The 56,742-nt window shown below is 72.2% G+C and carries 46 protein-coding genes and 1 riboswitch (1 of these 47 only partly in view); of the genes, 31 read left to right on the top strand and 15 right to left on the bottom strand.

The genetic code is table 11. The features are described 5' to 3' along the window. Window positions 1-116: 116 nt before the first annotated feature. Both ACFY6S_RS07175 and ACFY6S_RS07170 read right to left on the bottom strand, forming a co-directional pair. Complete coding sequence (locus ACFY6S_RS07175; RefSeq protein ID WP_388823740.1) at window positions 117-749, bottom strand: hypothetical protein; 633 nt, start codon at window positions 747-749, stop codon at window positions 117-119. A gap of 216 nt (window positions 750-965) precedes the next feature. Beyond that, window positions 966-3,137: a RecQ family ATP-dependent DNA helicase gene (locus ACFY6S_RS07170; protein ID WP_388823738.1), complete on the bottom strand. Its 2,172-nt coding sequence runs from the start codon at window positions 3,135-3,137 to the stop codon at window positions 966-968. A 110-nt stretch (window positions 3,138-3,247) separates the two neighbouring features. On the opposite strand from ACFY6S_RS07170, the gene ACFY6S_RS07165 reads away from it, so the two are divergent. Beyond that, window positions 3,248-4,564 carry a DUF4192 domain-containing protein gene (locus ACFY6S_RS07165; protein WP_388823736.1) on the top strand — a complete coding sequence of 439 codons (1,317 nt, stop codon included), beginning with the start codon at window positions 3,248-3,250 and terminating at the stop codon, window positions 4,562-4,564. Between the two features lie 198 nt (window positions 4,565-4,762). Here ACFY6S_RS07165 and ACFY6S_RS07160 read toward each other — a convergent pair whose 3' ends face one another. Next, on the bottom strand, window positions 4,763-5,122 hold the full coding sequence (locus tag ACFY6S_RS07160) for a DoxX family protein (protein ID WP_388823734.1): 360 nt from the start codon (window positions 5,120-5,122) through the stop codon (window positions 4,763-4,765). Between the two features lie 52 nt (window positions 5,123-5,174). Beyond that, window positions 5,175-5,672, bottom strand: a complete 498-nt coding sequence (locus ACFY6S_RS07155; RefSeq protein WP_388823732.1) for a cupin domain-containing protein — start codon at window positions 5,670-5,672, stop codon at window positions 5,175-5,177. 80 nt (window positions 5,673-5,752) lie between these two features. Here ACFY6S_RS07155 and ACFY6S_RS07150 point away from each other — a divergent pair, with 80 nt between their 5' ends. From ACFY6S_RS07150 to ACFY6S_RS07125, 6 genes are all read left to right on the top strand, one after another. Beyond that, complete coding sequence (locus ACFY6S_RS07150; RefSeq protein ID WP_388823730.1) at window positions 5,753-6,604, top strand: LysR family transcriptional regulator; 852 nt, start codon at window positions 5,753-5,755, stop codon at window positions 6,602-6,604. Between the two features lie 158 nt (window positions 6,605-6,762). Further along, complete coding sequence (locus ACFY6S_RS07145; protein ID WP_388823728.1) at window positions 6,763-7,527, top strand: NUDIX domain-containing protein; 765 nt, start codon at window positions 6,763-6,765, stop codon at window positions 7,525-7,527. A gap of 158 nt (window positions 7,528-7,685) precedes the next feature. Continuing rightward, on the top strand, window positions 7,686-9,608 hold the full coding sequence (locus tag ACFY6S_RS07140) for an ATP-binding cassette domain-containing protein (protein WP_388823726.1): 1,923 nt from the start codon (window positions 7,686-7,688) through the stop codon (window positions 9,606-9,608). 160 nt (window positions 9,609-9,768) lie between these two features. After that, window positions 9,769-10,656, top strand: a complete 888-nt coding sequence (locus ACFY6S_RS07135) for a FadR/GntR family transcriptional regulator (protein ID WP_388823724.1) — start codon at window positions 9,769-9,771, stop codon at window positions 10,654-10,656. A 346-nt stretch (window positions 10,657-11,002) separates the two neighbouring features. Continuing rightward, the gene (locus ACFY6S_RS07130) at window positions 11,003-12,553 is read left to right on the top strand and encodes an RNA polymerase sigma factor (RefSeq protein ID WP_388823722.1); all 1,551 of its coding nucleotides are present in this window, start codon (window positions 11,003-11,005) and stop codon (window positions 12,551-12,553) included. A 189-nt stretch (window positions 12,554-12,742) separates the two neighbouring features. Next, the gene (locus ACFY6S_RS07125; RefSeq protein ID WP_388823720.1) at window positions 12,743-13,591 is read left to right on the top strand and encodes a serine protease; all 849 of its coding nucleotides are present in this window, start codon (window positions 12,743-12,745) and stop codon (window positions 13,589-13,591) included. Window positions 13,592-13,729: 138 nt separating this feature from the next. Here the strand turns inward: ACFY6S_RS07125 and ACFY6S_RS07120 are convergent, their stop codons facing one another. Next, entirely contained in the window at window positions 13,730-13,960 is a 231-nt protein-coding gene (locus ACFY6S_RS07120; protein ID WP_030350144.1) for a hypothetical protein, read from the bottom strand. Window positions 13,961-14,425: 465 nt separating this feature from the next. Here ACFY6S_RS07120 and ACFY6S_RS07115 point away from each other — a divergent pair, with 465 nt between their 5' ends. From ACFY6S_RS07115 to ACFY6S_RS07100, 4 genes are all read left to right on the top strand, one after another. After that, the gene (locus ACFY6S_RS07115; RefSeq protein ID WP_388823718.1) at window positions 14,426-16,549 is read left to right on the top strand and encodes a type IIA DNA topoisomerase subunit B; all 2,124 of its coding nucleotides are present in this window, start codon (window positions 14,426-14,428) and stop codon (window positions 16,547-16,549) included. A 151-nt stretch (window positions 16,550-16,700) separates the two neighbouring features. Next, the gene (locus tag ACFY6S_RS07110; protein WP_388823716.1) at window positions 16,701-17,225 is read left to right on the top strand and encodes a DUF1453 domain-containing protein; all 525 of its coding nucleotides are present in this window, start codon (window positions 16,701-16,703) and stop codon (window positions 17,223-17,225) included. Further along, window positions 17,222-18,478 (top strand): sensor histidine kinase, encoded by a 1,257-nt coding sequence (locus ACFY6S_RS07105; RefSeq protein WP_388823714.1) that lies wholly within the window; start codon window positions 17,222-17,224, stop codon window positions 18,476-18,478. The genes ACFY6S_RS07110 and ACFY6S_RS07105 overlap by 4 nt, the downstream gene beginning before the upstream one ends. Further along, window positions 18,475-19,143, top strand: a complete 669-nt coding sequence (locus ACFY6S_RS07100) for a response regulator (RefSeq protein ID WP_388823712.1) — start codon at window positions 18,475-18,477, stop codon at window positions 19,141-19,143. The genes ACFY6S_RS07105 and ACFY6S_RS07100 overlap by 4 nt, the downstream gene beginning before the upstream one ends. 136 nt (window positions 19,144-19,279) lie before the next feature. On the opposite strand, the gene ACFY6S_RS07095 is transcribed toward ACFY6S_RS07100, so the two are convergent. Continuing rightward, window positions 19,280-21,010, bottom strand: a complete 1,731-nt coding sequence (locus ACFY6S_RS07095) for an ATP-binding protein (protein WP_388823710.1) — start codon at window positions 21,008-21,010, stop codon at window positions 19,280-19,282. Between the two features lie 174 nt (window positions 21,011-21,184). On the opposite strand from ACFY6S_RS07095, the gene ACFY6S_RS07090 reads away from it, so the two are divergent. The 5 genes from ACFY6S_RS07090 (at window position 21,185) to ACFY6S_RS07070 (ending at window position 27,354) form a co-directional block, all read left to right on the top strand. Continuing rightward, window positions 21,185-22,195 carry a LacI family DNA-binding transcriptional regulator gene (locus ACFY6S_RS07090; protein WP_388823708.1) on the top strand — a complete coding sequence of 337 codons (1,011 nt, stop codon included), beginning with the start codon at window positions 21,185-21,187 and terminating at the stop codon, window positions 22,193-22,195. A gap of 268 nt (window positions 22,196-22,463) precedes the next feature. Next, window positions 22,464-23,813: an ABC transporter substrate-binding protein gene (locus ACFY6S_RS07085; RefSeq protein ID WP_388823706.1), complete on the top strand. Its 1,350-nt coding sequence runs from the start codon at window positions 22,464-22,466 to the stop codon at window positions 23,811-23,813. A gap of 7 nt (window positions 23,814-23,820) precedes the next feature. Beyond that, entirely contained in the window at window positions 23,821-24,777 is a 957-nt protein-coding gene (locus ACFY6S_RS07080) for a carbohydrate ABC transporter permease (protein ID WP_388823704.1), read from the top strand. Between the two features lie 17 nt (window positions 24,778-24,794). Then, a complete protein-coding gene (locus tag ACFY6S_RS07075) occupies window positions 24,795-25,691 on the top strand; it encodes a carbohydrate ABC transporter permease (protein ID WP_388823702.1) in 897 nt (298 codons plus the stop codon). 34 nt (window positions 25,692-25,725) lie between these two features. Then, entirely contained in the window at window positions 25,726-27,354 is a 1,629-nt protein-coding gene (locus tag ACFY6S_RS07070) for a glycoside hydrolase family 13 protein (protein ID WP_388823700.1), read from the top strand. Between the two features lie 21 nt (window positions 27,355-27,375). Here the strand turns inward: ACFY6S_RS07070 and ACFY6S_RS07065 are convergent, their stop codons facing one another. Beyond that, window positions 27,376-28,599, bottom strand: a complete 1,224-nt coding sequence (locus tag ACFY6S_RS07065) for a citrate/2-methylcitrate synthase (RefSeq protein WP_388823698.1) — start codon at window positions 28,597-28,599, stop codon at window positions 27,376-27,378. An 86-nt stretch (window positions 28,600-28,685) separates the two neighbouring features. Here ACFY6S_RS07065 and ACFY6S_RS07060 point away from each other — a divergent pair, with 86 nt between their 5' ends. Next, a complete protein-coding gene (locus ACFY6S_RS07060) occupies window positions 28,686-29,849 on the top strand; it encodes a citrate synthase (RefSeq protein ID WP_388823696.1) in 1,164 nt (387 codons plus the stop codon). 43 nt (window positions 29,850-29,892) lie between these two features. Further along, on the top strand, window positions 29,893-31,119 hold the full coding sequence (locus tag ACFY6S_RS07055) for a CobW family GTP-binding protein (protein ID WP_388823694.1): 1,227 nt from the start codon (window positions 29,893-29,895) through the stop codon (window positions 31,117-31,119). A gap of 57 nt (window positions 31,120-31,176) precedes the next feature. On the opposite strand, the gene ACFY6S_RS07050 is transcribed toward ACFY6S_RS07055, so the two are convergent. After that, window positions 31,177-33,627 (bottom strand): DNA topoisomerase (ATP-hydrolyzing) subunit A, encoded by a 2,451-nt coding sequence (locus ACFY6S_RS07050; protein WP_388823692.1) that lies wholly within the window; start codon window positions 33,625-33,627, stop codon window positions 31,177-31,179. Window positions 33,628-33,836: 209 nt separating this feature from the next. Between ACFY6S_RS07050 and ACFY6S_RS07045 the strand changes: the two genes are divergently transcribed. The 4 genes from ACFY6S_RS07045 (at window position 33,837) to ACFY6S_RS07030 (ending at window position 38,646) form a co-directional block, all read left to right on the top strand. Beyond that, complete coding sequence (locus tag ACFY6S_RS07045; protein ID WP_388823900.1) at window positions 33,837-35,198, top strand: M16 family metallopeptidase; 1,362 nt, start codon at window positions 33,837-33,839, stop codon at window positions 35,196-35,198. A 17-nt stretch (window positions 35,199-35,215) separates the two neighbouring features. Next, complete coding sequence (locus ACFY6S_RS07040; RefSeq protein WP_388823898.1) at window positions 35,216-36,598, top strand: M16 family metallopeptidase; 1,383 nt, start codon at window positions 35,216-35,218, stop codon at window positions 36,596-36,598. Window positions 36,599-36,784: 186 nt separating this feature from the next. Beyond that, a riboswitch (cyclic di-AMP (ydaO/yuaA leader) is annotated at window positions 36,785-36,957 on the top strand. 12 nt (window positions 36,958-36,969) lie between these two features. Beyond that, on the top strand, window positions 36,970-37,755 hold the full coding sequence (locus ACFY6S_RS07035; protein ID WP_388823690.1) for a M23 family metallopeptidase: 786 nt from the start codon (window positions 36,970-36,972) through the stop codon (window positions 37,753-37,755). Between the two features lie 201 nt (window positions 37,756-37,956). Further along, on the top strand, window positions 37,957-38,646 hold the full coding sequence (locus ACFY6S_RS07030) for a GntR family transcriptional regulator (RefSeq protein ID WP_388823688.1): 690 nt from the start codon (window positions 37,957-37,959) through the stop codon (window positions 38,644-38,646). A 122-nt stretch (window positions 38,647-38,768) separates the two neighbouring features. Here ACFY6S_RS07030 and ACFY6S_RS07025 read toward each other — a convergent pair whose 3' ends face one another. Both ACFY6S_RS07025 and ACFY6S_RS07020 read right to left on the bottom strand, forming a co-directional pair. Further along, the gene (locus tag ACFY6S_RS07025; protein WP_388823686.1) at window positions 38,769-39,989 is read right to left on the bottom strand and encodes a S8 family peptidase; all 1,221 of its coding nucleotides are present in this window, start codon (window positions 39,987-39,989) and stop codon (window positions 38,769-38,771) included. Between the two features lie 397 nt (window positions 39,990-40,386). Then, the gene (locus ACFY6S_RS07020; RefSeq protein ID WP_388823684.1) at window positions 40,387-40,668 is read right to left on the bottom strand and encodes an HPr family phosphocarrier protein; all 282 of its coding nucleotides are present in this window, start codon (window positions 40,666-40,668) and stop codon (window positions 40,387-40,389) included. A 152-nt stretch (window positions 40,669-40,820) separates the two neighbouring features. Here ACFY6S_RS07020 and ACFY6S_RS07015 point away from each other — a divergent pair, with 152 nt between their 5' ends. From ACFY6S_RS07015 to ACFY6S_RS07000, 4 genes are all read left to right on the top strand, one after another. Then, window positions 40,821-43,577, top strand: a complete 2,757-nt coding sequence (locus ACFY6S_RS07015; protein WP_388823682.1) for a GNAT family N-acetyltransferase — start codon at window positions 40,821-40,823, stop codon at window positions 43,575-43,577. A 71-nt stretch (window positions 43,578-43,648) separates the two neighbouring features. Then, on the top strand, window positions 43,649-44,245 hold the full coding sequence (locus ACFY6S_RS07010) for a DUF5998 family protein (RefSeq protein ID WP_388823680.1): 597 nt from the start codon (window positions 43,649-43,651) through the stop codon (window positions 44,243-44,245). Further along, window positions 44,245-45,441 (top strand): alkaline phosphatase family protein, encoded by a 1,197-nt coding sequence (locus ACFY6S_RS07005; protein ID WP_388823678.1) that lies wholly within the window; start codon window positions 44,245-44,247, stop codon window positions 45,439-45,441. Before ACFY6S_RS07010 ends, ACFY6S_RS07005 begins: the two co-directional genes overlap by 1 nt. 82 nt (window positions 45,442-45,523) lie before the next feature. After that, window positions 45,524-46,165: a thymidine kinase gene (locus ACFY6S_RS07000; RefSeq protein WP_388823676.1), complete on the top strand. Its 642-nt coding sequence runs from the start codon at window positions 45,524-45,526 to the stop codon at window positions 46,163-46,165. A 21-nt stretch (window positions 46,166-46,186) separates the two neighbouring features. Here the strand turns inward: ACFY6S_RS07000 and ACFY6S_RS06995 are convergent, their stop codons facing one another. Next, window positions 46,187-46,966, bottom strand: a complete 780-nt coding sequence (locus tag ACFY6S_RS06995; RefSeq protein WP_388823674.1) for a VOC family protein — start codon at window positions 46,964-46,966, stop codon at window positions 46,187-46,189. A 387-nt stretch (window positions 46,967-47,353) separates the two neighbouring features. Between ACFY6S_RS06995 and ACFY6S_RS06990 the strand changes: the two genes are divergently transcribed. Further along, entirely contained in the window at window positions 47,354-48,187 is an 834-nt protein-coding gene (locus ACFY6S_RS06990; protein ID WP_388823672.1) for a sulfurtransferase, read from the top strand. A 126-nt stretch (window positions 48,188-48,313) separates the two neighbouring features. On the opposite strand, the gene sepH is transcribed toward ACFY6S_RS06990, so the two are convergent. Next, window positions 48,314-49,354 (bottom strand): septation protein SepH, encoded by a 1,041-nt coding sequence (gene sepH / locus ACFY6S_RS06985; RefSeq protein ID WP_388823670.1) that lies wholly within the window; start codon window positions 49,352-49,354, stop codon window positions 48,314-48,316. Between the two features lie 489 nt (window positions 49,355-49,843). Between sepH and ACFY6S_RS06980 the strand changes: the two genes are divergently transcribed. Continuing rightward, entirely contained in the window at window positions 49,844-50,884 is a 1,041-nt protein-coding gene (locus ACFY6S_RS06980; RefSeq protein ID WP_388823668.1) for a hypothetical protein, read from the top strand. A gap of 30 nt (window positions 50,885-50,914) precedes the next feature. On the opposite strand, the gene ACFY6S_RS06975 is transcribed toward ACFY6S_RS06980, so the two are convergent. Together ACFY6S_RS06975 and ACFY6S_RS06970 are read right to left on the bottom strand one after the other, a co-directional pair. Then, entirely contained in the window at window positions 50,915-52,258 is a 1,344-nt protein-coding gene (locus tag ACFY6S_RS06975; protein ID WP_388823666.1) for a D-arabinono-1,4-lactone oxidase, read from the bottom strand. After that, complete coding sequence (locus ACFY6S_RS06970) at window positions 52,194-53,465, bottom strand: MFS transporter (RefSeq protein WP_388823664.1); 1,272 nt, start codon at window positions 53,463-53,465, stop codon at window positions 52,194-52,196. Before ACFY6S_RS06970 ends, ACFY6S_RS06975 begins: the two co-directional genes overlap by 65 nt. A gap of 146 nt (window positions 53,466-53,611) precedes the next feature. Between ACFY6S_RS06970 and ACFY6S_RS06965 the strand changes: the two genes are divergently transcribed. Both ACFY6S_RS06965 and ACFY6S_RS06960 read left to right on the top strand, forming a co-directional pair. Continuing rightward, window positions 53,612-54,739, top strand: a complete 1,128-nt coding sequence (locus tag ACFY6S_RS06965; protein WP_388823662.1) for a ferrochelatase — start codon at window positions 53,612-53,614, stop codon at window positions 54,737-54,739. A gap of 11 nt (window positions 54,740-54,750) precedes the next feature. Then, window positions 54,751-55,566 carry an inositol monophosphatase family protein gene (locus tag ACFY6S_RS06960; protein WP_388823660.1) on the top strand — a complete coding sequence of 272 codons (816 nt, stop codon included), beginning with the start codon at window positions 54,751-54,753 and terminating at the stop codon, window positions 55,564-55,566. A gap of 202 nt (window positions 55,567-55,768) precedes the next feature. On the opposite strand, the gene ACFY6S_RS06955 is transcribed toward ACFY6S_RS06960, so the two are convergent. Beyond that, window positions 55,769-55,945 (bottom strand): hypothetical protein, encoded by a 177-nt coding sequence (locus ACFY6S_RS06955; RefSeq protein WP_199566112.1) that lies wholly within the window; start codon window positions 55,943-55,945, stop codon window positions 55,769-55,771. 333 nt (window positions 55,946-56,278) lie between these two features. Here ACFY6S_RS06955 and ACFY6S_RS06950 point away from each other — a divergent pair, with 333 nt between their 5' ends. Further along, a protein-coding gene (locus ACFY6S_RS06950; protein WP_388823657.1) for a response regulator transcription factor crosses the window boundary here: on the top strand, window positions 56,279-56,742 show its 5' portion. The gene runs 190 nt beyond the window's last position; only the first 464 of its 654 coding nucleotides appear in the window; the start codon lies at window positions 56,279-56,281; its stop codon lies beyond the right edge, outside the window.

The raw sequence follows: 56,742 nt of genomic DNA, 5'->3' as shown, positions 1-56,742 counted from the left end.
GGGCACGCACGCGCCGTACGGTCCGGGCGTGACCCGGCTGCCCGTTCAGGGGGCGGCCGGGCCGCCGGGCCGGCCGCCGGTGCGCGGCCGCGCCGCTCGGGCCTCCGCGGTCCGCGTCAGCGGGCGGCTGTGCGGCGCAGTGCTTCCGCGGCCCCGCCGCCCCCGCCGAGCGGTGACGGCCGGCCGGGGTCCGCGGCCGCTTCGGAGAGAGCGGCGGGCGGGGAGAGCGAGTTCGGCCGCCGGCCGCCACGGCCCTCTCCCAGCACCTGCCAGCCACCGTGCGTCAGTGTGATGTACGCGCCGCACCGCAGGCCGTGCAGGGTGCAGGCGTCGCGCAGCCCCCACATCCAGGCACCGTCCTCCTGAGTCCAGCGCTCGTCGCCCTCCCGGCAGTTGAGCAGCACCGCGGTACGCACGGGGGTGCGCCGGCGCAGATCGTGCGGGAGGACCCGCCGCAGGTGGGCCAGGAGCGCGTTACGGAACTCCCAGCCGTCCACCGGCGTGGGACGCGGTGCGAGGGACGCGCTGGCCACGAGTCGTTCCTCGTGGTCGAGCACGGCCACGACGGCCGTGCCCGGGGCGGGCCGGTGCCGGCTGTGCAGTCCGCTCACCACCTCACGCGGATCCCGCAACAGGGGGATTCCCGCCGCCGCCCACTCGGCGGGTTCGAGCATCCTGGCGAGGCGGCTGTCGGAGGCGGCCGGTGCGTTCGTCGAACCGGCCGCGGACGAGGCGAATCCGAAGGTCACGTTTCTCCCTTCGCATACGCGCCCACACTGCGGGCAAGGTCGAGCGGGATCGCGCCGCGGCACAGCCCTGGTGGACAGCGAGCGGGCCGTGCGGGGGCAGTTCCAATTCTCACCGGCGCAGGGGCGCGCGGCAACGAGCAATTGGCGCCGTGGACCGGAATGCGTGGTTATGGTGCTGATATCCCCTGCCCGATCCTCCGAGGCCGAAGCCTCGCCTCAGCTCTGAACGGCGAGGACCAGCGGGAACACCCCTTCCGCTCCGGCCCGACGCAGCAACCGGGCGGCCACCGCGAGGGTCCAGCCGGTGTCCGAGAGGTCGTCCACCAGCAGGACCGGGCCACCGGCCGACGCGAGGGCGGCCGCCAGCTCGGGGGAGACGGTCAGCGTCTCGTGCAGCACCCGCACCCGCTGGGCGCTGTTGGTCCGGGACGCCCGTGTCTCCTCCGCTCCCGGCGCGTACTCCACAGTGCCGAGCAGGGGCATCCGTCCCGCCTGCGCGATACGGCTGCCCAGCGAGCCGACGAGCCGGGGCCTGGCGCGCGACGCCACGGTCACCACGCCGACCGGCCGGGGCGGCGCGTCCTGCGCGCCGGAGGCCCAACCACCCGGCCCTCTGGCCCAGTCGGCGAGCACACTCACCACCGCGCCCGCCACCTCGTCGGACACCGGGCCGTCCTGGGCCTGCGTCGCGAGCATCGGGCGGAGCCGGTTGCCCCAGCCGATGTCGGAGAGCCGCCCCAGCGCGCGGCCCGAGAAGGACTGTTCGCCCGCGGGGATACGGCCCTTGAGGTCGACACCGACCGCGGCGAGGCCGGTCGGCCACATCTTGCGGGGCTCCACTTCCACACCCGGCCTGCCCAGCTCCCCGCGCGCGGCGTCCAGGGCGGCGCCGGTCACCTTGTCCTCGAACCGTGCCCCCGCGCAGTTGTCGCACCGCCCGCAGGCCACGGCCTCCTCGTCGTCCAACTGCCGGCGCAGGAACTCCATCCGGCAGCCGGTGGTGGACGCGTAGTCCCGCATCGCCTGCTGCTCGCTCTGCCGCTGCCGCGAAACCCAGGCGTACCGCTCGGTGTCGTACACCCACGGCCGCCCCGTGGCGGTCCAGCCGCCCTTCACCCGGTGCACCGCCCCGTCCACGTCGAGGACCTTGAGCATCGTCTCCAGACGCGTGCGCCGCAGCTCCACCAGCGGTTCGAGCGCGGGCAGCGACAGCGGCCGGTCGGCCCGCCCCAGGACATCGAGGGTGCGGCGGACCAGCTCCTCCGGCGGGAAGGCGACCGAGACGAAGTACTGCCAGATCGCCTCGTCCTCCTTGCCGGGCAGCAGCAGCACCTCGGCGTGCTCCACCCCTCGGCCCGCACGGCCCACCTGCTGGTAGTACGCGATCGGCGAGGAAGGCGAGCCGAGATGCACCACGAAACCCAGATCGGGCTTGTCGAACCCCATGCCCAGGGCGGAGGTGGCGACCAGGGCCTTGACCCGGTTGCCCAGCAGGTCGTCCTCCGCCTGCTGGCGATCCGCGTTCTCCGTACGTCCCGTGTACGAGGCGACGGTGTGACCGCACTGGCGGAGATAGGCGGTGACCTCTTCGGCCGCCGCGACCGTGAGGGTGTAGATGATCCCCGACCCCGGCAACTCGCCCAGATGGTCGGCCAGCCACGCGAGTCGGTGGGCCGCGTCCGGCAGCCGCAACACATGCAGGCTGAGACTCTCCCGGTCCAGCGGCCCGCGCAGCACGAGCGCGTCCGTCCCCGCGCCCGTGCCCAGCTGTTCCGCGACGTCGGCCGTGACCCGGGAATTGGCCGTGGCCGTGGTGGCGAGGACCGGAACACCGGCGGGCAGCTCCGCCAGCATGGTGCGCAGCCGCCGGTAGTCGGGCCGGAAGTCATGACCCCAGTCGGAGATGCAGTGCGCCTCGTCCACCACCAGCAGACCGGTGGCCGCGGCGAGACGGGGCAGCACCTGATCGCGGAAATCCGGATTGTTCAACCGCTCCGGACTGACCAGCAGAACATCGACCTCACCGTCGGCCACCTCCGCCTGGATCGTGTCCCACTCCTCCGCGTTGGACGAGTTGATCGTCCGCGCCCGGATCCCGGCCCTCGCGGCGGCCTCCACCTGATTGCGCATCAAGGCGAGCAGCGGGGAGACGATCACGGTCGGCCCGGCGCCCGCCGCCCGCAACAGCGAGGTCGCCACGAAATACACCGCCGACTTCCCCCACCCCGTGCGCTGGACGACCAGCGCCCTGCGCCGGTCGGCCACGAGCGCCTCGATGGCCCGCCACTGGTCCTCACGCAGCTTGGCCGTACCGGTGGCGTCACCCACGAGGCGGGCGAGTACGGAGTCGGCCGAGGCACGGAGAGCTGCGCGGTCTGCGTTGGTCATGCGCCCATGCAACCCGATGGGTCGGACAAACCGCGAATGGAGCCGCCGGCCTGTGGATAAAGTTATCCACAGGGGTCGCGGAATTCGGCCCGGCACGGGACGGTCGAGCCATGAACACGCACAAGCACCACGAATCGACCGGATCCGCCGACGAACAGCAGATCACCCTGCGCAGCCCCGGCGAACTCGCCGACGCGCTTCCCTACTTGCTCGGCTTCCATCCGAGCGACTCCGTCGTCATGGTGGCGCTCCACGGCGACCGGGGACGCTTCGGCGGGCGGCTCAGGCTCGGCATTCCGCGTGCGCCGCGGGAGTGGCCGCCGGTGGCCGAGCAACTCGCCGAATGCCTGATCGAGGGCAGCGAACGGCGCGGTTCCCGGCCCGATGGTGTTGTCGCCTTCCTCTGCCAGGATCCGGCTCCCGGAGAGACCGGCCGGCAGGTGATGGAGCGGCTGCGCCCCCTCGCGCAACGGCTGCGCACCGCCTGCGGAGGGCTCGACGTACCCGTGCACGAGGTGCTCTGCATCTCGGACGGACGGTTCTGGTCCTACTGCTGTCCCGATACGCGCTGCTGCCCGACGGAGGGCACAGGGCTGGCCCTGCCCGGTACGTCGGTGATGGCGGCGGCAGCCGCCTACGCCGGGGTTCGGGTGCGGGGGTCCCTGCGGGACATGGAGGCCCGTCTGGAGCCCTGGAGCACCCCGGCCGCCGGTGAACAGGAGCGCGCGCTGGACGACGCGGCCGCGGCCCTCGTTCCCAGGATCCTGTCCGGGGGAAACCGGGAGCAGGTCGGCGAGGAGACGCTGGAACTGGCCCGGAGGCTCACGGCGCGGCTGGAGGCTGCGCCCGGCGGTGGCACCGTCGCACAGGACGCCGAGGACGACGGGCTGATCACCCACGACGAGGCGGCGGCCGTCATTCTCGGCCTCCAGGACCGCGAGACCCGGGACCGGGCGGCCGAGTGGATGGAAGGAGCCGAGGCGGCGCCCGCTCTCCGGCTCTGGCGCGCCCTGTCCCGGCGCTGCGTCGGCCCATACGCGGAGCACGCCACGGCGCCCTTGACGCTGGCCGGATGGGTCGCCTGGTCGACCGGTGACGAGCCCAGTGCCCGGGTGGCTCTCGGGCTGGCCCTGCGAATCGACCCGAAGTACGTCTTCGCCCAGCTGCTGCACCAGGCGTGCAACGAGGGGCTGGACCCGGAGACGCTGCGCCGCTGTCTGCGGGCGGAGCGCGACGCACGCGCCGTTCCGGGCCCGTGCCGGCCCGGCGGGTCTTCCGGGCGGCCCGGCGCCCGGCCGCGCGCGGGGTCGCGGCGGCCGAAGGCGCCGAGGGTCCAGCCGCGTACGGGGCCACGCTCCGGTGTGCGGATCGCGCGCGACCGGGTGGTGCGGCGCGGCGGGGAGCGCGGCAGCAGGAGCGGCCGATGACGGGGCTCGACAGGGTGCGCGGGTGACCGGGGAGGGGGAGGGGGGAGGGCCGATGATCCCCGGGTGATGCCCTCGACGCTCCGCCTCCCCCTCCCAGTCGGAGCGCCAATGGGCGCGACGCTGGTTCATCGATCCCACGATTCCCGAACACCGCGAAACGCACCGCCACTGGCCCGAGCGTGGGCTCCTGGTTCGAACTCACAGCCAGACGGTCGCGAGCCAGACGGTCACGGCCGCGACGGCGATCGCCGCGACGTTCATGCCGTACTGCCGGTCGGTGTTCAAGTGGACCGTGATCGCGCCGATCTGCAGGAGCACCAGCCCGACGGCCGCGGCCAGGGCCAGCACGGGCGCGATGCCGGTCAGCGGCGGGAGGATCAGCCCCAGCGCTCCCAGCACCTCGACCGCGCCGATGCCCCTGACGCCCGCCATCGGCATGCGGTCCACCCAGGCCATCATCGGCCGCAGCTGCTCGCGGGTCCGGTAGAGCTTGATCGCGCCCGCGTAGAGGTAGAAGAGGGCGAGCAGGCCCGCGACGATCCAGTATGCAATGGTCATGATTCCTACGGTTGTTCAGCGGAAGTGGGGGCAGCCGTGCGGTTCTCCGGCCTCAGTGGAATTCGGTGGCGGGCTCGGTGGCGTAGCGGCCCATCGTCCGGATGTGGGCCTGCGGGGTCATCTCCTGACCGCCGGCGATCATGTCCCGCAGGTCGCGGAAGTACTGGACGTACGGGTCGGGTGTGAAGGTGCTGAGCATGACCGCCTGCTGGTCGGTGGGGTTGGCGAAGGTGTGTGGGGCTCCGGGCGGGACCATCACCAGCGTGCCCGCGGACGCGTCGTAGGTGTCGTTCCCCACGGTGAACCGCACTGTGCCGGAGATGATGTAGAAGCCCTCGTCGTGCTGTGCGTGGCGGTGCTGCGGAGGCCCGGGGGTGTGCGGGGCCAGGACGGACTCGGCCATGCCCAGACGGTGCCCGGTATTGCTGCCGTCCTCCAGGATGCGCATCCTGGAGGAGCCCAGGGCGATCACCTCGCCCTGGCCGGGGCCGACCACCGATACGGCGGGGTCGGGAGATGTCGTGTCACTGGTCATGTGTTCCTCAGCCATGCCTCGATTCCAGCGCGGAGGTGCAACGGCTGTCCAAGTCCGATCCCGCAGCGCCGATACCGAACGGGTATCTTTGCTGTATGGAGCTGCGCACGCTGAGCTATTTCGTGGCCGTCGCGGAAGAGCTGCACTTCGGCCGGGCCGCCGTGCGGCTGCACATGACCCAGCCGCCCCTCAGCCGGGCGATCAAGCGACTCGAGTCCGATTTCGGCGCCGTCCTGCTGCACCGCTCTGCCCTCGGTGTCACGCTCACCCCCGCGGGATCGGCTTTGCTGGAGGAGGCGCGGGCGCTGCTGGAGCAGGCCGACCGGCTGCGTGTACGGGTGGCCGTCGCCGCCGGAGCGGCGACTCTCACCGTCGGGGTCCTGGGTGACAGCACCGACCCGGGTGCCACCCGGCTCGCGGCCGACTTCCGGCGGCGGCATCCGAACGTCGAAGTCCGCATCCGGGAGACCGACCTGACCGACCCCACCTGCGGTCTGCACGCTGGACTGGTTGATGTGGCCCTGACCCGAGGGCCGTTCGACCCAACCGGCCTGATAGCCCGTGAACTGCGCGCCGACCCGGTCGGCGCGGTGCTGCGCGCCGACGACCCGCTGGCCGACCGGGACCGGCTGAAGCTGGCGGACCTCGCCGACCGGCGCTGGTTCCGGTTCCCGGCCGGCACCGATCCGCTGTGGCAGTCCTACTGGCACGGCGGCGAGCCTCGGGAGGGCCCGGTGGTGCGGGCCGTGCAGGAGTGCCTGCAGGCCGTGTTGTGGAACAGCACGGTCGGGATGACCCCGCTCGGGCACGAGCACAGCCCGCAGTTGGCCGTGGTCCCGCTGGAGGACATGGCACCCAGCAGGGTCGTGGCGGTGTGGAACGAGGGCGACACCAACCCGCTGATCCGCTCGTTCGTACAGATCGCGGCAGGCGCCTACCGCGGCTGACCGCCGACTTCACCGACCGCCGACTTCCGAGCAGCGCCCCGGAAGGCCGTCCCGAAAGGCGGTATCGGACAGCGAGAACCCGGCGGCGTCCTTCAGGATGCGGTTGCGAGGGTGGCGGAAGACCTGTTTATCGTCAGGCAGACGACTATGATTGACGCATGCCTCCCTACGACCCGTCGGCCTTTCCCGCGTTCGCTGTCACCGTCGATCTGGTCGTGCTCACCGTGCGTCGCGACGCGCTCTGCGCGCTGGTCGTGCGTCGGGGCGAACCGCCCTTTCAGGGCAGATGGGCACTGCCCGGCGGTTTCGTCAGGGCCGATGAGGACCTCGCCGGCGCCGCGGCACGTGAACTCGTCGAGGAGACGGGCCTGTGCGCACACGATCCGGTGTCCCCCACGTCGGGGAACACGGCCCACCTGGAGCAGCTCGCCACCTACGGGGATCCCGGGCGCGACCCCCGGATGCGGGTGGTCAGCGTGGCCCATCTGGCACTGTCCCCCGATCTTCCGGCGCCTCGGGCCGGGGGAGACGCCAACAGCGCCCGCTGGGCCTCCGTGGGCGATCTGCTCAAGGGGGAGGGTGAGTTCGCCCGGGAGGGCGAGCGGCCGGTCCCACTCGCCTTCGACCACGCGCGGATTCTGGCGGACGGGGTGGAGCGGGCCCGCTCCAAGATCGAGTACTCCTCGCTGGCCACGGCGTTCTGCCCTTCCGAGTTCACCGTCGGCGAGCTGCGCAGGGTGTACGAGGCGGTGTGGGGCGTGGCGCTCGATCCCCGTAACTTCCACCGCAAGGTGACGGGCACGCCGGGCTTCCTGGTCCCGTCGGGCGGCACCACGACCCGGCAGGGCGGCCGCCCTGCCCAGCTGTTCCGGGCCGCCGGGGCGACCGTCCTCAACCCGCCCATGCTGCGACCCGAGGTCTGAGGCGCGGGGAGGCCAGGGGCCGGGGGAGAGAGGAGGGGCCGGGCCCCCGCAGTCGGACACCCGGGCGACGCCTTACCTCGCAAGTCGGACATATAGCGTTATCTTGTCGCGGTACCCGCTCTGCCGCCGAGCGGTCTCACCTCCCCGCGAGAGAAGCGATGCTCCAGGCCATCGGATTGACCAGCGCCCCCCGCCGCGACCTCACACCGGCCGTGGACGATCTGACCTTCGAGGCCCCGCCGGGCTCTGTCACCGCACTGCTCGGCGCCCCGGGCGCCGGGAAGACCACCGCGCTGCGGCTGATGCTCGAACTCGAACCGGGGCGTGGGCTCACCTCCTTCCGGGGCCGGCCCCTGCACCGCATCCCCCATCCGGCCCGCGAGATCGGAGTGCTCCTCGGCGATGTGCCCGGTCACCCCGCGCGCAGTGTCGGAGGGCAGCTGCGGATGCTCTGCGCCGCCGCGGGCGTGCCCGTCTCGCGCGCCGACGAACTCATCGAGGTCGTCGGCCTCGGCGCGCTGCGCGACGAGCCTCTCGGCTCCCTCTCGCTCGGCATGGATCGCCGACTGGGCCTCGCCTCCGCTCTGCTGGGCGACCCGCACACCCTGCTGCTCGACACCCCCTCGGTCGGCCTCTCGCCCCGCGAGAACAGCTGGCTGTACGGACTGCTGCGCGCCCACGCGGGACACGGCGGCACCGTCCTGTACACCACCAGCGACCCCAAGGAGGCGGCCAGGACCGCCGACCGCGTCGTCACCATCGACCGGGGCCGGCTCGTCGCGGACCAGGACGCGGCCTCCTTCGCCCGCACCCGGCTGCGTCCTCGGGTCGCCGTCAGGACCCCGCACGCCGCCCGGCTCGCGGACGCGTTGAACCGGGAGGCACGCGCGGGCCGCCGTTCCGTCGAGGTGGTCGCGCGGGAGGATGTGGGCAGTGTGCTGACCGTGTACGGCAGCAGTTGCCCGGAGATCGGTGAGACCGCCTTCCGGCACGGCGTTCTCCTCCACCAGCTCGCCGACGAGATCGGTGACGCGGGTCCCGCCGTGCCCGCCCCCGCTGCCCCCGCCCCCGCGAGCGTGCACGTCCTCGCCGCCGCGAACGTCCCCGCTTCCGGGGCCGCCCGGACCCCCGAAGTGTCCGAAGCCGCCCGCGACTCCGAAGTCTCCGGCGTCGCTCGTACCCCCGACGTCCCGGCCGCCTCCGAAGCGGTCCGCGTTCCCGGGCCCGCGCCCGCCCCCGGGACGCGGGTCGCCCGCCACCCGCGCGGCGACTCCGCTCCACTGCCGCCGCCCCTGCCGTCGCGGCCGGTCCGCAGTCCGCTCCGCCCGGTGCGTTACGAGCTGCGCCGCATGTTCGGGGTGCGCAGCGCGCCACTGATCGTCGCCGCCGTCCTCGTCGCCTCCGTGGCCCTCGCCGTCCCCCTCGCCCGTACCGGCGCCACCCCGCTGCCCGGGCTGCTGGCGGCCTGGCCCGCGCTCCTGCCGCTGCCGCCCGCGGCCCTCGGCGCCGGGCTGCTCGGGGCGCTCTCCTTCGGGGACGAGTACCGCTATCCCGCGCTCGCCGGCGCGCGGGGCACCGTCCCGCGGCGCCTCGGACTGCTCCTCGCCAAGCTCCTCGTGACGGCGGGCGCCGCCCTGCTCCTCGCGTCGCTGTCGGTACTGGCCGACGCCGGAGCCCTGCGCCTGGTCTACGGCGCCGCCGCCGTGCCCGTACCCGACAACTGGATCGCGCTGAGCGCCGGTTGGGCCGGGCTGGCGGTCGGCTGTGCCTGGGCCGGCCTGTTGGGCGCCGGAGTCTTCCGGATCACGATCGCCGGGATGGCCGCCGTCGTCGCCGTACCGACCCTGGTCGGTCCCCTTGTGCAGAAGGCGCTCGCCGGACCGTCCGTACGTTCGGTGGTCGGACTTCCGGCCAGGCTGCGCGAGCTGGCCTGGCTGGACTGGCCCCGGCAGGCGGACCACTGGCTGATGGCCACGGTCAGGCTCGTCGCCCAGCCGGTGGCGGCGGCGCTCGCGTTGTCGCTGTCGGTCCTGCTCTGCGCGTATCTGCTCACCGGCCTTCGCCGGAGGGCCCGTTGGTGACCGCGTTACGACCGGACCGTGCCGCGGTGCGCGCAACTCCCCCGAAAACGCCCGCTTCTTTCCGATAAGGCGTCAATCGAGGGGCGAGCGCCGATCACCCTTTCGTGTGCTTTTCACCAAAGACCTCAAGGGCGGCGGAATCAACGCCGACAAAGGATGCGTGAGTACCCTTGCGCACACCATGATGACCGCCGCCCGTTCCGTCGACTCCGGCCTCGCCGACCCGGGTGGACTCGACCGTTATCCCTACGCGGAGGCGCCCGGCGCCGATCGCGTGGCCTCCCCCGTCTGGGACGGCGCCGACACCGACCTGGGCCGGGTGGGCCGGCGCACGGCCGGCAGCCGTGGTCGCGGGCTGCACGGCCAACTCGTCCAGCAGCTCGGACAGATGATCGTCTCCGGCGACCTGGGCGCCGACCGTCCGCTCGTTCCCGAGGAGATCGGCCAGCGTTTCGAGGTCTCCCGCACGGTGGTGCGGGAGTCGCTGCGCGTCCTTGAGGCCAAGGGGCTCGTGAGCGCCAGGCCCAATGTCGGGACCCGCGTCCGCCCGGTGAGCGACTGGAATCTGCTGGACCCCGACATCATCGAGTGGCGTGCCTTCGGACCGCAGCGCGACGACCAGCGCCGTGAGCTGAGCGAGCTGCGCTGGACGATCGAGCCCCTCGCCGCGCGGCTGGCCTCCGGCCACGGCAGGGCGGATGTCCAGCAGCGCCTTTCCGAGATGGTGGGAATCATGGGGCATGCCCTCGCTCAGGGTGACTCGATCACCTTCGCGCGCGCCGATGCCGAGTATCACTCCCTGCTGATCCAGCTCGCCGGCAACCGGATGCTCGAACACCTCGCGAGCATCGTCTCGGCCGCCCTTCAGGTCTCGGGCGGCCCGATCACCGGATGCGACCGTCCGACCGAGATCTCCCTCGGTCACCACGCGCGGATCGTCGACGCGTTGGGCACCGGCGACGGAGCCGCCGCCGAGTCGGCGATGCGGCAGCTGCTGATGGTCCAGCCGGAGGTGGAGCGCGTCGTTCCGGCGCCGCGCGAGCACTGAGCACGTCTCCCCGGGCCCGGGCGTACGGGGAAGGTACGCGTCGTCGTGTGTCGCCGGGCCCCGGGGCCCGGCGACGCGAGGGAGAGCCCATAAATGCCGCTTCTGGCCACTTGTCGCGATTGGGGTGTGACTCGGGCCACGCGGATTGGGCGTAACACTCCTGGAGACAGTGCGATGACCTAAGAGGTGACTGCCGAGGAAGGAATACGAACGCCACGCCGTGGCGCTGTATTCAGCTCCGAGGCGCAAGCCCGCGCCGTCGGCACATCCCCAGCCGACGGTCGTCGGCTCCGGCCCGATCATGGGCGGGGCCGGAAGCCGTTTCCATCGTTCCGAGAGGTTGTTCGTGTCGGCCAGCACATCCCGTACCCTCCCGCCGGAGATCGCCGAGTCCGAGTCTGTGATGGCGCTCATCGAGCGGGGAAAGGCTGATGGGCAGATCGCCGGCGATGACGTGCGTCGCGCCTTCGAGGCCGACCAGATTCCGCCAACCCAGTGGAAGAACGTTCTGCGCAGCCTCAACCAGATCCTCGAGGAAGAGGGTGTGACGCTGATGGTCAGTGCCGCGGAGTCGCCGAAGCGCACCCGCAAGAGCGTCGCAGCGAAGAGCCCGGTCAAGCGCACCGCCACCAAGACCGTCGCGGCCAAGACGACCACGACGACCAGGACCGTCGCGGCCGCCACCGCCGCCCCGGCGGCGCAGAGCGCGGACGCGGGGGCCGACGAGTCCCTCGCCCCCGCCAAGAAGGCCGCCGCGAAGAAGACCGTCGCCAAGAAGGCCACGGTCAAGAAGACCGCGGCCAAGAAGACGACCGCGAAGAAGACGGCGGGCAAGAAGGACGCCGACGAGATCGACGGCGAGGAGCCGACCGAGGAGATCCAGCCGGGCAAGGGCGAGGAGGAGGAGACCGAGGGCGAGAACAAGGGCTTCGTCCTCTCCGACGACGACGAGGACGACGCGCCCGCGCAGCAGGTCGCCGTCGCCGGTGCCACCGCCGACCCGGTCAAGGACTACCTCAAGCAGATCGGCAAGGTCCCCCTCCTCAACGCCGAGCAGGAAGTCGAACTCGCCAAGCGCATCGAGGCCGGTCTCTTCGCCGAGGACAAGCTCGCCAACTCCGACAAGCTGGCCCCCAAGCTCAAACGCGAGCTGGAGATCATCGCCGAGGACGGGCGCCGCGCCAAGAACCACCTGCTGGAGGCCAACCTCCGACTCGTGGTCTCGCTGGCCAAGCGCTACACCGGCCGCGGCATGCTCTTCCTGGACCTGATCCAGGAGGGCAACCTCGGTCTGATCCGGGCGGTCGAGAAGTTCGACTACACCAAGGGCTACAAGTTCTCCACGTACGCCACCTGGTGGATCCGTCAGGCGATCACCCGCGCCATGGCCGACCAGGCCCGCACCATCCGTATCCCGGTGCACATGGTCGAGGTCATCAACAAGCTCGCGCGCGTGCAGCGCCAGATGCTCCAGGACCTGGGCCGCGAGCCCACCCCGGAGGAGCTGGCCAAGGAACTCGACATGACCCCCGAGAAGGTCATCGAGGTCCAGAAGTACGGCCGGGAGCCGATCTCGCTGCACACCCCGCTGGGCGAGGACGGGGACAGCGAGTTCGGAGACCTCATCGAGGACTCCGAGGCGGTCGTGCCCGCCGACGCCGTGAGCTTCACGCTGCTCCAGGAGCAGCTGCACTCGGTGCTCGACACCCTCTCCGAGCGTGAGGCGGGCGTGGTCTCCATGCGCTTCGGCCTCACCGACGGCCAGCCCAAGACGCTGGACGAGATCGGCAAGGTGTACGGCGTGACGCGTGAGCGCATCCGCCAGATCGAGTCCAAGACGATGTCGAAGCTGCGCCACCCGTCCCGTTCGCAGGTGCTGCGCGACTACCTCGACTAGTCGGACACCCGAAGGGCGCGCGCCCCCTCGCACCGGACCGACCCGGTGCGAGGGGGCGCGCGGACGCATGGGACGAAGACCCGGATGCCTCCAGGCGCCGGGTCTTCGCGTTTGTGCGCCGGTGTACAGCGGCGACTCGCTTTAATGACTGTGGGTAGGTCGCTGTTCACCGGAGAGTCAGGAGCCTGTATGCGTCGTTCCCTTGCCCGAACGCTGTCCGCCGGATTGGCCGTGATCGCGGCCGGCGCCGCGCTGCCGCTCGCGACGGCCGCGCCCGCTTCCGCCGACCGGGTGGTCATCGGCGGTCGGCCCGTGAAGTCGGCCGACCACCCGTGGGTCGTCGCGCTGTCGAGCCGTGACCGGTACGGCGCGTCCCGGGCCGGCCAGTTCTGCGGGGGTGTGGTGGTGGCGCCGACGAAAGTGCTGACCGCGGCCCACTGCATGGGTGAGGATGCCCTCGGGGCGCCCGCGGACGAGGTGCGGGACCTGCGGGTCATCGCGGGCCGTGAGCGGCTCCGTGGCGGCGGCGGGCGGGAGGTCTCCGTACGGTCCGTACGGGTGGACCCGGGGTACGAGGCGGACGGGGACGGACCGGATCTGGCCGTGCTGACCCTGGCGGACGCGCTTCCCGGCGGGTACGTGATCCAGCCGGCGGAGCCCGGCGGCCCCGCCTCCGCGCCGGGAACGGCCGCGGAGGTCTTCGGCTGGGGCGACACGTCGGGCAACGGCCAGTACGCCACCGCGCTGCGCTCCGCGCCCGTGACGGTGCTGCCGGACCGGAACTGCGCCCGCGCCTACCCGGGCGGCTCAGGGGACCGCTACGACGCCGCCACGATGCTCTGCGCGGGCGATCCCGCGGGCGGGCACGACGCCTGCCAGGGCGACAGCGGGGGGCCGCTGGTGGCCCAGGGGCGGCTCATCGGCCTGGTCTCCTGGGGGAGCGGCTGCGGGCGCTCCGACAGCCCCGGGGTCTACACCCGGGTGACCACGGATCTGCGTCTGGTCGCCGAGGCGACCGGAGCGCGCGTCGGCCGCTGAGCCGGCGAAGGCTCCGGCGCCCGGTGCGCGCCGGGGCCCGCTGGGACGAGAACGGGCGGCCACCCCCGCGGTGCGGGGCTGGTCGCCCGTCGGCCGGTCGCGAGGACCGCCCCTTGGCTCGTCGTGGATGCGAGGTGTCTAGTGTTCCTCTTCACCGCCGCCGGCCGGTACGGCCGTCAGTCGGTCGGTCTCATCCTGTATTTCCGCGGCGATCTTCTTGAGTTCCGGCTCGAACTTGCGACCGTGGTGGGCGCAGAAGAGCAGTTCACCACCGCTGGACAGGAGGACGCGCAGATATGCCTGGGCGCCGCACCGGTCGCAGCGGTCTGCCGCGGTCAGCGGGCTCGCGGGGGTCAGAACAGTAGTCACGTCGCCTCTTCTCTAGCTCGACGAGCTGTCGTACCAGGGTCAACATCCAACCAGGCCGAAAACGTTCCCGCTCGCGGCTTTTCCTCGAAAATTTCTTCCGCGGCGGCCGGGTGCTGACGGTTGGCGGCGAATGAGCCGTATTGCTTCGCTGGGCTTCGCTCTACGGGGTTCGCGTTTCTTGACGTCGCTTGCGTTGCTTGTCGGGGGGTGCCCTCGTCCGGCTGGCTTGCCGGTTGTTGATGAGGACGTGCCCGGAGCCTAAATGGTTCATGCCTGGAAGGGAACGTGATGTGTGCTTCACTCCATCGAGGGATCGAACACCTATACGACCTTGGACTAGCATGGGAATAGGGCGAGGGTGGCGTGACAACGGCTCTACCAGGCATCTGTACCCTCTGACCGGTGACAGACGCCGGCCCTTTACCCCACGGGGCCACATCTCAAATTCAGCGAGGAGCGAACCGCGTGACCGCCGATACGTCCGTGCCGTCCACAGCCCTGCTGACAGCAGACGGTGACGGCTCCAACTACACCGCGCGGCACCTGCTCGTCCTTGAGGGGCTCGAAGCGGTCCGCAAGCGCCCCGGAATGTACATCGGCTCGACCGACAGCCGCGGTCTGATGCACTGCCTCTGGGAGATCATCGACAACTCCGTCGACGAGGCCCTGGGCGGCCACTGCGACCACATCGACGTCACCCTCCACGAGGACGGCTCGGTCGAGGTCAAGGACAACGGCCGGGGCATCCCCGTCGACGTCGAGCCCAAGACCGGTCTCTCCGGTGTCGAGGTCGTGATGACCAAGCTGCACGCCGGCGGCAAGTTCGGCGGCGGCTCGTACGCCGCGTCGGGCGGTCTGCACGGCGTGGGCGCCTCCGTGGTCAACGCGCTCTCCGCCCGGCTGGACGTCGAGGTGGACCGCAACAGCTCCACCCACGCGATCAGCTTCCGGCGCGGCGTCCCCGGAATGTTCACCGAGCAGGGCCCCGACAGCCCCTTCGACCCGGCGAACGGGCTGCGCAAGACCAAGCGGGTGCCCAAGACCCGTACCGGCACCCGCGTGCGCTACTGGGCCGACCGGCAGATCTTCCTCAAGGACGCCAGGCTCTCCCTGGAGACGCTCCACCAGCGCGCCCGCCAGACCGCCTTCCTGGTCCCCGGGCTGACCATCGTCGTCCGGGACGAGCGGGCCCTCGGCGAGAACGAGGGCGGCCCGGCCGAGGAGACCTTCCGCTTCGACGGCGGCATCAGCGAGTTCTGCGAGTACCTGGCGCAGGACAAGGCGGTCTGCGACGTGCTGCGCCTCACCGGCCAGGGCACCTTCAAGGAGACCGTGCCGGTCCTCGACGACCGGGGCCACATGACCCCCACCGAGGTCACCCGCGAGCTGGGCGTCGATGTCGCCCTGCGCTGGGGCACCGGGTACGACACGACGGTCAGGTCGTTCGTGAACATCATCGCCACCCCCAAGGGCGGTACGCATGTGAGCGGATTCGAGCGGTCCCTGACCCGAACGGTCAACGAAGTGCTGCGCTCGGCCAAGATGCTGCGCGTCGCCGAGGACGACATCGTCAAGGACGACGCGCTGGAGGGCCTCACCGCCGTGGTCACGGTGCGGCTCGCGGAGCCGCAGTTCGAGGGCCAGACCAAGGAGGTCCTCGGTACCTCGGCGGCCAACCGGATCGTCGCCAATGTCATCGCCAAGGAACTCAAAGGGTTCCTGACCTCGACGAAGCGCGACGCGAAGGCGCAGGCCCGCGCCGTGCTGGAGAAGGCGGTCGCCGCCGCCCGTACCCGGATCGCGGCCCGTCAGCACAAGGACGCCCAGCGCAGGAAGACGGCGCTGGAGTCCTCCTCGCTGCCCGCCAAGCTCGCCGACTGCCGCAGCGACGACGTGGAGCGCAGCGAGCTGTTCATCGTGGAGGGGGACTCCGCCCTCGGTACGGCCAAGCTCGCCCGCAACAGTGAGTTCCAGGCGCTGCTGCCGATCCGCGGCAAGATCCTCAACGTTCAGAAGGCATCCGTCTCCGACATGCTGAAGAACGCCGAGTGCGGCGCGATCATCCAGGTCATAGGGGCGGGCTCGGGCCGGACCTTCGACATCGACGCGGCCCGTTACGGCAAGATCGTGCTCCTGGTCGACGCCGACGTGGACGGCGCCCACATCCGGATCCTGCTGCTCACCCTCTTCCAGCGCTACATGCGGCCGATGGTGGAGGCGGGCCGGGTCTTCGCGGCCGTGCCGCCGCTGCACCGGATCGAGCTGGTGCAGCCCAAGAAGGGCCAGGACAAGTACGTGTACACGTACTCGGACAACGAGCTGCGCCGCACCCTGCTGGAGTACCAGCGCAAGAACATCCGCTTCAAGGACTCCATCCAGCGCTACAAGGGGCTCGGTGAGATGGACGCCGACCAGCTCGCGGAGACCACCATGGACCCGCGCTACCGCACCCTGCGGCGCATCAACATCGGTGACCTGGAGTCGTCCGAGCAGATCTTCGACCTGCTGATGGGCAACGAGGTGGCACCGCGCAAGGAGTTCATCACCAGCTCGGCGGCGACGCTCGACCGCTCGCGCATCGACGCCTGAGCACCTTCCGTCCGGCGGCCGGTGCGGTAAGCGGCCTCCACCCATGGGTGGAGGCCGTTGTTCCACCCGCGTTCCACCCGTGCTCCGATGTCCTGATCCGGCCCTCTCCGTAACGTCGAAGTCGTTGTACTTCCCGTTCCCGGAGGCTCCCGTGTCACCCATCGACCTGCTGGCGGTCGTCGCCGTCATCGCTCTGGTCCTGGCCCGTCAGTTCAAGGCGCGGCGGATCGCGACCGAGGGACGGAAGTGGCTGGTGGTGCCCATCGTGCTCATGGTCATGTCCCTGCGCGGGCCCGGCCCGCTCGACCCGCACCACCCGGTGACGGCGGCGCTGCTGATCGCTGTGGAACTGGTGGTGGGCGTGCTCATGGGGGTGGGCTGGGCCTGGACCAGCCGTATATGGGCCGACCGCGACGGCACGGTGTGGTCCAGGGGCACCAGGGCGACCGCCGCGGTCTGGGCCGGCGGCATCGCGGTCCGGCTCGGCCTGATGGGCGTCGGTGTGCTGCTGGGCGTCCACCAGGGCAGCGGGGCGCTGCTGCCTGCGTTCGCCGCCACCCTCCTGGTCCGCGGCGGTCTGCTGGTGTGGCGGGCGCGACGCCTCCAGCCCTCGGAGGGTTCCCGCCCGGCGTACGGTGATCACGCCGCCGCCGCGCAGTGGAAGGACCGTGTGTGACGCCCCAGCCCTGGACCCACTGGCCCTCGCGGGAGGCCCTCTCCCGGCAGGGTCTCAGCGAGGCCAGGAGGCGGCTGGCACGGCTGGTGCGGCTGGTGGTCGGCGGCGCACTGCTCTGGTCCACCCTCAGCCAGCGGCATGTCTCCGGCTGGGGCGCGGTCGCGGCGGTGGCGGGGGTCTTCGCGGTCGGGTTCTGCGCCTGGGGTTTCTTCCGTACCACCCTGCGCCACCAGCTGTGGCCCTCGGTGGGGCTGCTCGTCCTGCTGCTGGGCGCGGCCTTCGGGGCGGACCAGGCCGGGTTCGAGGTCGTCGCCGTCGTGCTGTGGTGCGGCTGCGCGGTCACCTGCGTCGAGCGGCTGCCGCTCGTCGCCGCACTGCCCACCGCGCTCACCGCGTTCGCCGGATACACGATCCTGACCCGTGACGACCTGCTGTCCACGCTCATCACCACGGCGGGTCTCTTCCTCGGCGGCTATGTGCTGCGGCTGGACGCCGAGGCGCACGGCAACGCCCACCGGCTGCTGGCGCAGGAGCGCGCCGCCCGCGCGGCGGAGGCGGAGACGGCCGCCCTGGCGGAGCGGGCCAGGATCGCCCGTGACATCCATGACGTGCTGGCGCACAGCCTCTCCGCGCAGCTCGTCCATCTGGAGGCGGCGCGGCTGCGGATCGAGCAGGAGCCGCACGGACCGTTCCGCGACCAGATCCTGGAACGCGTCGTCGCCGCGCGCTCCATGGCGCGCGAGGGTCTCGCCGAGACCCGCCAGGCGCTCTCGGCACTCCGCGGCGAGATGGCGCCCCTGGGGGACCACCTCCGGGAGCTGGCCGCGACGGACGGCGCGGAGGTCGACGTCGAGGGCGTCCCGAGGCCGCTGCGCGCGGAGGTGTCCCAGACGGTGCGCAGGGTGGCGCAGGAGGCGCTCACCAACGTACGCAAACACGCCCCCGGCGCCCGCGTCTCGATCCTGCTGAGCTACGGCGCCGAGGACGTGACCCTGGTCGTACGGGACTCCGGTGGCCGGGCGCGGGGCCCGGCCGGGCTGCCGACCTCCGGCTCCGGGTACGGTCTGCTGGGGATGAGGGAGCGCGCCGAGCTGCTCGGCGGCACCCTGGAGGCCGGTCCCGCCGGTCCCGCCGGTCCCGCCGGTCCCGCCGGTCCCGCCGGGCCGTCCGGTTCCGGCGGCCGGGGTGCGCCGCAGGGCTCGGGAGCCCCGGACGAGAAAGGTTTCAGCGTGCGTCTGCGAGTGCCCGCATGACCGCCAGAGTGATCGTGGCCGACGACCAGTCCGTGGTGCGCGAGGGCATCGTGATGCTGCTCGGGCTGCTGCCGGACATCGAGGTGGTCGGCGCGGCCAGGGACGGCGAGGAGGCCGTCGCCCTGGTCGCCGATCTCGCGCCCGACGTCGTGCTCATGGATCTGCGGATGCCGCGCTGCGACGGGGTGGAGGCCACCCGCCGGATCCGTCGCGACCACCCCGGTACACAGGTCGTGGTGCTCACGACGTACGCCGACGACGACTCGTTGTTCGCGGCGCTCCAGGCCGGGGCGCGCGGCTATCTCACCAAGGACGCGCGGGGCGAGGAGATCGTCCGGGCCGTCGAGGACGTCCTGGCCGGGCAGGCGGGTCTGGCCCCCTCCGTGCAGCGCAGACTGCTGGAGCGGGTCACCGCCCCGCCGCCCGCCGCGTCCGTGGCGGAGCTGCCCGACGGGCTGACCGCCCGGGAGGCCGAGGTGCTCTCCCTGGTGGCCGAGGGGCTGTCGAACAGGGAGATCGCGCAGCGGCTGCACATCGGGGCGGCCACCGTGAAGACCCACATCAACAACCTCTTCGCCAAGACCGGGGTACGCGATCGGGCCCAGGCCGTCCGGTATGCCTATCAGCGCGGTTTGATCCGGCCCCAGGGGACAGCCGGCACCTGACGGGGCGAGGGCCGGGGGCACTCCCGGCGCTCCGGCCGGAGCGGGGAGAGCCCGGCGGCGGGTTCAGTCGTCCGCAGGCCAGGTGTACCGGTGCTCCGGGCGGCCCGGATGCCGTCGGCCACGACCAGCGCGTCGATCACGGTGGCTCTCCCGTCGTGCCGGGGCCGTGAGCCGGGAGGTGAGGCGGTCCGCCGGTCTCCGCGTCCGCCCTCGGACCGGGGGCCGTGTCCCCGTCCGGGGCCGGGTCGGTCAGCGCGTCCGGCAGCACGACGGTGAACTCGGCGCCTCCGAGCGGCGAGGCGCCGGCCCGCGCGCTGCCGCCCTGCCGCTCGGCGAGCCGGCGCACCAGCGCGAGGCCGAGGCCGCGTCGCCCGTGGGCGGGCGGCTGCTTGGTCGACCAGCCCTCGGAGAAGACCAGTTCGCGCCGGGCGGCCGGGATGCCGGGGCCGCTGTCGGAGACCACGAGGACGACCGTACGGTCCTCGGCGAGCAGCTCCACCTTGACGCGTGGGTCGTCGGAACCGGCCGCCGCGTCCAGGGCGTTGTCCACCAGATTGCCGACCACCGTCACCAGCCCCTGCGGATCGACCAGCCGGTCGGGCAGCAGCGTGTCGGGCGCGAGGCGCAGCCGGACGCCCCGCTCGGCGGCGACGGTGGCCTTCCCGACCAGCAGTGCGGCCGGCAGCGGGTCGTGGATCCGCTCGGTGATCTGTTCCGCGGTGGTGCGGTGCACTCCGACCACCTCGTTGACGAACTCCGCCGCCTCTTCGTGCATGTTCAGCTCCAGCAGCCCCAGCAGGGTGTGCATGTGGTTCGCGTGCTCGTGGTCCTGGGCGCGCAGGGCGTCGATCAGACCGCGTGTCGCGTCCAGCTCCCGGCCGAGCCGCTCCAGTTCCGTGCGGTCCCGGAGCGTCACGACGGCCCCGCCGTCGTCGGTCGGCATCCGGTTGGCGACCAGGACGCGGCTGCCCCGGACGGCCAGCAGATCCTCGCCCCGCACCTGTCCCGTCAGCACCTCCGCGGTGCGTCCCTCGCCGAGCGACTCCTCCAGGGGCCGGCCCGCCGCGTCGGGGCCGAGGCCCAGCAGCCGCTGCGCCTCGTCGTTCAGCAGCCGGATCCGGCCGGCGGAGTCCAGCGCGACCACGCCCTCGCGCAGGCTGTGCAGCATGGCCTCGCGTTCGGTCAGCAGCGCCGAGATGTCGGAGAACGCCAGGTCATGGGTTCGGCGCTGAAGGCGCCGGGAGATCAGGAAGGCGGCGAGCGCCCCGGCGGCCAGTGCCCCGCCCGCGTACGCGAGGAGGCCGGGGATCGCGGCGAGGAGCCGGTTGTGGACGCTGTCGTACGCGATGCCGACCGACACGGCGCCGACGATCCGTCCCGTACCGTCGCGCAGCGGCACCTTTCCCCGGGCGGAGCGGCCGAGCGTTCCGCTGTCGAGTTCTCTCAGGTGCCCGCCCGCGAGCGCCGCGCTGGGGTCGGTGGAGACGACCCTGCCGATCTCCTCGGGGTCGGTGTGCGACCAGCGCACCCCGCCGCGGTCCATGACGACGACGTACTCGGCGCCGGTGGTCTCTCTGATCCGTTCCGCCTCGGCCTGCACGGGGCCGCCGGCCGTCGGCCGGGACGCCAGCAGGTCGGCGGCCATCCGCGGTGACGCGGTGGTCTCCGCGATGACCAGGGCGCGGCGGGTCGCCTGGTCGTCCAGCTCATGGCTGAAGGGGGCCAGAAACAGCCCGGTGGCCAGCACGGTGACGCCGGCGGCGATGGCGAGCTGCGTCAGCAGCACCTGGGAGAAGACCCGGCGCGGCCAGCCGAATCGCCGTCGTCCGGGCGTGGTGCGGGCCGCGGTGCCCGGTCCGGCGCTCATGCGTACGAAGGTAGAGGGCGGGGCACGCTTTCCGAAATCATCCCCGCGGCATCCGCCCGCGGTGGGCCGCGCCGGGACGGGGGCGGCCACGGACCTGACCGGCTCCCACCCTCGTTACGCTCGAATTGCGTCATGAAGCAAGTGGCTTGCAACGCTTGCGATAGTCTTGCGTGTATGACGCGACGACTTGCTCAGGTGGCGAAGAAGGTTGGGGTCAGCGAAGCCACGGTGAGCCGGGTGCTCAACGGTAAGCCGGGGGTCTCGCAGGCCACCCGGCAGTCCGTGCTGACCGCGCTCGACGTCCTCGGCTACGAGCGCCCCACTCAGCTGCGCGGTGAGCGCGCCCGGCTCGTCGGTCTGGTCCTGCCGGAGTTGCAGAACCCCATCTTTCCCGCGTTCGCCGAGGTCATCGGGGGCGCGCTGGCGCAGCAGGGCCTCACCCCCGTGCTCTGCACCCAGACCAAGGGCGGCGTCTCCGAGGCGGACTATGTGGAACTGCTGCTCCAGCAGCAGGTGTCCGGGGTGGTCTTCGCCGGCGGACTCTTCGCGCAGGCGGACGCCCCGCACGACCACTACCGGCTGCTTGCCGAGCGCCGGATCCCGGTCGTGCTGATCAACGCGCCGATCGAGAACCTCGACTTCCCGTGCATCTCCTGCGACGACGCCGTGGCGGTCGAGCAGGCGTGGCGCCACCTGGTCTCGCTCGGCCACGAGCGCGTCGGGCTGGTGCTCGGTCCGGCCGATCACGTACCGTCCCGGCGCAAGCTGGCCGCCGCGCGGGCCGCGGCGGCCGCGGCGGGTGCGAGCCTGCCCGACGACCGCATCGAGCGGACCATGTTCTCGCTGGAGGGCGGCCAGGCGGCGGCCACCCGGCTGCTCGACCGGGGCGTGACGGGCATCATCTGCGCGAGCGACCCGCTGGCGCTGGGGGCGGTACGGGCGGCGCGCCGGCGCGGTCTCGCGGTGCCCGGCGCTGTCTCGGTCGTCGGCTTCGACGACTCCGCCTTCATGAACTGCACCGAGCCCCCTTTGACGACGGTCCGGCAGCCCATCGAGGCGATGGGCCGGGCGGCCGTGGAGATGCTCACCGCCCAGATCCAGGGCGGCGCGGTGCCCCCCGGTGAGCTGCTGTTCGAACCGGAGCTGGTGGTGCGCGGCTCCACGGGACCGGCGCCGCGCGACTGACCGCCGTACCCGCGTCGGGTGAGCCCCGGCGCCGGGGCTCTGCCCGCCACCCGCCCACCGGCCCCGCACGCCCGCGCGTGCGGGGCCGGTTTTCGGTTTGACGGACGAGTTGCGTGTGAGCGAATCAACCCGTGCGACGCACTGTCAAGTATTTGCGAAATTGGAGCGACATATTGCGGACACCTGTTGTTAGTGGTTGAGTGAGCGCCGCCACACAGCGAGCGGCTGTGGGGGTTTCCCGCGCTCCTGCCCAAGAGGGGTCCCAGCGATGAGTAGTTCCGGGTTCCGCCGTACCTGCACCACTGCCATAGCCACCGTTCTCGCCCTGACCGGACTGGCCGCCTGCGGCTCGGACGACGACAGCTCGGCCGGGGGCAAGACGCGCATCACGGTCAACTGCATGCCGCCCAAGAGCGCGAAGATCGACCGGCAGAGCTTCGAGGACGACATGAAGGCGTTCGAGAAGGCCAACCCGGACATCGACGTCGTGGGCCGCGACGCCTTCCCCTGCCAGGACCCCAAGACCTTCGACGCGAAGCTCGCCGGCGGCCAGATGGAAGACGTCTTCTACACGTACTTCACCGACGCCGGACACGTCGTCGACATCAATCAGGCGGCCGACATCACGTCGTACGTGAAGGACATGAAGGGCTACGGCGACATCCAGCAGTCGCTGCGCGACGTCTACACCGTCGACGGCAAGATCTACGGCATACCGCGTACCAACTACTCGATGGGCCTGCTCTACAACAAGAAACTCTTCCAGCAGGCCGGACTCGACCCCGACAGCCCCCCGGCCACCTGGGAGGAGGTCCGCGCCGCCGCCAAGAAGATCGCGGGCCTGGGCAAGGGGTACGTCGGCTACGCCGACTACAGCGCCCAGAACCAGGGCGGCTGGCACTTCACCGCCGAGATGTACTCCCAGGGCGGTGACGTCGTCGCGGAGGACGGCAGGACGGCGAAGGTCGACAGCCCCGAGGGCAGGGCCGTTCTCCAGAACCTCAAGGACATGCGCTGGAACGACGACTCCATGGGCAGCAAGCAGCTCCTCATCCTCAACGACGTCCAGCAGATGATGGGCTCCGGCAAGCTCGGCATGTACCTCTCCGCCCCGGACAACGTCCCGATCCTGGTCAAGGAGAAGGGCGGTCGCTACGAGGACCTCGGCCTCGCCCCGATGCCCGGCGGCAAGGGCACGCTCATCGGTGGCGACGGCTACATGTTCAGCAAGAAGGCGTCCCCCGCGCAGATCAGGGCCGGCCTGAAGTGGCTGGCGTTCGAGACCAACACCCCGGGCTCGGGACTCAACGACTGGAAGCGCGCCGCCGACCTCAAGGCCCCCGTCGGCCTCCCCGAGCCCCGGCTGTGGACCGGCGCCACCGACGCCGAGGACCAGAAGCTGAAGAAGCTCCACGCCAACGTCCCGGTCGGGAACTACCAGGCGTTCCTGGACGGCAGCCAGCAGCTCACGGCGAAGCTGGAGCCGCCGAAGGCCCAGCAGATCTACTCCGTCCTCGACGGCGCCGTGTCAGCGGTCCTCACCAGGAAGGACGCCGACATCGACAAGCTCCTGAAGGAAGCCCAGACGAAGATCGACGGAATCCTGGCGCGGGGCTGACGCACTCATGACGACTGCCCAGGCTCCCCGGCGGCCCGCCGCCGCACCGCCACCCGCTCCCGGACCCCGGCCGTCCCGGAGCGGCACCCCCGGCGCCGTGCGCCGCGCGCTCTCGCACCAGGTGCGCGCCTACGGCTTCCTGGCCGGCGGGCTGATCTGCTTCGCGCTGTTCTCCTGGTACCCGGCGATCCGCGCGGTGATCATCGCCTTCCAGAAGTACACGCCGGGAGCGGCCCCCGAGTGGGTGGGCACGGCCAACTTCACCCAGGTCCTGCACGATCCGGAGTTCGGCGCCGCCTGGCGCAACACGCTCACCTTCACCGTGATCGCCCTGCTCCTCGGCTTCGCCGTACCGTTCCTGATGGCGCTCGTCCTCAACGAGCTGCGCCACGCGAAGTCCTTCTTCCGGGTGGTCGTCTACCTCCCGGTGATGATCCCGCCGGTCGTCAGCGCCCTGCTGTGGAAGTGGTTCTACGATCCGGGCGCCGGTCTCGCCAACGAGTCGCTGCGCTTCCTCCACCTGCCCACGTCGAACTGGACCAACGGCGCCGACACCGCGCTTCTCTCGCTGGTCATCGTGGCGACCTGGGCGAACATGGGCGGCACGGTCCTCATCTACCTGGCCGCGCTCCAGGGGATTCCGGGGGAGCTGTACGAAGCGGCCGAGCTGGACGGCGCCAACATCTGGCAGCGGGTACGCCATGTCACCGTCCCGCAGACCCGCTTCATCATCCTGATGCTGATGCTCCTCCAGATCATCGCCACCATGCAGGTGTTCACCGAGCCCTTCGTGATCACCGGCGGCGGACCGGAGAACTCCACCGTCACGGTCCTCTACCTCATCTACAAGTACGCCTTCCTCTACAACGACTTCGGCGGCGCGTGCGCCCTGAGCGTGATGCTGCTGATCGTGCTCAGCCTCTTCTCCGCCCTCTACCTGCGGCTCACCCGCACCGACGACTGAGAGGAGCCCGCGCCACCATGACCCGAGCCGAACCCGGCCAGGGCACACGCACCCTCGTCTCCCCACCGGCCCTGGCCACTCCCCGGGGGAAGGCGATCTACTGGACCGTCTTCACCGGTGTCGTCCTCGCCTTCGCGCTGGCCTTCCTCTTCCCGGTGTACTGGATGGCCTCCGGCGCCATGAAGTCGCCCGACGAACTGGTGCGGACCCCGCCGACGCTGGTCCCCGACACCTGGCATCTCACCGCGTACGCCGACGCCTGGGATCTGATGCAGCTCCCCACGCACCTGTGGAACACGGTGGTGCAGGCCGCGGGCGCCTGGATCCTCCAGCTCGTCCTCTGCACGGGGGCGGCCTACGCCCTGTCGAAGCTGAGGCCGGCGTTCGGCAAGGTGATCATGGGCGGCATCCTCGCCACCCTGATGGTCCCGGCCCAGGCGCTGCTCGTACCGAAGTACCTGACCATCGCCGATCTGCCGCTGATCCACACCAGTCTGCTCAACGACCCGCTGGGCATCTGGCTGCCCGCCGTCGCCAACGCCTTCAACCTCTACCTGCTCAAACGCTTCTTCGACCGGATCCCGCGCGAACTGCTGGAGGCCGCCGAGATCGACGGAGCGGGCCGGCTCCGTACGCTCTGGTCGATCCTGCTGCCCATGTCCCGGCCGGTGCTCGGCGTCGTGTCGATCTTCGCGCTGGTCGCCGTCTGGCAGGACTTCCTCTGGCCGCTGATGGTCTTCTCGGACACCGACAAGCAGCCCATCAGCGTGGCGCTCGTCCAGCTCTCCCAGAACATCCCCCTCTCGGTACTGATCGCCGCCATGGTGATCGCCAGTATCCCGATGGTGCTGATGTTCCTGGTGTTCCAGCGGCACATCATCGCCGGGATCAGCGCCGGCAGCACCAAGGGCTGAACCGCACCCCCACCCCCCTCGAAAGGAACGCCGCATGGAAGGCAGCCCGCTGGAGACCGCCGACACCCGCTGGTGGCGGGATGCCGCCATCTACCAGATCTACGTGCGCAGCTTCGCCGACGGCGACGGCGACGGCACCGGGGATCTCGCGGGCGTGCGGGCCAAGCTGCCGTATCTCGTGGAACTGGGCGTCGACGCGCTCTGGTTCACCCCCTGGTACCTCTCACCCCTCGCCGACGGCGGCTACGACGTGGCGGACTACCGCACCATCGACCCGGCCTTCGGCACACTCGCGGAGGCCGAGAAGCTCATCGCCGAGGCGCGTGAGCTGGGCATCCGTACGATCATCGATGTCGTACCGAACCATGTCTCCGACCAGCACGCCTGGTTCAGGGCCGCACTCGCGGCCGGCCCCGGTTCCCCGGAGCGCGCCCTGTTCCACTTCAGGACCGGGCGCGGCGAGCACGGCGAGATCCCGCCCAACGACTGGGTCTCCGAGTTCGGGGGAACGCCGTGGACGCGGCTGGCCGACGGCGAGTGGTATCTGCATCTCTTCGCCGCCGAGCAGCCCGACCTCAACTGGGCCCACCCCGCGGTGCGCAGGGAACACGAGGACGTGCTGCGCTTCTGGTTCGAGCGGGGGGTCGCTGGCGTACGGATCGACTCGGCCGCGCTTCTCGCCAAGGACCCGGCCCTGCCGGACTTCACGGCGGGCCGCGACCCGCATCCGTATGTCGACCTCGACGAACTGCACGAGATCTACCGCTCCTGGCGCGCCATCGCCGACGCCTACGACGCCGTCTTCGTCGGCGAGGTGTGGCTGCCCGACACCGAGCGCTTCGTGCGCTATCTGCGCCCCGACGAGCTGCACACCGCGTTCAACTTCACCTTCCTGTCGTGTCCCTGGGACGCCGGCCGGCTGCGGGCCGCCATCGAGGAGACGCTCGCGGAACACGCGCCGGTCGGGGCGCCCGCCACCTGGGTGCTCTGCAACCACGACGTGACCCGTACGGTCACCCGGTACGGGCGCGAGGAGACCGGGTTCGACTTCGCGGCCAAGGAGTTCGGCACCCCGACGGACCTCCGTCTCGGCACCCGCAGGGCGCGCGCCGCCGCACTCCTGTCGCTGGCCCTGCCCGGCGCCGTCTACCTCTACCAGGGCGAGGAACTGGGCCTGCCGGAGGCCGACGTTCCGCTGGACCGCATCCAGGACCCGATGCACCGGCGGTCCGGCGGCAAGGACCCGGGACGCGACGGCTGCCGGGTGCCGCTGCCGTGGGAGGCGCGCGCGCCGTACGCGGGGTTCGGCTCGGCGGTGGAACCGTGGCTGCCGCAGCCGGAGTCGTGGTCCTCGTACGCCGCCGACCTCCAGGCGGCCGACCCCGGTTCCCTGCTCACCCTCTACCGCGAGGCACTGCGGCTGCGGCGCACCGGGCCGGGGTTCGGGGACGGGCCGATGCGCTGGCTGGAGTCGGCCCCCGGAGTGCTGGCGTTCGCCCGCGACGGCGCGGCGGGGGAGGGCCCGGCGGGCGCCGTGATCTGCGTGGTCAACCTGTCGGCGGCGCCCGCCCCGCTGCCCGCGCACACGGAGGTGCTGCTCACCAGCGGCCCACTGGCGGACGGACGGCTCCCGCAGGACACGGCCGTCTGGCTGCGCGGCTGATCCGCCGCGGGTCCCGGCCGCTCAGGGCAGATCCCTGGGCGGCCGGGGCCCGTTGTACTGCCCGCTGGGACGCATCCGCAGCGGCTGCTCCGCGTACTCCTCCAGCGCGTGCGCGATCCACCCCGCGGTGCGGGCCACGGCGAAGACCGTCTCGCCCGCCTCCGCGGGCATTCCGGCGGTCACCGACAGCACCGCGAGCGCCAGATCGACATTGGCGTGCAGCTTCACATGACGCGCGGTGGTCGCCTCCACCTCACGCGCCGCCGCCAGCACGGGACCCGCGCCGGGCAGCCCGCTCAACGCGCCGAACAGCGCCTCGGCGCGCGGGTCACGGCCCGGGTAGAGACGGTGGCCGAGCCCCGGCACCGGGCGGCCCGCGCGCAGATGGTCCGCCACCACGGCCGCGGCGCTGCCCCGCTCCAGGACCTCGGTGAGCATCCGGTGGGCCAGCCCGCTGGCCGCGCCGTGCAGCGGTCCGTCGAGCGCGCCGAGTCCGGCGGAGACCACGGCGTACGGATGGGCGCGGGCGCTCGCCGCGACCCGCACGGCGAGGGTCGACGCCGCCAGATCGTGGTCGATGAGCAGGGAGAGCGCCATGTCCAGGGCGCGTACGCCCGCTTCACCGGCGGGCTGTTCCGTCAGCCTCGGCCACAGCCGCCCGGCCAGCCGGGCGTCCCCGCCCTGCGGCCGTCCCCGCGCGGGAAGCGCGTCGACCAGGGTGGGGATGAGCGTACGGGCGGTGGCCAGCACGGCGTCGGCGGAGAGGTCGAAGCGCAGCGGATCGGCGACCGCCGCCGCGATCGCGGCCACCCGGAGCCGGTCCGTCGAGCCGCTGTACGGGGGAAGCGCCGCGACCGCGTGCCGGGCGGCGGCGAGCGCCTCGGCGGGGGCGGTGAACCGGATCCCCGGCCGCAGGGTGCCCGTCCAGAGCCAGTCGGCGATCTCCTCGTAACGCAGCCGGCCCGCCAGTTCCGTGGCGTCGACTCCCCGGTAGTAGTACCGGTCGGTGTCGATCAGCGTGACGCCGGTCCTGATGCGCTGGAGCCCCTCGCCGCCGGCCGAGGGGCCGCGCCCGTTCCTGCGGACCAGTGCGTCGACCTCCGAGGCGTCGAAGGTGCTGCCGCGTCCGGTCGGGTCACGGCGGCTGGTGAGCTGCCCCCGGCTGACATACGCGTACACCGTCTCCGGCTTCACCCCGAGCCGCTCGGCCACCTGCCGGGTGGTGAGTCGCCGTCCGTCATCCATGCTCTCACCGTACATGTATTGATTCAATCAATATTGACACTGATCGAGTCAAGCATGGACAGTCGAATCAAGCCCAAGGAGGAATCATGCCGATCAACGGGACCACCCCCCGCCCCCTCGACGTGCCGCGCGGACTCGCGGGCGTCGTCGTCACCGACACCGCGCTCGGGGACGTCCGGGGCCGCGAGGGCTTCTACCACTACCGCCAGTACTCCGCCGTCGAGCTGGCGCACAGCCGCGGATTCGAGGACGTCTGGCACCTGATGTTCTACGGGGAGCTGCCGGACACGGCCCGCCTCGCCGCGTTCACGGCACGGACGGCCGCCCTGCGCCGGCTGCCCGAGGACGTCGCCGCCGCGCTGCCCGCCATCGCCCGGGCCTGCGCGGGATCGGGCCCGCTGGCCGGACTGCGGACCGCGCTCTCCCTGCTCGGCGCCTCGGCGGGACTGCGTCCGCTGTACGACATCGACGCGGATCACCGCCGCACGGACGCGCTCGCCGCCTGTGCCGCCGTACCCACGCTGCTGACCGCGCTGTACCGGCTCGGCCGCGGGCTGGAGCCGGTCGAGCCGCGCGACGATCTGCCGTACGCCGCCAACTACCTCCACATGCTCACCGGCGAGGAGCCGGACCCCGCGCGGGCCAGGGCCGTCGAGCGCTACCTCGTCTCCACCGTCGACCACGGCTTCAACGCCTCCACCTTCACCGCCCGGGTGATCGCCTCCACCGGCGCCGATCTCGCCGCCTGCCTCGTCGGCGCGGTCGGGGCGCTCTCCGGGCCGCTGCACGGCGGGGCGCCGAGCCGGGCCCTCGACACCCTCGACGCCATCGGGACCGCCGACCGCATCGACCCGTGGATCAGGGAGCGCGTCCTGGCGGGCGACCGGATCATGGGTTTCGGGCACCCCGTCTACCGCACCGAGGACCCGCGCTCCCGCATGCTGCGCGGGATCGCCGAGGAATTCGGCGGCCCCCTGGTCGACTTCGCCTTCCAGGTCGAGGCGCGGGTCGAGGCGATCCTCGCCGAGCTGAAGCCCGGCCGGGAGCTGCACACCAACGTCGAGTTCTACGCCGGGGTGGTGATGGAGCTGTGCGGACTGCCCCGGGCGATGTTCACCCCGACCTTCGCCGCCGCCCGGGTCGTCGGCTGGAGCGCCAATATCCTGGAGCAGGCGGAGGACTCCAAGATCATCCGCCCGGCGGCCCGCTACACGGGACCGCCCCCGCCGCAGCCGGTGCCCGCCCGCTGAGCGCGGGACCCGTACGGACCGATGGGGCACGGAGGCGGCACTCTTGAGCAGGAAACGGATCCCGGTGGTCGTGCTGACGGGATTTCTGGGATCGGGCAAGACGACGTTGCTCAACCATCTGCTGCGCCGCCGCGCCGGCAACCGGATCGCCGTGGTCGTCAATGACTTCGGCGCCATCGAGATCGACGCCATGACGGTCGCCGGCCAGGTCGGATCGACGGTCTCCCTCGGCAACGGCTGTCTGTGCTGCGCGGTCGACGCGAGCGAACTCGACGGCTACCTGGAGCGGCTCACCCGGCCCTCGGCGCGGATCGACATCATCGTCATCGAGGCGAGCGGACTGGCCGAGCCCCAGGAACTCGTCAGGATGATCATCAACGGGGACAATCCGTACACCGTGTACGGCGGGCTGATCCAGGTGGTCGACGCGGCCGAGTTCGACGCCACCCGCGCACGCCACCCGGAGACGGACCGGCATGTCGCCCTCGCCGACCTGGTGGTCCTCAACAAGACCGACCGGGTCGGGGAGCCGGAGCACCGGCGCGTCCGCGCCGTCGTCGAGGAGCTGAGCCCGGGCACCCCGGTGGTCTCCGCCTCCTACGGGCGGGTCGACCCGGAGCTGCTGTTCGACGCCGCCGTCCGGTCGGACGAGGAGGAGAAGGCGCGCCAGCTCTCCTTCGAGGATCTGTACGCCGACCTGTACGAGGACCCGCGGGACGAGGACCACGGCGTCGCCGGCGACCACGGGGGGTGTGCGGGGCACGAGGGTCGTACCGGGCACGGGGCTCATCTGCACGCGGCCTACGACACCGTCTCGTTCACCGCGCGCGCACCGCTGGACCCCCGCCGGCTCATGGCCTTTCTCGACTCCCGGCCCCCCGGCCTCTACCGCATCAAGGGATTTGTCGACTTCGGCGCCGCCGACCCGGACCACCGCTACGCGCTGCACGCCGTCGGCCGTTCGCTGCGCTTCCACCCGGAGCCCTGGCCGCGCGGCGAGGAGCGGCTCACCCAGCTGGTGCTGATCGGCTCGGGCCTCGACGGTTCGCAGCGGCCGGGCGATGTCCTGATCGCGGAGTTGGAAGCCTGCGAGGACACCGCACCGGGGCCCGCCGATCCGGACGGCCGCGGCATGTGGGGCGTCCTGCGCTACGTACCCGAGGAGCTGCCCGATACCGACTCGTGGGGCGACACCGGCACCGAGGACGACCGGCCCGACGCGACGGCGTCCGGGCCCGCGCCCGAAGGCCCGGGCCCGGACGGGCCGTGACCGGGCCGGCCGCGTCGCTCGCGCACGGCCGGCCCGGTGCTGCCGTGGTCCCGCCGCTCAGAGCAGCGGGCCGGCCACGACATCGACCGCCGAGGCGAACGGCGTGCCCGAGCCGTCCCGCCGGGGATCGGGCGCCGGCAGGTCCACCGGGGTGCCGTTCTTCTTCGCGGCCTGGGCCGGGCTCGCCCCCGCCCAGGCCAGGACGAGCATGTCCTCGCCCTTCAGGAACCGGTGACAGCGCACCCCGCCGGTCGCCCGGCCCTTACGCGGATACTGATCGAACGGCGTGAGCTTGGCCGTACGCACCGAGTCGTCCAGGGTGCCGTGCGAACCGGTCACCGTGAAGACCGCCCCGTCGGCCGCCGGATCCACGGCCGTGAAGGAGATCACCGAGGCCCCCTCGGCCAGCTTGATGCCCGTCATACCGCCGGCCGCCCGGCCCTGCGGCCGCACCTGAGCGGCCTGGTAGCGCAGCAACTGGGCGTCGGAGGTGATGAACACGAGGTCCTCCTCGCCCGTCCGCAACTCGACACCGCCGACGATCCGGTCGCCCTCCCTCAGAGAGATGACCTCCAACTCGTCCTTGTTCGAGGGGTAGTCGGGCACCACCCGCTTGACCACGCCCTGGAGCGTGCCCAGGGCGAGCCCCGGGGACGACTCGTCCAGCGTCGTCAGACAGATCAGCTCCTCGTCGCCCTCCAGCGCGAGGAACTCGGTGACCGCGGCCCCGCCCGAGAGGTTGGGCGCCGACGCCGTGTCCGGCAGCCGCGGCAGATCGATCACGGAGATCCGCAGCAGACGCCCCGCCGAGGTCACCGCGCCGATGTCGCCGCGCGCCGTCGCGGGCACCGCGGACACGATCACATCGTGCTTGGTGCGCTTGCCGTCCCCGCCCTCCAGCGGTTCGCCGTTGGCCGTGCGGGCCAGCAGGCCGGTGGAGGAGAGCAGCACCCGGCACGGATCGTCCGCGACCTCCAGCGGCACCGAGGCCACCGAGGAGGAGGCGGACTCCAGCAGTACGGTGCGCCGGGGGGTGCTGAACTTCTTGGACACGGCGGCCAGTTCGGACGAGACCAGCTTGCGCAGCTCGGCATCCGAATCCAGGATCCCGGTCAGCTCGTCGATCTCGCCGTTGAGCCGGTCGCGCTCGCCCTCCAGCTCGATCCGGTCGAACCGGGTGAGCCGGCGCAGCGGCGTGTCCAGGATGTACTGCGTCTGGACGTCGCTCAGCGAGAAGTGCTCCATGAGCCGCTCCTTGGCCTGCGCCGAGTTGTCGCTGGAGCGGATCAGCCGGATGACCTCGTCGATGTCGATGAGCGCGACGAGCAGCCCCTCGACCAGATGCAGCCGGTCGCGCCGCTTGGTCCTGCGGAACTCGCTGCGCCGGCGCACCACGTCGAACCGGTGGTCGAGATAGACCTCCAGCAGCTCCTTGAGGCCCAGCGTCAGCGGCTGGCCGTCCACCAGCGCGACATTGTTGATGCCGAAGGTCTCCTCCATCGGCGTCAGCTTGTAGAGGTGTTCGAGAACGGCCTCGGGCACGAAGCCGTTCTTCACCTCGATGACCAGCCGCAGGCCGTGGGCGCGGTCCGTGAGGTCCTTGACGTCCGCGATGCCCTGGAGCTTCTTGGCGGAGACCAGGTCCTTGATCTTGGCGATCACCTTCTCGGGGCCGACCGTGAACGGCAGCTCCGTGACGACCAGGCCCTTGCGGCGGGCCGAGACGTTCTCCACGGTCGCCGTGGCCCGGATCTTGAAGGTGCCCCGGCCCTTCTCGTAGGCGTCCTTGATGCCGGTCAGTCCGACGATCCGGCCGCCGGTCGGCAGGTCGGGTCCCGGCACGAAACGCATCAGCGTCTCCAGGTCGGCGGCCGGGTGCTTGATCAGATGGCGTGCGGCCGCCACGACCTCACCGAGGTTGTGCGGCGGCATGTTCGTCGCCATGCCGACGGCGATCCCGGAGGCGCCGTTGACCAGCAGATTCGGGTAGGCGGCGGGAAGAGTGACCGGTTCCCGCTCCTGGCCGTCGTAATTCGGCTGGAAATCGACGGTGTCCTCGTCGATCGACTCGGTCATCAGTGACGTGGCGTCAGCCATCCGGCACTCGGTGTACCGCATCGCGGCCGGCGGGTCGTCGTTGCCGAGCGAGCCGAAGTTGCCATGGCCGTCGACGAGCGGCAGCCGCATGGAGAACGGCTGCGCCATGCGCACCAGGGCGTCGTAGATCGACGCGTCCCCGTGCGGGTGAAGTTTGCCCATCACCTCGCCGACGACGCGGGCGCACTTCACATAGCCGCGGTCGGGGCGCAGGCCCATTTCGTTCATCTGGTACACGATGCGGCGGTGTACCGGCTTCATACCGTCCCGGGCGTCGGGCAGGGCCCGGGAGTAGATCACCGAGTAGGCGTATTCGAGGAAGGAGCCCTGCATTTCATCGACCACGTCGATGTCGAGAATCTTCTCCTCGAAGTCCTCCGGCGGCGGGGTCTTCGTGCTGCGGCGGGCCATCGCGGCTGCGGCTCCTTCACAGGTTCTGTACGGCAACTTCTGGAACTGACGCGGACCATTGTGGACCGCGCCACTGACAACGCCGACCTCGACCCGTCGTTAGCGCGGGTGTCGGGGATGTGCGGCAGGGGAACTTCGCCAGGTGTCGGCGCGCTTGCATACAGTGGCAGGACTTCCTCCATATCGCGATCGAAGGGACGTACATGCCCATGGGTCACACGGCCACAGCGCAGGCCGGTTCCGGCGGCCTGACAGCTACTGAGCACCGCCTTGCCAACGGCTTGCGCGTGGTGCTCTCCGAGGACCACCTGACCCCGGTCGCCGCGGTCTGCCTCTGGTACGACGTCGGCTCGCGCCACGAGGTCAAGGGGCGCACGGGCCTCGCCCACCTCTTCGAGCACCTGATGTTCCAGGGCTCGGCTCAGGTGTCGGGGAACGGCCACTTCGAACTGGTGCAGGGAGCCGGCGGCTCCCTCAACGGCACCACCAGCTTCGAGCGCACCAACTACTTCGAGACCATGCCGGCCCACCAGCTGGAGCTGGCGCTCTGGCTGGAAGCCGACCGGATGGGCTCGCTGCTCGCCGCGCTCGACGAAGAGTCCATGGAGAACCAGCGGGACGTCGTCAAGAACGAGCGCCGCCAGCGGTACGACAATGTGCCATACGGTACGGCCTTCGAACGACTGACCGCACTCTCGTACCCCGAGGGCCACCCGTACCACCACACGCCGATCGGTTCCATGGCCGATCTGGACGCCGCGACGCTGGACGACGCCCGCGCGTTCTTCCGTACCAACTACGCGCCGAACAACGCGGTGCTGTCGGTCGTTGGCGACATCGACCCCGAGCGGACACTCGCCTGGATCGAGAAGTACTTCGGCTCGATCCCGTCCCACGACGGCAAGCAGCCGCCGCGCGACGGCTCGCTGCCCGAGATCATCGGCGAGGAGCTGCGCGAGGAGATCCGCGAAGAGGTCCCGGCGCGCGCGCTGATGGCCGCCTACCGGCTGCCCCACGACGGCACCCGCGAGTGCGACGCCGCCGACCTGGCGCTCACCGTGCTCGGCGGCGGGGAGTCCTCCCGGCTCCACAACCGGCTGGTGCGGCGCGACCGGACCGCGGTCGCCGCGGGCTTCGGGCTGCTGCGGCTGGCGGGCGCCCCCTCGCTCGGCTGGCTGGACGTGAAGACGTCCGGCGGCGTCGAGGTCCCCCGGATCGAGGCCGCGGTCGACGAGGAACTGGCCCGGCTCGCCGCCGAGGGCCCGACCGCCGAGGAGATGGAGCGCGCCCAGGCCCAGTTGGAGCGCGAGTGGCTGGACCGGCTCGGCACGGTCGCGGGCCGCGCCGACGAACTGTGCAGGTTCGCCGTCCTGTTCGGCGATCCGCAGCTGGCCCTGACCGCCGTCGACCGGGTGCTGGACATCACCGCGGCCGAGGTCCGGGCCGTGGCCGCCGCCCGGCTGCGCCCCGACAACCGGGCGGTACTGGTGTACGAGCCGCTCACCGCCGAGGACACCGCCGAAGCGGCCGACCAGGACGAGACCGACGACCAGGAGGGGGCGGACCAGTGACCGACGCTGCCGTGACCATGGACTTCCATCCGCAGCCGACGGCCGGCGAGGCCAGGCCGTGGGCCTTCCCCGCCCCCGGGCGCGCCACGCTCGGCAACGGGCTGACGGTGCTGCGCTGCGACCGCCCCGGCCAGCAGGTGGTGGCCGTCGAGATCAACCTCGACGCCCCGCTGGACGCCGAGCCCGCCGGACTCGACGGCGTCGCCACGATCATGGCGCGCGCGCTCTCCGAGGGCACCGACAAGCACACCGCCGAGGAGTTCGCCGCCGAGCTGGAGCGCTGCGGCGCCACGCTCGACTCGTTCGCCGACCATCCCGGGGTACGGGTCTCCCTGGAGGTCCCCGTCTCCCGGCTGCCCAAGGCGCTCGGCCTGCTCGCCGAGGCGCTGCGCGCCCCCGCCTTCTCGGACAGCGAAGTGGAGCGGCTCGTCCGCAACCGGCTGGACGAGATCCCGCACGAGAGCGCCAACCCCGGGCGGCGCGCCGCCAAGCAGCTCTCCAAGGAGCTGTTCCCCGCCTCCCTGCGCATGTCACGGCCGCGCCAGGGCACCGAGGAGACGGTGGAGCGCATCGACGCGGCGAGCGTGCGCGCCTTCTACGAGGCGCACGTACGCCCCGCCACGGCCACCGCGGTGATCGTCGGCGACCTCACCGGCGTCGATCTGGACGGGATCCTCGCCGACACCCTCGGCGACTGGGCCGGCGACACCACCGCGTCCCGGCCCGTCCCGCCCATCACCGCGGACGACACCGGCCGGGTGGTCATCGTCGACCGTCCCGGCGCCGTCCAGACCCAGCTGCTGATCGGCCGCATCGGCGCCGACCGGCACGACCGCGTCTGGGCCGCCCAGGTGCTGGGCACCTACTGCCTCGGCGGCACGCTCACCTCCCGGCTCGACCGGGTGCTGCGCGAGGAGAAGGGCTACACCTACGGCGTACGGGCCTACGGCCAGGTGCTGCGTTCCTCGGCACCCGACGCGCCGGGCGGGGCGACCGGCGCCGCGATGCTCGCCATCAGCGGCTCGGTGGATACCGCTTCGACCGGGCCCGCGCTGGAGGACCTCTGGAAGGTGCTGCGCACGCTCGCGGCCGAGGGGCTCACCGACGCCGAGCGCGACGTGGCCGTGCAGAACCTGGTGGGGGTGGCCCCGCTCAAGTACGAGACGGCCGCCTCCGTCGCCGCGACGCTCGCCGACCAGGTCGAGCAGTTCCTCCCGGACGACTTCCAGGCCCAGCTGTACGCGCGGCTGGCGAGCACCGGCACCGTCGAGGCGACGGCCGCTGTCGTCAACGCCTTCCCGGTGGACCGGCTCGTCACGGTGCTCGTCGGGGACGCCGCGCAGATCAAGGAGCCGGTCGAAGCACTCGGTATCGGCGAAGTGACGGTGGTCACCGGCTGATCCGCCCTTTCCTGGAACCCCGGCGACCTCGGTTGCCGGGGTTCCGCCTTTATGTCCGCTTCCTTGGTGAAGGCGCAGTCTGTCCTGTGGTGTATGTGACAAAACAGTCTGTCCGTTTGGTGATTGAAAGATCAGCCGCTTAGCGTCGGTCCGGCTGTTCGCCCGTTGCGCCGCATCCGTGGCATCGGACAGCCATCGCCGAGTCCCCGTCAGGCGCGAGCCCAGGGGAGCCGGGGACCCACCGTCCCTGGGGTGAATCGGACCGCCTTCGCGGGGCTCTGCCCGTGCGGAGGGGCCCGTAGGAGACCTTCCTGCTCCGAACCCGTCAGCTAACCCGGTAGGCGAGAGGGAAGGAAAGGACCAGCCACCTCATGGCGTTCACCCGTGCCACCGGGAAGCACCGTGCCCGCAGCCGAATGAGCCGCAGGGGCGCGAGCGCCGCCGGCGCCGCGACACTCACCGCCACAGGGGTCATCGGAACCCTCGCCGCCTCCCCGGCGCTCGCCGCCGACGCGCGGGCCGAGACCGCCTCGCAGACCGGCCTGAGCCAGGCCGTCGCCCTCGGCGAATCCCTCCCCGCCGTGATCGACGACCAGGCCGAGGCCCAGCGCCACGCCGCCGACCGGGCCGTCAGGATCAAGGCGGAGGCCGTCGCGAAGGCGGAGGCCAAGCGCATGGCGGAGGCCCGCGCCAAGGAGATCCGCGCGGAGCGGGAGCGCGCCGCCCGCGCGGCGGAACGCGAGCGCCTCAACACCTTCCGGCTCCCGATCGCGGGCTCGTACATCACCACCGGGTACCGCACCGGCGGCTCGCTGTGGTCCTCCGGCAGCCACTCGGGCGTCGACTTCCGCGCCGCCACCGGCACTTCCGTCGTCGCCGTCGGCGCGGCCACCGTGGTCGAGGCCGGCTGGGGCGGCTCGTACGGCAACAACATCGTGCTGCGGATGAGCGACGGCACCTACACCCAGTACGGCCACCTCTCCTCCATCGCCGTCTCGGTCGGCCAGAGCGTCGCCGCCGGAGAGCGGATCGGCCTCTCGGGCGCCACCGGCAACGCCACCGGCCCGCATCTGCACTTCGAGGCGAGGACCGGTCAGGAGTACGGCACCGACATGGACCCCGCCGCGTATCTGCGCGCGCACGGCGTCAGCGTCTGACGACGCGCCCCGCGCCCCGGCCGTCGCCCGGCCGGGGCGCGGGGCGCCTCCTGACCGGCCGCCCGCCCCGGTCCGCCGCCGTTGGCCAAAAGATATCCATGGATTTCGGGCACCCTTCGGAAATTCGCGTTGGTTGCAATAGAGTCACGGAACAGGCGTCAATCGGCTGCGTTTCGCGCGGATTAAGGCGGAGGTTCGGACATGCGCATTCCCGCGCACTCGGTATGCACGGCGATTCGCGACGACATCGTCTCCGGTCTGTTCGAGCGGGGCAGCAGACTCACCGAGGAACACCTGGCGCGGCGCTACGGCGTCTCCCGCGTCCCGGTGCGGGAGGCCCTGCGCACGCTGGAGTCGGAGGGCTTCGTGACCACGCGCCGCCATGTCGGCGCCTGTGTGGCCGAGCCCTCGGAGCAGGAGGCGGCGGACCTCCTGGAGGTACGGCTGCTGCTGGAGCCGCTGGGCGCGGCGCGAGCCGCCCAGCGCCGCACGGAGGCGCATCTCAAGGTCCTGCGCGGCCTGGTCAGGCTGGGGCAGGAGCGGGCCAGACGCGGCCAGGGCGAGGACCTGCGCTCGCTCGGGGCCTGGTTCCACGAGACCCTCGCCCAGGCGTCCGGCAGCCCGGCGCTCACCGCGCTGCTCACCCAGCTGCGGCACAAGATCGCCTGGATGTACGTGGTCGAGCAGCCCGCCCGCCCCGTGGAGTCCTGGGCCGAGCACGGCGCGATCGTGGACGCGGTGGCGCGCGGCGACGCCGAGCGGGCCCGGGCCCTGACGGCGCTGCACGCGGAGCGGACCGCCACGGCGCACCGGCTCCGCCGCCCGGAGCGCGGCCGGGAAAAGGTGAGGGCTTCGCAACATGCCGTAAACATCGCGAGTGCTCCGCATTAACAATCACGCCGTATACAAAGACATGAATTCCATGGGGGATCTCTCTTTGCCGCTGCGCGGATAAAAAGGAGCCGTGGTCCACAGAATTCCGTGGACCACGGCTCGGTCACGCTGTCACGCTGTTAGGAAATGAGCCTCAGCAGCAGGTTGGGCGAACCGGTGCCGACGCCGGTGAGCACGCCGGAGGTGGCTCCGCCGGTCAGCGCGCTGAGCACCGCGGCGGGGGTGGCGCTGGTGTGGCCCGCCAGGTAGACGGCGGCGGCGCCCGCCACGTGCGGGGTGGCCATCGAGGTGCCGGAGAGCGTGGCGGTGGCCGTGTCGCTGGTGTTGTAGCCGGCGAGGATGGACGAGCCGGGCGCGAAGATGTTCACGGCGGGGCCGTAGTTGGAGTAGCTGGCCCTGGCGTCCGTACTGGTGGTGGCGCCCACGGTGATCGCGGTGGCGACCCGGGCCGGCGAGTAGGACGACGCCAGGGCGCCGTTGTTGCCCGCCGCGACCGCGTAGCTGACGCCGGAGGCGATCGAGTTGGCGACCGCGTTGTCGAGCGTGGTGCTGGCGCCGCCCCCGAGGGACATGTTGGCGACGGCAGGCTTGACGGCGTTGTTGGTGACCCAGTTGATGCCCGCGATCACGCCGGCGGTCGTACCGGAACCGCTGCTGTCGAGCACCTTGACCGCCACGACCTTGGCCGACTTGGCCACGCCGTAGGTGCTGCCCGCGATCGTGGTGGCGACGTGGGTGCCGTGGCCCTGGTCGTCGTTGGCGGAGGTGGTGCCGGTGATCGCGTTGTAGCCGTACGAGGCCCGGCCGCTGATCTGTGTGTGGGTGATGCGCACGCCGGTGTCGATGACGTAGGCGGTCACCCCGGAGCCCGCCGTGTCCGGGTAGGTGTACGTGCCGCTGAGCGGCAGGGCGGCCTGGTCGATCCGGTCCAGACCCCAGGGGGCGCTGGACTGGGTCGCGTCGATCTGGACCTTCTGGTCCTGCTCGACCAGGGCGACCGCCGGGTCGGCGGCGAGGCGCTTGGCCTGCGTCTCGGTGAGCTTGGCCGCGTAGCCGTTGAGCGCGCCGTCGAACGTACGGGCGACCTTGCCGCCGTACTCGGAGACGAGGCCCTTGCCCGCCGCCGAGGCCGCGGAGAAGCCGGCCGCTTCCTTGAGCGTGACGATGTAGCTGCCCTTGACCGCGGTGGGGGACCCGGCGTGCAGGACCTTCCCCTCGGCCGGCGCGGCGTGGGCGGGGAGCGCCGCGCCCGTGCCGAGCAGCGCGACGGCGGCGGCCGCCGCGATCGCGGTCGCCAATCTGCGCCGGGTGGAGCGGTTGGTGTCACGTATGACTGTCATCGCGGGGGGTTCCTCCTCGGTGAATGGGCGCGCGGCAAGGTGGGGTGCGCGCCGATCAGGGAAGTGCATGGGTGTGCGCATGCGAAAACCGGAGGTGTGATGTTCACCTACCGGCCGGTTCAAGATTGCAGCAACTACCCGTGTAGAACAAGAGAGTTGGCCACTTGTCATATCCCTGACATGAAGAGGAAACGGATCCTTCGCGTATCAATGGATCCTTCGCGTATCAGGGGTCGCACCGCTCACACGGGCCCCGAAGGGAGCGGGCGGCACTGACCTCGGCACGGCCCGGCGCCCCGGAACCGCGCGCGACGCACCACCGCTCCCGCACCGCCGGGACGACGGCGGATACGGGAGCGGTGGTGGAACCCGGGGGCGAGCGGGTCGCCCGGAGGTCTCAGACGGTCTCGGGCAGCTCGTCGAGCCCCTCGGCGACCAGCTTCGCCAGCCGGTCGAGAGCCGCCTCGGCGCCCTCCGCCTCGGAGGCGAGCACGATCTCCTCGCCGCCCTGCGCGCCCAGACCGAGCACGGCGAGCATCGAAGCGGCGTTGACCGGGGTGCCCTCGGCCTTCGCGATCGTCACGGGCACGCCGGCGGCCGTGGCGGCGCGGACGAAGATGGAAGCGGGACGGGCGTGCAGGCCCTCGGCCCAGCCGACATTGACGCGGCGCTCAGCCATGGTGTTGCCCTTCGAGTCTAAAAAGTCTTAAAAACGGTGTCTGATCCAGACTCTCACGTGTGAAGGGGCGCACTCCCGCCGCCCCCGACCGGGGCCGCCCGAACGCCCTCCGGGGGCCGCGCCCCGGCGCCGGGCCGCCGTAGGATCGGTTCATGGAGCCGCCGCCGGACCACGCGTACCCCGCCCACTGGGAGGCGGACGTGGTGCTGCGCGACGGAGGCACCGCCCGGATCAGGCCGATCACCACCGCTGACGCGCGGCGGCTGGTCAGCTTCTACGAACAGGTCTCCGACGAGTCGAAGTACTACCGCTTCTTCGCCCCCTACCCGCGCCTCTCCGACAAGGACGTGCACCGCTTCACCCACCACGACTACGTGGACCGGGTGGGCCTCGCGGTGACGGTGGGCGACGAGTTCATCGCGACCGTACGGTACGACCGCATCGACCCGCGTGGACTGCCCGCCTCCGCCCCCGCCGACGAGGCGGAGGTCGCGTTCCTCGTGCAGGACGCGCACCAGGGGCGCGGGGTCGCCTCCGCCCTGCTGGAACACATCGCCGCGGTCGCCCGCGAGCGCGGCATCCGGCGCTTCGCGGCCGAGGTGCTGCCCGCCAACGGCAAGATGATCAAGGTGTTCCGGGACGCCGGCTACACGCAGAGACGCAGCTTCGAGGACGGTTCCGTACGGCTGACCCTCGACCTCGAACCCACCGCCGAGTCCCTGGCCGTACAGCGCGGCCGGGAGCAGCGGGCGGAGGCGCGCTCGGTGCAGCGCCTGCTCACCCCCGACTCCGTCGCCGTCGTCGGCACCGGCCGCGCGCCCGGCGGCGTCGGCCGCACCGTGCTCGCCAACCTGACCGGCGCGGGTTTCACCGGCCGCGTGTACGCGGTCAACCGCGCCTTCCCCGAGGACCGGCACCGGATCGACGGCGTCCCGGCCTTCCGCTCGGTCGCCGCGATCGGCGAGCCCGTCGACCTCGCGGTCGTCGCCGTCCCCGCCGAGCGGGTGCCGGAGGCCATCGCCGACTGCGGTCGCCACGGGGTCAGGGGAGTGGTGGTCCTCTCCGCCGGTTACGCGGAGAGCGGCGCCGAGGGCCGCGCCCGCCAGCGCGAACTGGTGCGCCAGGCCCGCTCGTACGGGATGCGCGTCATCGGCCCCAACGCGTTCGGGGTCATCAACACGGCGGCCGCCGTCCGGCTCAACGCCTCCCTCGCGCCCCGGCCGCCCGACCACGGCCGGATCGGGCTGTTCACGCAGTCGGGCGCGATCGGCATCGCCCTGCTCGCCGGACTGCACCGGCGCGGCGCCGGGCTGTCGTCCTTCATCTCCGCGGGCAACCGCGCGGACGTCTCCGGCAACGACATCCTCCAGTACTGGTACGAGGACCAGGACACCGATGTCGCCCTGCTCTACCTCGAATCCATCGGCAACCCGCGCAAGTTCACCCGGCTGGCCCGGCGTACGGCGGCCGTGAAGCCGGTCGTCGTCGTCAAGGGGGCGCGCCACAGCGGCAGCGAGCCGCCGGGCCACGCGGTCCCGGTGACCCGCATCCCGGACGCCACCGTCTCGGCGCTGCTGCGGCAGGCGGGCGTGATCCGGGTCGACACGGTCACCGAGATGGTCGACGTGGGCCTGCTGCTCGCCTGCCAGCCGCTTCCCGCCGGGCCGCGCGTCGCCATCCTCGGCAACTCCGAGTCCCTCGGTCTGCTCACCTACGACGCCTGCCTCACGGAGGGCCTGCGCCCGCTGCCGCCCCGCGACCTGACCGCCGCCGCCACACCCGCCGACTTCCGCGCCGCCCTGGCCGAGGCCCTCCGCGACCGGGCGTGCGACGCGGTGGTCGTGACGGCCATCCCCCACGTCGGGGAGAGCGGCGCCACGACGGCCGCGGCCGGTGACGCCCTCGCCGCCGCCCTGCGCGAGGCGGCCCTCGACGCCCCGGCGAAGCCGGTCGCCGTGGTGCACCTGGAGATCGGCGGCCTGGCCGAGGCGTTGTCGGCGCCGCCGGGGGACCCGCACGAGGGACGGGCCGACGGCCGCGTCCCCGCGTACCCCGCCGCCGAGCGGGCCGTGAGAGCCGTCGCTGAGGCCGTCGGGTACGCGCAGTGGCGGCGGCAGGCGGCCGAGCCCGGCAAGGTGCCGGAATTCCTCGAAGAGGCCATCGACGAGCACGCCGCCGCCGCCCTGATCGAGCGGCTGCTGGGCCGGGCGACCGATCCGCACGGGGTGCCGCTGGCGCCCGGCGACGCGCGGGACCTGCTGGCGCTCTACGGCATTGCGGTACGGCCCGCCCGTCCCGCGCCCACCCCCGACGAGGCCGTGGCCGCCGCCGCGGATCTCGGCTATCCCGTCGCGCTCAAGACGACCGCGCCGCATCTGCGCCACCGCTCGGACCTCGGCGGCGTACGGCTCGACCTCGCCGACGAGGCACAACTGCGCCTCGCCTACCGCGAGCTGACCGGCGCCCTCGGCACCCCGGCCGAGCTACGGCCCGTGGTGCAGGCCATGGCGCCGCGCGGGGTGGACACCGTCGTACGGGCCGCCATCGACGCGGCGGCGGGCGCCGTGCTCTCGTTCGGGCTCGCGGGCGCGCCCTCCGAGCTGCTCGGCGACCTCGCCCACCGGCTCGTGCCCGTCACCGACCGCGACGCCGCCGAGCTGATCCGGTCGATCAGGACCGCCCCGCTGCTGTTCGGCTGGCGCGGCTCGGCGCCCGTCGACACCCCGGCCCTGGAGGAGCTGTTGCTGCGCGTCTCCCGGCTGGTCGACGACCACCCCGAGATCGTCTCCGTCACCCTGGAGCCCGTGGTCGTCGCGGCGTACGGCCTGTCCGTGCTCGGCGCGAGCGTCCGCCTCGCTCCACCGCCCGCCCGCGACGACCTCGGCCCGCGCCGGCTGCCCAGCTACTGAGGCGGCGGAGCACCCACGACCTCCCGCACGGGCGTCTCCGGCAGCCATCCGGCCACCGTAGGATGGCTTCCATGGCGAAGACCGGTACGACGACCCAGGGGCTGCGCACGGCTATCGAGCGCAGCGGCTACTACCCGGCTCTCGTGGCCGAGGCGGTGGAGGCCGCTGTCGGCGGCGAGCCGATCACGTCGTACGTGGTGCACCAGGAGACCACCTTCGACGCCAACGAGGTACGCCGGCATGTCACCGTCCTCGTGCTGACGGCCCACCGCTTCATCGTCAGCCACACCGACGAGCAGGCCGCCGACTCCAGCTCCCCGACCCCCTACGCCACCACCTCCACCGAATCGGTCAAGATCGATCGCATCTCGTCGGTCGTGGTCAGCCGGGTGGTCGCCAACCCCGAGGCGTACAAGCCCGGCACGCTGCCGCGCGAGGTCGTGCTCACCATCGGCTGGGGCGCGGTCTCCCGGATCGACCTGGAGCCCGCCGCCTGCGGCGACCCCAACTGCGAGGCCGACCACGGCTACACGGGCAGCTCCACCGCCGACGATCTGAGCCTGCGCGTGAGCGAGGCCGGCGACGGCCCCGACACCGTCCGTCAGGCGCTCGCCTTCGCCCAGGCACTGTCCGAGGCCACCGCCGCCACCGCGGCGGCCGGCCGCTGATGGCTTCCCCGCACCTCTGGCAGGACCCCGTCCCGCTCGACCTCGCCACCGCGCCGCTGCCCGAGTACGGCAGCGGCTCGCTCGCCGACCTGCTGCCCACCCTCGCGGCCGGCCAGGGCGTACCGGATCTGACCGTCACCCTTCCCGAACTGACCCCGGCCGACCGCAACTGCGTCTTTCTGATAGACGGTCTCGGCTGGGAACAGATCAAGGCGCACCCGGACGAGGCGCCGTACCTCACGTCCCTGCTGGGCACGTCGCGCGGCAACACCGGCCGCCCCCTCACCGCGGGCTTCCCCGCCACCACCGCGACCTCGCTGGCCTCGGTCGGCACCGGGCTGCCGCCCGCCGCGCACGGACTACCCGGCTACACCGTCCGCGACCCGGCGACCGGCGCGCTGATGAACCAGCTGCGCTGGAAGCCGTGGACCGATCCGCACGTCTGGCAGCCGTATCCGACCGTCTTCCAGCTGGCCGACGCGGCGGGCGTCCACACCGCCCAGGTGTCGGCGCCCGCCTTCCAGCACACCCCGCTCACCAGGATCGCGCTCAGCGGCGGCACCTTCTTCGGCCGGCTCTCCGGCGAGGAGCGGATGGACCTGGCCGCCGAGCAGCTCGCCGCTGGGGACCGGTCGCTGGTCTACACGTACTACAGCGAGGTCGACGGCAAGGGACACCGCTTCGGCATCGACTCCGACGCCTGGCGCGGTCAGCTCATGTACGTCGACCGGCTCGTCCAGCGCCTCGCCGAGCAGCTGCCGCCCCGCACCGCGCTCTATGTGACCGCCGACCACGGCATGATCGACATCCCGTTCGACGAGCGGTCCCGCATCGACTTCGACGAGGACTGGGAGCTGAGCGCCGGGGTCGCCCTGCTGGGCGGCGAGGGCCGGGCCCGGCACGTCTACGCCGTACCCGGCGCGGCGGCCGACGTCCTCACCGTCTGGCGCGAGGTGCTCGGCGAGCAGTTCTGGGTGGCGAGCCGTGACGAGGCGATCGCGGCGGGCTGGTTCGGCCCGCCCGGCGCGATGGACGAGCGGGTGTACGGGCGGATCGGCGACGTCGTCGCCGCCGCCCATGACGACGTGGTCGTCACCGCGTCCCGGCGGGAGCCGCACGAGTCCGCGATGGTCGGCATGCACGGCTCGATGACCCCCGTGGAACAACTCGTTCCACTCCTCGAAGTACGCTCTTAGCCGCCGCCCGGAACTCCGCCACCGCGCGGTCCGCCCCGCCCCCGGCGGCGCGGCCACCCACCCGAAAGGCCGTCACTCCCTCATGCCAGAGCTGGTGTTCTTCTCCGGAACGATGGACTGCGGAAAGAGCACCCTCGCTCTGCAGATCGAGCACAACCGCTCCACGCGCGGACTCCAGGGCATGATCTTCACCCGGGACGACCGGGCGGGCGAGGGCAAGCTCTCCTCCCGGCTCGGTCTGGTCACCGACGCCGTCGAGGCGGCGGACGGCTTCGACTTCTACGCGTATCTGGTGGACCGGCTCTCCCAGGGCGGCCGGTGCGACTACGTCATCGCCGACGAGGCGCAGTTCCTCGCCCCCGAACAGATCGACCAGCTCGCGCGTGTCGTGGACGACCTGGACCTGGACGTCTTCGCCTTCGGCATCACCACCGACTTCCGTTCCAAACTCTTCCCCGGCTCGCAGCGGCTCGTGGAGCTGGCCGACCGGGTCGAGGTCCTTCAGGTCGAGGCGCTGTGCTGGTGCGGCGCGCGCGCCACGCACAACGCCCGTACGGTCGGCGGCGCCATGGTGGTCGAAGGGGCGCAGGTGGTCGTCGGGGACGTCCACCACAGCGGTGACGAGGTCGGCTACGAGGTGCTGTGCCGCCGCCACCACCGGCGCCGGATGACGGCGGCCACCGCGCGGGCCGCCGCCCTCTCGCCCGACGTGCTGCCCGTCTGACCCGGAGCGGGAAAGGCGAGGTCAGACGACCGGGTCCGACTGAACTATCGTGAAGACCGCGCCCTCCGGGTCGGTGACCGTCGCGTGCCGCCCCGTCGGACCCTCGCGCGGCGGCTGGGTCACCTGACCGCCCAGCTGGGTCACCAGCCGCGTGGCCGCGTCGGTGTCGTCCACCTCGAAGTACGTCATCCAGTGCGAGCCGAGTTCGCGGTTGAGCGCCCGGCCCATCCCGTGCAGCGAGGCGACGGGACGCCCCGCCAGGCGCAGTGTCTGGAAATCGAGATCGGCGGAGACGGTCGCCTCCACGTCGTAGCCGAAGACGGCCTGGTAGAACTTGCCGACGGTGGAGGTCTCGCGGGTGATCAGCTCGTTCCAGACCGGTGTGCCGTGCGCCCCGTACTCCGCCGTCCCGGTGTGCGCCGCCGCCTGCCAGATCCCGAAGACCGAGCCCGCCGGGTCCGAGGCTATGGCCATCCGGCCGGCCTCGGCCGCGTCCAGGGGGCCGACGCCGACCGTGCCGCCGCAGCTCCTGATCGTCCCGGCCGTCAGATCCGCGTCGTCCGTCGCCAGATAGGTCATCCACGCGATCGGCAGCCGGCGGTCGGGCGGCAACTGGCCGATGCCCGCGATCTCCTTGCCGTCCCGCAGACCGCGGACGTACGGTCCGAGTTGCTGGGGCCCGGGGACGAACTCCCAGCCGAACAGCGCGTGGTAGAACTCCTCGGTCGCGGCAAGGCCGTGCACCATCAGACTCACCCAGCAGGGCGTGCCGGGTTGACGCCGGATCGCAGCCTCGGTCATCGTCACTCTCTCCTCGGACCTTTCGTGGTGGCCGTGCGGGGGCCCGGGCGGCAGCGCGGCGATCGGCCGCGCGCGCCCGAGGTTCTGTCCTGGCGGGCTCGCCGGGCCGGGACAGGACGAGCAGATGCTCGCACCCACCGGCCCGCGCCGCTCCGGGGCCGCGCCGCTCTTGGCGGGATCTCGATCCGCTGTTTACCGTCCGTTTCTCCACCGTTACGGGCGTACCGTTCCTGCGGGCCGATCCGCGACGTCCCGCCCGGCCGGCGGTGTTCGGAACGGGCCCGTGCGGACGGTGCTCTCCCGTGAGCGCGGGAACCACTCCGTGGGGCGGGCGTTCCGGGCGTCGGGCGCCACGCCGCGTACCCCTCCTGCGAGAGGATGGCGTCCATGACAGCCATCATCACCGCAGCCGAACTCTCCGGCGAGTCGGCCGGTCCGCGCCCGCCGGTCCTGCTCGACGTCCGCTGGCGACTGGGCGGGCCGCCCGGCCGTCCGGAGTACGAGGCGGGTCATCTGCCGGGCGCCGTATACGTGGATCTCGATACGGAGCTGGCGGGCCCGCCCGGCGCGGGCGGCCGGCATCCGCTGCCCGACGTGGCCGCCTTCGGCGCGGTGATGCGCCGCGCCGGGGTCTGCGACGACCGGCCGGTCGTCGTGTACGACGGCGGGCAGGGCTGGGCGGCGGCCCGCGCCTGGTGGCTGCTGCGCTGGACCGGCCACCCGGACGTCCGGGTCCTGGACGGCGGTCTCGCCGCCTGGACGGGCCCGCTGACCACCGAGCGCCCCGCCCCGGCCGAGGGCGACTTCCGCCCGGTCCCCGGCGCGCTGCCGGTGCTGGACGCGGACGGCGCCGCCGCCCTGGCCCGCGACGGGCTGCTGCTGGACGCGCGCGCGGCCGAGCGCTACCGGGGCGATGTCGAGCCGATCGACCGCGTGGGCGGCCATGTGCCCGGCGCGCTGTCGGCGCCCACCACGGAGAACGTGGCCGAAAACGGCACCTTCCTCCCGGCCGGGGCTCTCGCGGCCCGATTCGAGGCGCTGGGCGCCACCGCCGCCACCGAAGGGGGAGTCGGCGTCTACTGCGGCTCCGGCGTCTCCGGCGCCCACGAGGTGCTGGCCCTGGAGATCGCGGGCGTCCCGGCGGCGCTCTACGCGGGCTCCTGGTCGCAGTGGTCGGCGGACGAGTCGCGCCCGGTCGCCAAGGGCCCCGACCCCGGCTGACCGTCCCGGGCCGGACATCCCGAGGGGCCCGTACCCACCGCGCGGTGGGTACGGGCCCCTCGGTCCGCGTACGTGGGGAACGCCGGCCCCGGTCCCGCGAGCCCGGCGACGCCCGGACGGAAGACGCTAGTCCTGTTTCTTCCGGCGCGTCCCGAACACGATCTCGTCCCAGCTGGGCACCGCCGCCCGGCGGCCCGGACGCACGCCGTCCGCTTCCGCCTGGCGGTCCGTCGTACCGGTCAGCCGGTCGCGGTGACCGGCCACCGAGCGCGGCATGAGCACATCCGCGTACGCCGACCCGGCGCCGGCCGAGGCGGCGGGCGCCACCGGCTCCTCGTCGGCCTCCGGGTCCTCGTCCTCGTCGGTGTCCTGGGGCTCGGCGGGCGCCGGGCGGTCGGGTACGACCATGTCGCCCCGGAAGCTCGGCACCGCCTCCAGCAGGCTGGTCAGCGAGTCGCGTTCGCTCGTCTCGTCCGGGTCGGGCGCGGTGGGCCGTTCCATCGGCCGGTCGAGGGAACGATCCAGCGGACGGTCCCGCGGCAGCCGCGCGATCCTCGGTACGAAGGGGAAGCTCGGCTCCTTCGCGGTGACCGTGTCGTCCGTGTCGCCGATCAGCGCGCGCGCCTCGTCGTCGACGGCCTGGACGAGCCGCCGGGGCGGGTCGTACGTCCAGCTCGCCGAGTGGGGCTCGCCCGCGACCAGATAGACGAGCAGGACTTCCCAGGTGCCGTCGTCGCGGCGCCAGGAGTCCCACTGCACGGTCTCCCTTTCGGCGCCGCGCAGCGTCAGCCGCTCCTGGACGGCCTCGCCCAGCTGGGGCCCGGTGTTCTCACCGGGCCGGCGCACGGCCGTCTTCCTGGCCCGCTCCGCCATGAAGGCGCGTTCGGCGAGGACGGGGCCCTCGAAGCGGCGGACCCGGTCCACCGGGATACCGGCGTGCTGGGCCACCTCCTCGGCCGAGGCGCCCGCTCTTATCCGCGCCTGGATGTCGCGGGGCCTGAGATGGCTCTCCACCTCGATCTCGATCTGACCGAGCCGGGCGCGGTCATTGCGCACGGCGGCGCGCAGCCGCTCGTCGATCGGAAGTGTGTACTCCGTGCTGTCGGCAGCCTTGAGCACCAGTCGTGTGCCGTCGTTGGAGACGGCCACGACACGCAGTTCGGGCATGGGGACCTCCCGGGTGGTGCCTGCCGACGTCACGTGCGTCGCTGCTTCCGCTAGTCGAGTGTGACCTGCCCGGGTGCAGCCTGCCACAACCTTTCCGTGCTGCCCGGCGTGTCGGGCATGCGCCCTGGATCGCCGATGGCACGGTTACCTTTTTTTGCGACGCAGGGTGACGATACCCGTCACTCCGTGCAGCAGGCGACCGCGCGGTGCCACAGCTCCACCGGATCGAGTGCCACGTTCGGCCCCCTTCCCGTAGGTCCCGGTCACCCGTGAGGGAGTCCGGCCCCAGGGCTCGCCACAGTACTCCATTCGGGCCACGTGGGTGGACCGGCGCGCCGTCCAAGTTCTCTCCGCACAGGGGAGTTGACCTGCCGGGCCGCGCTCCGGGGGTGTCCTGCTTCACAGAATCAGCGGAATCGGAACTATCCGTTTCGCCCAGGTGTCTCTTCCTGGTGCAAGGTGGGACAGATGGGCAAGCAGGGGCAGTGAATGGATCAGAGGCCGGACAGCGGTACGCGAGCGAAGGCGGAGGAGGGCGGAACGGGTGCGGTACGGGGAACGGACGACAAGGAGCGTCGGCTCGAACTGAGCGTGCCGCAGGTGGCGGGCAGCGCGCTCGCCGCCGTCGCGGCGGCGGTGCTCGCCTCCCAGCTCGGCGTGTACGGCACGATCATCGGCGCGGGCGTGGTGAGCGTGGTGGCCACCTGCGGCGGTTCGGTCTTCCAGCATCTGTTCCGGCGCACCGGTGAACAGATACGGGTCGTCACGGTCCAGGCGCGGCCGGGCGGTCGGCAGGTACCCGTACCGCCCGAACTGTCCGTTTGGCCGGAGTCGCCCATCCGGTCCGAGCCGGCGGTGACGCGGGGCCTCGCCCGGCCGGACGGCGCGGAAGCGCAAGAACCGGACGGCGCGGAAGCGCCGGAGGACGACGACGCCTCCGACGAGTTCGGCGCGCCGACGACCCACGGCACCCGGGCCCGCGGCTGGAAGCGTCCGGTGCTCGCCGCCGCGGTCGTCTTCCTGGTCGCCATGGCCGGTATCACCGGATACGAACTGATCGCCGGTCAGGACCTGAACGGCAACAAGGGCACCACCGTCGGATACGCCGTCAGCGGCGGCAGCCGTTCCACGCCGTCGAGCACCCCCTCGGACGCGCCGGAGCCCGGTCAGGGACGGTCGTCGGACGGCCGGACCCCGGACGGCGCCGGTACGCAGTCCGCGGCCTCGCCCGGCACCGGGGAGAGCCCCGGCACCGGGCAGGAGGACGGCAGCGGCGCGTCGTCGGACCCGTCCACCGCTCCGTCGGGCACCGGCGACACCGGCGGCTCCGGATCGTCCGGTACGGACCCGGCGCCGGCCCCCACCCCCTCCGGCAGCGCCGGCTCCGCGACGAGCGACACCGGAAGCGGCGGTTCCGCCAACGGTGGTTCCACGGGCGACGGTTCCACCGAGGACGGTTCCCCGGGCGGCGGCGACAGCGGCGCCACCGGTCAGGACGACGGCTCCGGTGCGTCCGGCACCGGCCGCTGACCGCCGTGCCGCCGGGCGGCGCCGCGCGCGTCAGTCTCCGAGGACGCGCCGCAGGTAGTCGTTGCCGAACAGTCGGTCCGGGTCAAGCCGGTCCCGTACCGCCGTGAACTCGGCGAAGCGCGGATAGACCCCGGACAGATACTCCGCGTCCCTGGTGTGGATCTTTCCCCAGTGCGGCCGCCCGCCGTGCGCGGTCATGACGCGCTCCACGGCGGTGAAGTAGGCGCGGTGCGGCGTCCCTCGGTACAGATGCGCCGCGATGTACACGGTCCGGCGGCCCGAGGCGGTCGAGAGCGCGATGTCGTCGGCGGGCGCCGTGCGTATCTCCAGCGGAAAGCTGATCTTGAGCGGAGAGCGCTCGATCATCGCCTTGATCTCGCGCAGCGCCCCCATGGCCGCCTCCTCCGGCAGCGCGTACTCCATCTCCAGGAAGCGCACCCGGCGCGGCGAGGTGAAGACCTTGTAAGGGACGTCCGTGTAGGTACGGGCGGAGAGCGCCCGGCTGGAGACCCTGGCGAGCGCGGGGATGGCCGCGGGCACCGCCCGCCCCAGCGAACAGGCCACCTGGAAGGCGCCGTTGGAGAGCAGCTCGTCGTCGACCCAGCCGGCGATCCGGCCGGGAGGGGCCGCGGGACCGGCGCTGCGGTTGTTGCGCTTGGTGTTGCAGTTGCCGGTGTGGGGGAACCAGTAGAACTCGAAGTGCTCGTTCTCGATGACGTGCTGGTCGAATTCGGCCGTGACCCGGTCGAAGGACATCGGTTCCTCCCGGGCCGAGAGCAGGAAGACCGGCTCCACCGCGAAAGTGATCGCCGTCACCACCCCGAGCGCGCCGAGACCGACCCGCGCCGCCGCGAAGACGTCCGGATTCTCGTCGGCCGAGCAGCGCAGCGGGGTGCCGTCGGCGGTGACGAGTTCCAGCGCGCGTATCTGGGCGGCGGTCGAGGCCGAGTCGCGGCCGGTGCCATGGGTGCCGGTCGAGGTGGCGCCCGCGACGGTCTGCTCCATGATGTCGCCCATGTTGGTGAGGGAGAGACCCGCGGCGGCCAGCGCCACGTTCAGCCGCTTGAGCGGGGTGCCGGCCGCCACGGTGACCGTCCCCGCCGCGCGGTCGATCTCCCGGATTCCGGTCAGCAGATCGGGCCGTATCAGCACCCCGTCGGTGGCGGCGGCGGTGGTGAAGGAATGGCCCGTGCCGACCGCCTTCACCCGGAGCCCCTCCTCGGCCGCCGCGCGCACCACCGCCGTCACCTCCGCGACCGAGGCGGGGGAGAGCGCGCGCGCCGGGCGCGCGGCCACGTTTCCCGCCCAGTTACGCCACGTACTCCCCGGCTGTGTTCGCCTCGGTCCGCTCGCGCCCCTCGGAATCCCGGTCATCGGTCCCGTGCCCTCCCCGCGTCGGTACCGGCCCGCGCAGCCGGCGATACCCGAGGAACGCCACCACGGCCGCGACCGCGCCCGCCGCGACGGGCACCGCGTACCCCGCCCGCGCTCCGGCGGCGTCCACCACCCACCCGGCGGCCGACGAGCCGAGCGCCACGCCCACCGCGAGCCCGGTACTGGTCCAGGTCATGCCCTCGGTCAGCTTGGTGCGCGGTACGTGCGCTTCGACGAGGGCCATCGTCGTCACCATCGTGGGAGCGATGGACAGGCCCGCGACAAAGAGCGCCACGGCCAGAAACGGCAGGTTCCCGGCCAGTTGGAGGGGGATCATACTCACGGCCATCGCGCAGACCCCCACCAGCCACCGCCGCGAGGCCGGTCCGCGCGGACTCAGCAGCCCGAACACCACCCCCGCCAGGCAGGACCCGAGCGCGTAGACGGCCAGCACCAGGCTCGCCGCCGCCTTGTGCCCCCGCTCCTCGGCGAACGCGACCGTCACCACGTCGATGCCCCCGAAGATCCCCCCGGTCGCCAGGAAGGTGGCCACCAGGACCCGCAGACCGGGGGAGCGCAGCGCCGAACCGCCGGTGTGCCGCTCCCTGGGCTCGGGTACGGGCTCGGTGCCGCGCTGCGCCGTCAGCCACACCACCCCGGCCAGCAGGAACACGGCGGCCAGCAGCGGGCCCGCCGCCGGGAACCAGGCCGTCGAGAGCCCGATGGAGATGATCGGGCCGAAGATGAAGCAGAGTTCGTCGACGATCGACTCCCAGGCGTACGCCGTGTGCAGCTCGCGCGGGGAGCCCCGGTAGATCGCCGCCCAGCGCGCCCGGACCATCGCCCCCACGCTCGGTACGCACCCCGAGCCCGCCGCGAAGACGAACAGGGTCCAGTCGGGGGCGCCCCGCTGGGCGCAGAGGAGCAGCCCCCCGACGGCCGCGACCGCCACCAGGGCCGCCGGGCGCAGCACCCGCGCCTGGCCGTGCCGGTCGACCAGCCGGGAGATCTGCGGACCGAGCACGGCGGCCGACATGGCGAGCGTCGCCGAGAGCGCTCCGGCGAGCCCGTAGCGCCCGGTGAGCTGCGAGATCATCGTGACGATGCCGATGCCCATCATGGCGAGCGGCAGCCGCCCGAGCAGGCCGGCGGCGCTGAATCCCTTGCTACCGGGAGCGGCGAAAACAGCGTGATACGAACTGGGCAACGGAACGCTCCGGTAAGGATTGAATCTGGCCGGTACAGATTACGGTCACGCGCCGCCGACGCGTCCCCGCCGCCCCGCCCGCCGCTTCCGCCGCGTCGGGCGGGGGCTGCTGTCCGCCGGGGCCGGGCTGATGGCAGGATCGAAACATGGCCGACCAGCACGCGAACCCCCCCTACGACGCCCTGCTCCTGCTGTCCTTCGGCGGCCCCGAAGGGCCGGACGACGTGGTTCCGTTCCTCCGGAACGTGACCCGGGGCCGGGGCATCCCCGAGGAGCGGCTCAAGGAAGTGGGGCAGCACTACTTCCTGTTCGGCGGTGTCAGCCCGATCAACGACCAGAACCGCGCCCTGCTGGACGCGCTGCGCGCGGACTTCGCCGAGCACGGCGTGGATCTGCCGGTCTACTGGGGCAACCGCAACTGGGCGCCGTACCTGACCGACACCCTGCGCGAGATGGCCGCCGACGGCCGGCGCCGGATCGTCACCCTCGCCACCAGCGCGTACGCCTCGTACTCCGGCTGCCGCCAGTACCGCGAGGACCTCGCGGGCGCGCTCGTCACCCTGGCCGAGGAAGGCGTCGAACCGCCCCGGGTGGACAAGCTGCGCCACTACTTCAACCACCCCGGCTTCGTCCTGCCGATGGCCGAGAGCGTGCTCGCCTCCCTCGCCGACCTGCCCGAGGACGTACGGGCGGGCGCGCACCTCGCCTTCACCACCCACTCCATCCCGGACGCGGCGGCCGACACCTCGGGCCCGGCCGAGGAGCACGGCGCGGGCGGCGCCTACGTGGCCCAGCATCTCGACGTGGCCCGGCTGATCGTGGACATCGTCCGCGAGGAGACCGGTGTCGCGTACCCCTGGCGCCTCGTCTACCAGTCGCGCAGCGGCGCCCCGCACGTCCCGTGGCTGGAGCCGGACATCTGTGACCATCTGGAGGCGCTGCACGGCGAGGGGGTCCCCGCCGTCGTGATGGCCCCCATCGGCTTCGTCTCCGACCACATGGAGGTCCTCTACGACCTCGACACGGAGGCCACCGCCAAGGCCGCCGAACTGGGACTGCCGGTGCGCCGCTCGGCGACCGTCGGCGCGGATCCGCGCTTCGCCGCGGCCGTACGGGACCTCGTCCTGGAGCGCGCCGCCACCGAGCGGGGCGAACCGGCCGAACGCTGCGCCCTGGGCGCGCTCGGCCCGAGCCACGACCTCTGCCCGGTCGGCTGCTGCCCCGCCCGGGCGCCCAGGCCCGCCGCCGCGGGCGCCGACAGCCCGTACGCCTGAAGGAGCCCGCTGTGACCGACGCCCCGCCCGACCCGGCCCTCGCCGGGGAACTGCTCGACCTCGCCCTGGAGGCGGCGCGCCGGGCCGGCGCCCTGCTGCGCGACGGCCGGCCCGACGACCTCGCCGTGGCCGCCACGAAGTCCAGCCCCATCGACGTCGTCACCGAGATGGACATCGCCGCCGAGAAACTGATCACCGGCTTTCTCGCCGAGCGCCGCCCCGACGACGGCTTCCTCGGCGAGGAGGGCGCCAGTACGACGGGCAGCACCGGCATCCGCTGGGTCATCGACCCCCTGGACGGCACGGTCAACTACCTCTACGGGCTGCCCACCTGGGCCGTCTCCATCGCCGCTGAGCGGGACGGCGAGACCCTCGCCGGGGTCGTCGAGGTGCCGATGCGCGGCGAGACGTTCCGCGCCGTGCTCGGTGGCGGAGCCTTCCTCGGCGACCGCCGGCTGGCGACCCGCCCGGCGCCTCCACTGGAGCACGCGCTGGTGTCCACCGGCTTCAACTACGTCACCACCGTCCGCAGCCATCAGGCGGACGTCGCCCAGCGGCTGATCCCGCGGCTCAGGGACATCCGGCGCGGCGGTTCAGCGGCCGTCGACCTCTGCGACGTCGCGGCCGGCCGGCTGGACGGCTACTACGAGCGCGGGCTGCACCCCTGGGACCTGGCCGCCGGAGCCCTGATCGCCCGCGAGGCGGGCGCGCGCACCGCCGGGCGGCCAGGGACACCGCCCGGCTTCGATCTCACCGTGGCGGCCCCTCCAGGCGTCTTCGAGCCCCTGCTGGAGCTGCTGGAGGAGTACGGCGCCTGGCACGACTGAGGCGCCACGCCCTCCAGGGCACAGGAAAGGGGCCCCGGTGCCTTCCCCTCGGCGCCGGGGCCCCTTCCGTGTCCTGCTGCGTGTGCTGCTGTTCGTACTGGTATCGGTGCTCTGCGTGCTCTATGTGCGCTGAGTATCGACTACGGCTCTTACTGTGCTGGCCCCTGGCTCGTACGCGCCGGAGCGGGCGCGGTGTGCCGGATCAGGCGCCGCTGGCGGCGCCGACCTCCACTCCGTGTTCCGCGGCGAGCCGGCGCAGGTCTTCCAGCTCCTCCTGTTCGACATCCGCGAGGAAGTCGTCGCCCGTCTCCCGGGCATGGGTCAGATCGGTCTCCGTGGCCTTTATGCGCTGAAGAAGCCCGGCGGTGAACGCGTCCATTGCGCCCCCTCGTCGTGGGTCAGTGGCACGGGGTGTGCCGACGGCGGGAAGATCACAGTCCCTCTGTCTACTGGAGGACAGCCGTCCGGGGGCCGGACAAAGGTGTGGCAAGCCACAAACAGGGCGTGATCTCGGGTGTGAAGTCGTCTTCCCCGGCGTTTGCCTCCGAGAAACCTCAACGCAACAACAAATCCGCGCCATTCCCGGCCGCCGCAGGTCACCGGCATCGTCTTACGGCCGGTTTATGGCCGATACGGGCAGGATGGGGCCGCACATGCACTGCCAGCGCCTGCCCTGATCACGGGTGACGGGCCCAGAGGAAGGAACAACGACGTGCGCGTACTCGTCGTCGAGGACGAGCAGCTGCTCGCCGATGCGGTGGCCACCGGGCTGCGCCGGGAGGCCATGGCCGTAGACGTCGTGTACGACGGAGGGGCGGCCCTGGAGCGGGTCGGCGTCAACGACTACGACGTGGTGGTGCTCGACCGCGACCTGCCCGTCATCCACGGCGACGACGTCTGCCGCAGGATCGTCGAGCTGGGCATGCCCACCCGCGTCCTCATGCTCACGGCCTCCGGCGATGTCAGCGACCGGGTCGAGGGGCTCGAACTGGGCGCGGACGACTACCTCCCCAAACCGTTCGCCTTCAGCGAGCTGACCGCCCGGGTGCGGGCCCTCGGCCGGCGCACCACGGTCCCGCTGCCCCCCGTACTGGAACGCTCCGGGATCAAGCTCGACCCCAACCGGCGCGAGGTCTTCCGGGACGGCCGGGAGATCCAGCTCGCGCCCAAGGAGTT

Source organism: Streptomyces sp. NPDC012835 (genome assembly GCF_042900885.1).
Classification (GTDB): domain Bacteria; phylum Actinomycetota; class Actinomycetes; order Streptomycetales; family Streptomycetaceae; genus Streptomyces.
This window is presented reverse-complemented; position numbering and strand designations above follow the sequence as displayed.

What these genes read in the sequence shown, in the direction of transcription:
- ACFY6S_RS07170 (WP_388823738.1), bottom strand. Translation starts at nt 3,137, where the DNA reads ATGACCAACGCAGACCGCGCAGCTCTCCGTGCCTCGGCCGACTCCGTA.
- ACFY6S_RS07165 (WP_388823736.1), top strand. Translation starts at nt 3,248, where the DNA reads ATGAACACGCACAAGCACCACGAATCGACCGGATCCGCCGACGAACAG.
- ACFY6S_RS07160 (WP_388823734.1), bottom strand. Translation starts at nt 5,122, where the DNA reads ATGACCATTGCATACTGGATCGTCGCGGGCCTGCTCGCCCTCTTCTAC.
- ACFY6S_RS07155 (WP_388823732.1), bottom strand. Translation starts at nt 5,672, where the DNA reads ATGGCTGAGGAACACATGACCAGTGACACGACATCTCCCGACCCCGCC.
- ACFY6S_RS07150 (WP_388823730.1), top strand. Translation starts at nt 5,753, where the DNA reads ATGGAGCTGCGCACGCTGAGCTATTTCGTGGCCGTCGCGGAAGAGCTG.
- ACFY6S_RS07145 (WP_388823728.1), top strand. Translation starts at nt 6,763, where the DNA reads ATGCCTCCCTACGACCCGTCGGCCTTTCCCGCGTTCGCTGTCACCGTC.
- ACFY6S_RS07140 (WP_388823726.1), top strand. Translation starts at nt 7,686, where the DNA reads ATGCTCCAGGCCATCGGATTGACCAGCGCCCCCCGCCGCGACCTCACA.
- ACFY6S_RS07125 (WP_388823720.1), top strand. Translation starts at nt 12,743, where the DNA reads ATGCGTCGTTCCCTTGCCCGAACGCTGTCCGCCGGATTGGCCGTGATC.
- ACFY6S_RS07100 (WP_388823712.1), top strand. Translation starts at nt 18,475, where the DNA reads ATGACCGCCAGAGTGATCGTGGCCGACGACCAGTCCGTGGTGCGCGAG.
- ACFY6S_RS07095 (WP_388823710.1), bottom strand. Translation starts at nt 21,010, where the DNA reads ATGAGCGCCGGACCGGGCACCGCGGCCCGCACCACGCCCGGACGACGG.
- ACFY6S_RS07090 (WP_388823708.1), top strand. Translation starts at nt 21,185, where the DNA reads ATGACGCGACGACTTGCTCAGGTGGCGAAGAAGGTTGGGGTCAGCGAA.
- ACFY6S_RS07085 (WP_388823706.1), top strand. Translation starts at nt 22,464, where the DNA reads ATGAGTAGTTCCGGGTTCCGCCGTACCTGCACCACTGCCATAGCCACC.
- ACFY6S_RS07080 (WP_388823704.1), top strand. Translation starts at nt 23,821, where the DNA reads ATGACGACTGCCCAGGCTCCCCGGCGGCCCGCCGCCGCACCGCCACCC.
- ACFY6S_RS07075 (WP_388823702.1), top strand. Translation starts at nt 24,795, where the DNA reads ATGACCCGAGCCGAACCCGGCCAGGGCACACGCACCCTCGTCTCCCCA.
- ACFY6S_RS07070 (WP_388823700.1), top strand. Translation starts at nt 25,726, where the DNA reads ATGGAAGGCAGCCCGCTGGAGACCGCCGACACCCGCTGGTGGCGGGAT.
- ACFY6S_RS07065 (WP_388823698.1), bottom strand. Translation starts at nt 28,599, where the DNA reads ATGGATGACGGACGGCGACTCACCACCCGGCAGGTGGCCGAGCGGCTC.
- ACFY6S_RS07060 (WP_388823696.1), top strand. Translation starts at nt 28,686, where the DNA reads ATGCCGATCAACGGGACCACCCCCCGCCCCCTCGACGTGCCGCGCGGA.
- ACFY6S_RS07050 (WP_388823692.1), bottom strand. Translation starts at nt 33,627, where the DNA reads ATGGCCCGCCGCAGCACGAAGACCCCGCCGCCGGAGGACTTCGAGGAG.
- ACFY6S_RS07045 (WP_388823900.1), top strand. Translation starts at nt 33,837, where the DNA reads ATGGGTCACACGGCCACAGCGCAGGCCGGTTCCGGCGGCCTGACAGCT.
- ACFY6S_RS07040 (WP_388823898.1), top strand. Translation starts at nt 35,216, where the DNA reads ATGGACTTCCATCCGCAGCCGACGGCCGGCGAGGCCAGGCCGTGGGCC.
- ACFY6S_RS07035 (WP_388823690.1), top strand. Translation starts at nt 36,970, where the DNA reads ATGGCGTTCACCCGTGCCACCGGGAAGCACCGTGCCCGCAGCCGAATG.
- ACFY6S_RS07030 (WP_388823688.1), top strand. Translation starts at nt 37,957, where the DNA reads ATGCGCATTCCCGCGCACTCGGTATGCACGGCGATTCGCGACGACATC.
- ACFY6S_RS07025 (WP_388823686.1), bottom strand. Translation starts at nt 39,989, where the DNA reads ATGACAGTCATACGTGACACCAACCGCTCCACCCGGCGCAGATTGGCG.
- ACFY6S_RS07020 (WP_388823684.1), bottom strand. Translation starts at nt 40,668, where the DNA reads ATGGCTGAGCGCCGCGTCAATGTCGGCTGGGCCGAGGGCCTGCACGCC.
- ACFY6S_RS07015 (WP_388823682.1), top strand. Translation starts at nt 40,821, where the DNA reads ATGGAGCCGCCGCCGGACCACGCGTACCCCGCCCACTGGGAGGCGGAC.
- ACFY6S_RS07010 (WP_388823680.1), top strand. Translation starts at nt 43,649, where the DNA reads ATGGCGAAGACCGGTACGACGACCCAGGGGCTGCGCACGGCTATCGAG.
- ACFY6S_RS07005 (WP_388823678.1), top strand. Translation starts at nt 44,245, where the DNA reads ATGGCTTCCCCGCACCTCTGGCAGGACCCCGTCCCGCTCGACCTCGCC.
- ACFY6S_RS07000 (WP_388823676.1), top strand. Translation starts at nt 45,524, where the DNA reads ATGCCAGAGCTGGTGTTCTTCTCCGGAACGATGGACTGCGGAAAGAGC.
- ACFY6S_RS06995 (WP_388823674.1), bottom strand. Translation starts at nt 46,966, where the DNA reads ATGACCGAGGCTGCGATCCGGCGTCAACCCGGCACGCCCTGCTGGGTG.
- ACFY6S_RS06990 (WP_388823672.1), top strand. Translation starts at nt 47,354, where the DNA reads ATGACAGCCATCATCACCGCAGCCGAACTCTCCGGCGAGTCGGCCGGT.
- sepH (WP_388823670.1), bottom strand. Translation starts at nt 49,354, where the DNA reads ATGCCCGAACTGCGTGTCGTGGCCGTCTCCAACGACGGCACACGACTG.
- ACFY6S_RS06980 (WP_388823668.1), top strand. Translation starts at nt 49,844, where the DNA reads ATGGATCAGAGGCCGGACAGCGGTACGCGAGCGAAGGCGGAGGAGGGC.
- ACFY6S_RS06975 (WP_388823666.1), bottom strand. Translation starts at nt 52,258, where the DNA reads ATGACCGGGATTCCGAGGGGCGCGAGCGGACCGAGGCGAACACAGCCG.
- ACFY6S_RS06965 (WP_388823662.1), top strand. Translation starts at nt 53,612, where the DNA reads ATGGCCGACCAGCACGCGAACCCCCCCTACGACGCCCTGCTCCTGCTG.
- ACFY6S_RS06955 (WP_199566112.1), bottom strand. Translation starts at nt 55,945, where the DNA reads ATGGACGCGTTCACCGCCGGGCTTCTTCAGCGCATAAAGGCCACGGAG.